This window comes from Porphyromonas endodontalis, assembly GCF_052173515.1.
GTDB classification, from domain to species: Bacteria; Bacteroidota; Bacteroidia; order Bacteroidales; family Porphyromonadaceae; genus Porphyromonas; species Porphyromonas endodontalis_A.
In genome coordinates, this window is the sequence record NZ_JBQMYL010000011.1 from 1 (window position 1) to 57,671 (window position 57,671).

The 57,671-nt window shown below is 48.7% G+C and carries 48 protein-coding genes, 2 tRNA genes, 1 pseudogene and 1 riboswitch (1 of these 52 running past the window's edge); of the genes and pseudogenes, 13 read left to right on the top strand and 38 right to left on the bottom strand.

The genetic code is table 11. The features are described from left to right. The 7 genes and pseudogenes from ACTTHR_RS06300 to ACTTHR_RS06330 all read left to right on the top strand — a co-directional run. Positions 1-366: pseudogene (locus tag ACTTHR_RS06300) on the top strand (signal recognition particle protein); the annotation flags it as partial. A 17-nt stretch (positions 367-383) separates the two neighbouring features. Further along, a complete protein-coding gene (folD, locus tag ACTTHR_RS06305) occupies positions 384-1,280 on the top strand; it encodes a bifunctional methylenetetrahydrofolate dehydrogenase/methenyltetrahydrofolate cyclohydrolase FolD (protein ID WP_314813647.1) in 897 nt (298 codons plus the stop codon). 165 nt (positions 1,281-1,445) lie between these two features. Beyond that, entirely contained in the window at positions 1,446-2,360 is a 915-nt protein-coding gene (locus ACTTHR_RS06310; protein ID WP_442605564.1) for a glycosyltransferase family 9 protein, read from the top strand. After that, positions 2,341-2,847: a S4 domain-containing protein gene (locus ACTTHR_RS06315; protein WP_276774785.1), complete on the top strand. Its 507-nt coding sequence runs from the start codon at positions 2,341-2,343 to the stop codon at positions 2,845-2,847. The genes ACTTHR_RS06310 and ACTTHR_RS06315 overlap by 20 nt, the downstream gene beginning before the upstream one ends. Before the next feature lie 28 nt (positions 2,848-2,875). Further along, the gene (gene cobC / locus ACTTHR_RS06320; RefSeq protein WP_281676609.1) at positions 2,876-3,409 is read left to right on the top strand and encodes an alpha-ribazole phosphatase family protein; all 534 of its coding nucleotides are present in this window, start codon (positions 2,876-2,878) and stop codon (positions 3,407-3,409) included. A 171-nt stretch (positions 3,410-3,580) separates the two neighbouring features. Then, complete coding sequence (locus ACTTHR_RS06325; protein ID WP_424777220.1) at positions 3,581-4,600, top strand: NAD-dependent epimerase/dehydratase family protein; 1,020 nt, start codon at positions 3,581-3,583, stop codon at positions 4,598-4,600. Positions 4,601-4,655: 55 nt separating this feature from the next. Continuing rightward, positions 4,656-5,243 (top strand): hypothetical protein, encoded by a 588-nt coding sequence (locus ACTTHR_RS06330; protein WP_424777219.1) that lies wholly within the window; start codon positions 4,656-4,658, stop codon positions 5,241-5,243. A 322-nt stretch (positions 5,244-5,565) separates the two neighbouring features. Here ACTTHR_RS06330 and ACTTHR_RS06335 read toward each other — a convergent pair. The 3 genes from ACTTHR_RS06335 to ACTTHR_RS06345 all read right to left on the bottom strand — a co-directional run bounded on the left by ACTTHR_RS06335 (position 5,566) and on the right by ACTTHR_RS06345 (position 8,031). Next, positions 5,566-5,641 (bottom strand) — tRNA-Lys (locus ACTTHR_RS06335). Between the two features lie 55 nt (positions 5,642-5,696). After that, positions 5,697-5,770 (bottom strand) — tRNA-Arg (locus ACTTHR_RS06340). Positions 5,771-6,321: 551 nt separating this feature from the next. Beyond that, a complete protein-coding gene (locus ACTTHR_RS06345) occupies positions 6,322-8,031 on the bottom strand; it encodes an AMP-binding protein (protein ID WP_442605565.1) in 1,710 nt (569 codons plus the stop codon). 153 nt (positions 8,032-8,184) lie between these two features. On the opposite strand from ACTTHR_RS06345, the gene rmuC reads away from it, so the two are divergent. Then, positions 8,185-9,528: a DNA recombination protein RmuC gene (gene rmuC / locus ACTTHR_RS06350; protein ID WP_442605566.1), complete on the top strand. Its 1,344-nt coding sequence runs from the start codon at positions 8,185-8,187 to the stop codon at positions 9,526-9,528. A gap of 135 nt (positions 9,529-9,663) precedes the next feature. On the opposite strand, the gene ACTTHR_RS06355 is transcribed toward rmuC, so the two are convergent. From ACTTHR_RS06355 to ACTTHR_RS06475, 25 genes are all read right to left on the bottom strand, one after another. Next, on the bottom strand, positions 9,664-10,299 hold the full coding sequence (locus ACTTHR_RS06355; RefSeq protein ID WP_442605567.1) for a nitroreductase family protein: 636 nt from the start codon (positions 10,297-10,299) through the stop codon (positions 9,664-9,666). 5 nt (positions 10,300-10,304) lie between these two features. Beyond that, positions 10,305-11,399 (bottom strand): FMN-binding protein, encoded by a 1,095-nt coding sequence (locus tag ACTTHR_RS06360; protein WP_442605568.1) that lies wholly within the window; start codon positions 11,397-11,399, stop codon positions 10,305-10,307. 58 nt (positions 11,400-11,457) lie between these two features. Then, complete coding sequence (gene tilS, locus ACTTHR_RS06365) at positions 11,458-12,879, bottom strand: tRNA lysidine(34) synthetase TilS (protein ID WP_442605569.1); 1,422 nt, start codon at positions 12,877-12,879, stop codon at positions 11,458-11,460. 89 nt (positions 12,880-12,968) lie between these two features. Beyond that, positions 12,969-13,790 (bottom strand): zinc ribbon domain-containing protein, encoded by an 822-nt coding sequence (locus ACTTHR_RS06370; protein ID WP_304285418.1) that lies wholly within the window; start codon positions 13,788-13,790, stop codon positions 12,969-12,971. Positions 13,791-13,795: 5 nt separating this feature from the next. Next, positions 13,796-14,893, bottom strand: coding sequence for a Nif3-like dinuclear metal center hexameric protein (locus ACTTHR_RS06375; protein ID WP_304285419.1), 1,098 nt, complete (start codon positions 14,891-14,893; stop codon positions 13,796-13,798). An 8-nt stretch (positions 14,894-14,901) separates the two neighbouring features. Then, positions 14,902-16,662 carry an aspartate--tRNA ligase gene (gene aspS / locus ACTTHR_RS06380; RefSeq protein WP_442605570.1) on the bottom strand — a complete coding sequence of 587 codons (1,761 nt, stop codon included), beginning with the start codon at positions 16,660-16,662 and terminating at the stop codon, positions 14,902-14,904. Between the two features lie 213 nt (positions 16,663-16,875). Beyond that, entirely contained in the window at positions 16,876-17,052 is a 177-nt protein-coding gene (locus ACTTHR_RS06385; RefSeq protein ID WP_004334041.1) for a hypothetical protein, read from the bottom strand. Positions 17,053-17,188: 136 nt separating this feature from the next. Beyond that, positions 17,189-18,586 carry an asparagine--tRNA ligase gene (asnS, locus tag ACTTHR_RS06390; RefSeq protein WP_442605571.1) on the bottom strand — a complete coding sequence of 466 codons (1,398 nt, stop codon included), beginning with the start codon at positions 18,584-18,586 and terminating at the stop codon, positions 17,189-17,191. 28 nt (positions 18,587-18,614) lie between these two features. After that, positions 18,615-19,994, bottom strand: coding sequence for a pseudouridine synthase (locus ACTTHR_RS06395; RefSeq protein ID WP_276774752.1), 1,380 nt, complete (start codon positions 19,992-19,994; stop codon positions 18,615-18,617). Positions 19,995-20,253: 259 nt separating this feature from the next. Next, entirely contained in the window at positions 20,254-21,594 is a 1,341-nt protein-coding gene (purB, locus tag ACTTHR_RS06400; RefSeq protein ID WP_442605572.1) for an adenylosuccinate lyase, read from the bottom strand. Positions 21,595-21,630: 36 nt separating this feature from the next. After that, complete coding sequence (gene ispF / locus ACTTHR_RS06405; protein ID WP_442605573.1) at positions 21,631-22,110, bottom strand: 2-C-methyl-D-erythritol 2,4-cyclodiphosphate synthase; 480 nt, start codon at positions 22,108-22,110, stop codon at positions 21,631-21,633. Positions 22,111-22,145: 35 nt separating this feature from the next. Beyond that, the gene (gene porV / locus ACTTHR_RS06410) at positions 22,146-23,330 is read right to left on the bottom strand and encodes a type IX secretion system outer membrane channel protein PorV (RefSeq protein ID WP_004334043.1); all 1,185 of its coding nucleotides are present in this window, start codon (positions 23,328-23,330) and stop codon (positions 22,146-22,148) included. Positions 23,331-23,419: 89 nt separating this feature from the next. Next, the gene (gene porU / locus ACTTHR_RS06415) at positions 23,420-26,959 is read right to left on the bottom strand and encodes a type IX secretion system sortase PorU (protein ID WP_442605574.1); all 3,540 of its coding nucleotides are present in this window, start codon (positions 26,957-26,959) and stop codon (positions 23,420-23,422) included. Positions 26,960-27,156: 197 nt separating this feature from the next. Then, a complete protein-coding gene (gene lpdA / locus ACTTHR_RS06420; RefSeq protein ID WP_442605575.1) occupies positions 27,157-28,515 on the bottom strand; it encodes a dihydrolipoyl dehydrogenase in 1,359 nt (452 codons plus the stop codon). Positions 28,516-28,519: 4 nt separating this feature from the next. Then, positions 28,520-29,266 (bottom strand): 2,3-diphosphoglycerate-dependent phosphoglycerate mutase, encoded by a 747-nt coding sequence (gpmA, locus tag ACTTHR_RS06425; RefSeq protein WP_276774738.1) that lies wholly within the window; start codon positions 29,264-29,266, stop codon positions 28,520-28,522. A gap of 321 nt (positions 29,267-29,587) precedes the next feature. Then, entirely contained in the window at positions 29,588-30,460 is an 873-nt protein-coding gene (locus ACTTHR_RS06430) for a hypothetical protein (protein ID WP_311552411.1), read from the bottom strand. Positions 30,461-30,801: 341 nt separating this feature from the next. Continuing rightward, positions 30,802-33,204 (bottom strand): TonB-dependent receptor domain-containing protein, encoded by a 2,403-nt coding sequence (locus ACTTHR_RS06435; protein ID WP_442605576.1) that lies wholly within the window; start codon positions 33,202-33,204, stop codon positions 30,802-30,804. 473 nt (positions 33,205-33,677) lie between these two features. Then, positions 33,678-34,406, bottom strand: a complete 729-nt coding sequence (locus tag ACTTHR_RS06440; RefSeq protein ID WP_315333293.1) for a HesA/MoeB/ThiF family protein — start codon at positions 34,404-34,406, stop codon at positions 33,678-33,680. Then, positions 34,379-35,485, bottom strand: a complete 1,107-nt coding sequence (gene thiH / locus ACTTHR_RS06445) for a 2-iminoacetate synthase ThiH (protein WP_442605577.1) — start codon at positions 35,483-35,485, stop codon at positions 34,379-34,381. Before thiH ends, ACTTHR_RS06440 begins: the two co-directional genes overlap by 28 nt. A 26-nt stretch (positions 35,486-35,511) precedes the next feature. Next, positions 35,512-36,282, bottom strand: coding sequence for a thiazole synthase (locus tag ACTTHR_RS06450; RefSeq protein WP_276774727.1), 771 nt, complete (start codon positions 36,280-36,282; stop codon positions 35,512-35,514). Between the two features lie 16 nt (positions 36,283-36,298). Next, positions 36,299-38,275, bottom strand: a complete 1,977-nt coding sequence (gene thiE, locus ACTTHR_RS06455) for a thiamine phosphate synthase (protein WP_442605578.1) — start codon at positions 38,273-38,275, stop codon at positions 36,299-36,301. 13 nt (positions 38,276-38,288) lie between these two features. Continuing rightward, positions 38,289-40,067, bottom strand: coding sequence for a phosphomethylpyrimidine synthase ThiC (gene thiC / locus ACTTHR_RS06460; RefSeq protein ID WP_442605579.1), 1,779 nt, complete (start codon positions 40,065-40,067; stop codon positions 38,289-38,291). Between the two features lie 110 nt (positions 40,068-40,177). Next, complete coding sequence (thiS, locus tag ACTTHR_RS06465) at positions 40,178-40,378, bottom strand: sulfur carrier protein ThiS (protein ID WP_442605580.1); 201 nt, start codon at positions 40,376-40,378, stop codon at positions 40,178-40,180. A gap of 103 nt (positions 40,379-40,481) precedes the next feature. Further along, positions 40,482-40,613: riboswitch (TPP riboswitch) on the bottom strand. Between the two features lie 299 nt (positions 40,614-40,912). Then, on the bottom strand, positions 40,913-41,623 hold the full coding sequence (locus ACTTHR_RS06470) for a hypothetical protein (protein ID WP_314813623.1): 711 nt from the start codon (positions 41,621-41,623) through the stop codon (positions 40,913-40,915). 13 nt (positions 41,624-41,636) lie between these two features. Beyond that, positions 41,637-42,359, bottom strand: a complete 723-nt coding sequence (locus ACTTHR_RS06475; RefSeq protein ID WP_442605581.1) for a hypothetical protein — start codon at positions 42,357-42,359, stop codon at positions 41,637-41,639. 446 nt (positions 42,360-42,805) lie between these two features. Here ACTTHR_RS06475 and ACTTHR_RS06480 point away from each other — a divergent pair, with 446 nt between their 5' ends. The 3 genes from ACTTHR_RS06480 (at position 42,806) to ACTTHR_RS06490 (ending at position 47,493) form a co-directional block, all read left to right on the top strand. Next, positions 42,806-43,966, top strand: a complete 1,161-nt coding sequence (locus ACTTHR_RS06480; protein ID WP_442605582.1) for an NAD(P) transhydrogenase subunit alpha — start codon at positions 42,806-42,808, stop codon at positions 43,964-43,966. A gap of 143 nt (positions 43,967-44,109) precedes the next feature. Then, complete coding sequence (locus tag ACTTHR_RS06485) at positions 44,110-44,406, top strand: NAD(P) transhydrogenase subunit alpha (protein ID WP_276775383.1); 297 nt, start codon at positions 44,110-44,112, stop codon at positions 44,404-44,406. Between the two features lie 3 nt (positions 44,407-44,409). After that, the gene (locus ACTTHR_RS06490) at positions 44,410-47,493 is read left to right on the top strand and encodes an NAD(P)(+) transhydrogenase (Re/Si-specific) subunit beta (protein ID WP_442605583.1); all 3,084 of its coding nucleotides are present in this window, start codon (positions 44,410-44,412) and stop codon (positions 47,491-47,493) included. A 278-nt stretch (positions 47,494-47,771) separates the two neighbouring features. Here ACTTHR_RS06490 and ACTTHR_RS06495 read toward each other — a convergent pair whose 3' ends face one another. From ACTTHR_RS06495 to ACTTHR_RS06510, 4 genes are read right to left on the bottom strand one after another with little or no spacing between them, the layout of a single operon-like run. Next, positions 47,772-48,296: a DUF4252 domain-containing protein gene (locus ACTTHR_RS06495; RefSeq protein WP_442605584.1), complete on the bottom strand. Its 525-nt coding sequence runs from the start codon at positions 48,294-48,296 to the stop codon at positions 47,772-47,774. Positions 48,297-48,322: 26 nt separating this feature from the next. After that, positions 48,323-48,871 carry a hypothetical protein gene (locus ACTTHR_RS06500; RefSeq protein ID WP_442605585.1) on the bottom strand — a complete coding sequence of 183 codons (549 nt, stop codon included), beginning with the start codon at positions 48,869-48,871 and terminating at the stop codon, positions 48,323-48,325. Between the two features lie 23 nt (positions 48,872-48,894). Next, a complete protein-coding gene (locus tag ACTTHR_RS06505) occupies positions 48,895-49,404 on the bottom strand; it encodes an RNA polymerase sigma factor (RefSeq protein ID WP_004334431.1) in 510 nt (169 codons plus the stop codon). Between the two features lie 35 nt (positions 49,405-49,439). Beyond that, the gene (locus tag ACTTHR_RS06510; RefSeq protein ID WP_442605586.1) at positions 49,440-50,006 is read right to left on the bottom strand and encodes a hypothetical protein; all 567 of its coding nucleotides are present in this window, start codon (positions 50,004-50,006) and stop codon (positions 49,440-49,442) included. A gap of 401 nt (positions 50,007-50,407) precedes the next feature. Between ACTTHR_RS06510 and ACTTHR_RS06515 the strand changes: the two genes are divergently transcribed. Beyond that, positions 50,408-51,148 (top strand): hypothetical protein, encoded by a 741-nt coding sequence (locus ACTTHR_RS06515; protein ID WP_315599730.1) that lies wholly within the window; start codon positions 50,408-50,410, stop codon positions 51,146-51,148. A 285-nt stretch (positions 51,149-51,433) separates the two neighbouring features. Next, the gene (locus ACTTHR_RS06520) at positions 51,434-51,763 is read left to right on the top strand and encodes a hypothetical protein (RefSeq protein WP_442605587.1); all 330 of its coding nucleotides are present in this window, start codon (positions 51,434-51,436) and stop codon (positions 51,761-51,763) included. Here ACTTHR_RS06520 and ACTTHR_RS06525 read toward each other — a convergent pair. The 6 genes in view from ACTTHR_RS06525 to prfA are tightly spaced (at most 44 nt apart) and all read right to left on the bottom strand, a layout consistent with a single transcriptional unit that may run on beyond the window. Then, a complete protein-coding gene (locus tag ACTTHR_RS06525; protein WP_281676582.1) occupies positions 51,760-53,286 on the bottom strand; it encodes an NAD(P)H-hydrate dehydratase in 1,527 nt (508 codons plus the stop codon). The two genes, ACTTHR_RS06520 and ACTTHR_RS06525, sit on opposite strands and share 4 nt — an antisense overlap. Positions 53,287-53,325: 39 nt before the next feature. After that, entirely contained in the window at positions 53,326-54,117 is a 792-nt protein-coding gene (lpxA, locus tag ACTTHR_RS06530; RefSeq protein WP_314942226.1) for an acyl-ACP--UDP-N-acetylglucosamine O-acyltransferase, read from the bottom strand. 16 nt (positions 54,118-54,133) lie between these two features. Then, complete coding sequence (locus ACTTHR_RS06535; protein WP_442605588.1) at positions 54,134-55,513, bottom strand: bifunctional UDP-3-O-[3-hydroxymyristoyl] N-acetylglucosamine deacetylase/3-hydroxyacyl-ACP dehydratase; 1,380 nt, start codon at positions 55,511-55,513, stop codon at positions 54,134-54,136. Further along, a complete protein-coding gene (gene lpxD, locus ACTTHR_RS06540) occupies positions 55,495-56,547 on the bottom strand; it encodes a UDP-3-O-(3-hydroxymyristoyl)glucosamine N-acyltransferase (RefSeq protein WP_276775370.1) in 1,053 nt (350 codons plus the stop codon). Before lpxD ends, ACTTHR_RS06535 begins: the two co-directional genes overlap by 19 nt. A gap of 28 nt (positions 56,548-56,575) precedes the next feature. Next, entirely contained in the window at positions 56,576-57,406 is an 831-nt protein-coding gene (pyrF, locus tag ACTTHR_RS06545) for an orotidine-5'-phosphate decarboxylase (protein ID WP_442605589.1), read from the bottom strand. A gap of 44 nt (positions 57,407-57,450) precedes the next feature. Continuing rightward, on the bottom strand, positions 57,451-57,671 hold the 3' portion of the coding sequence (gene prfA / locus ACTTHR_RS06550) for a peptide chain release factor 1 (RefSeq protein WP_442605590.1). Its footprint extends 868 nt past the window's final position; the window shows 221 of its 1,089 coding nt (coding positions 869-1,089); the start codon falls outside the window, past its right edge; the stop codon is at positions 57,451-57,453.

Sequence of the window (57,671 nt, forward strand, 5' to 3'; positions counted from 1 at the left end):
ATTGCCAAAGACCAATTCGATTTTAACGACTTCCTCAAACAGATCCATCAAATCAAGAAGATGGGGAATATCAGAGACCTTGTTTCCATGATCCCCGGTGTGGGAAAAGCCATCAAGGACATCGATATCGACGATGACGCCTTTAAGGGAATCGAAGCCATTATCTACTCCATGACTCCCGAGGAGCGTGCACACCCTAGTTTGCTCAATGGGCAGCGTCGTAAACGCATTGCCAAGGGGAGTGGTACCACTGTGCAGGATGTAAATAAACTGATTACTCAGTTTGACCAAGCTCGCAAGATGATGAAAACGGTGCAGGCTATGGGTAGTAACCCCAAGCAGATGGCACGCATGCGTCGTAAATAATAAACTACAATACAACTATGGATCCAATGTATCAAATACTAGATGGCCGTAAGATCTCGGCAGAAATAAAGCAAGAGATTGCTCGCGAAGTTGTCGAAATGGAGAAAAAAACGGGGCGTCGTCCTCACCTCTCTGCCATATTGGTAGGGCACGATGGTGGGAGTGAAGCTTATATGGCCTCTAAGGTGAAAAGCTGCGAAGAGGTAGGCTTTGATTCTTCTCTTATTCGCTTCGATAGTGATGTGACGGAGGAGAGACTGCTCCAAGAAATCGATCGCTTAAACAACGATGCCGGGGTGGATGGGTTTATCATTCAGCTCCCCTTGCCCAAGCACATTGATGAGCAAAAGGTGATTGAACGCATTGACTATCGTAAGGATGTGGATGGCTTCCATCCTATCAACGTGGGACGTATGAGCATCGGTTTGCCCTGTTTTGTCTCAGCTACCCCACAAGGTATTGTAGAGTTGTTGCGCCGTTATGCCATCCCCACGAGAGGGAAGCATTGTGTGGTACTAGGGCGTAGCAATATTGTAGGAAAGCCCATTGCCCAACTCCTTATGCAGAAGGGAGAGCCGGGGGATTGTACTGTAACGGTATGCCATAGTCGCACTCCTAACATTAAGGAGGTATGCCTATCTGCCGACATCATTATTGCAGCACTTGGCAGCCCCGAATTCGTGACAGCCGACATGGTAAAGAAGGGAGCTGTTTTGGTGGATGTGGGTACAACACGAGTGCCCGATGCTACCAAAAAGAGCGGTGCTCGCCTTACAGGTGACGTAAAGTTTGACGAGGTAGCTCCTCTTTGCTCCTATATAACCCCTGTGCCTGGTGGGGTAGGACCCATGACGATTGTATCGCTCATGATGAACACGCTCAAGGCAGCTAAGAAGGAAATCTTCTGCGATTAGTTTCCCTTAATAGCTACTTCCACAAGAAAAGAAGAGTGACAAATGGATTTTTCTTGCCCTATGGTTTTTTCTTCCTAGGGTACTCCGTTTGTCGCTCTTACTCTTTTTCTAGAGAACCTTCACCCTAAATAGAGGCAAGCTGATAACCCAAGCTGCAACAGGTCCATGGCGCACTATCTGATTGTTCGCACCTCTTCGTTGGGGGATGTTGCCCTCAGCCTTCGGTTGGTTTATGCCGTGGCTAAGCAGTATCCTGAGCATCGCTTTACCTATCTCATGAAGCCTTCTATTACAGGGATTTTGGTTAGTCCTCCACACAATTTGGAGGCAATGGCGATAGATATTAAGCACTCCGATCACTCATTGTTTGGGCTTATATCTCTGTCGAATAAACTTATATACGACCGCTTTGATGCTATCATCGACTTGCAACGTAGCTGGCGGAGTCGTTTTTTGTCTCGTCGTCTTCGTTGCTGCCGTGCTAGGATTCGTTGCACGCGTATTGCTAAAAGTGCGGTGGTAAAGTGCAGCCAAGAGCATATTTCCCTATCTGATACCGAGCAGATGCTCTCTCTCTTTGCAGATACGTTTGCTCGTGCAGGCCTCCATGTGCAGGCTCCTTACCCCTCTTTCCCTAGGATCCATTACCCTGAGATTCACCCTAATCCTTTTTCCATCGGGATTGCTCCTTTGCAAGGGGAGCAGCCCATCCAAGATGACTTTGAGCGTACTGCAGGGCTTGTTTCTGAGCTTCGCGAGGCGTTCCCACATGCTACGTTTTATCTTCTTGGGGTCAAAAAAGAATTATTTTCTAAGTATAGCGACCTTTTCGAGTTGCTGCCTCGAGGGGTCAATTTCATCACCGGACTATCATTTGCTCACGAGCTAGCCTACCTATCACAGCTCTCTTGCCTTATTACGGTAGATAATTCTATGGCTCATCTTGCCCGATTGATGGATACTCCTTTTATAGAAATTCCTTCGATTCATACGGAGGAGAATACTCTTTTGTCAATCATTCATCAAATACAATCAATAACAAGCGAACAACCTGTTTCCCATGAATGTGAGAATCAATAAACTCCTAAGCGATACGGGCTTAGGCTCTCGCAGAGAAGTAGAAGCCCTGATAGAAGAGGGGCGTGTTTGGATCAATGGAGATCGAGCAGAGCTTAGCGATGTGGTCTCAGAGGATGATGTCGTAGAATTGGATGGGGAGGAACTTCCCGTGCGCGACTTACTCCGGGATATGGCCGCCGAGCAAAAGCAGCGCATTGCTGAGCAGGCTTCTGTACGAATTGGAAGACAATACATTGATGTAGACGACGATAATGATCGACCTCATCGCGCTCGCCCAAAAAATGCAGGGGCAAAAAAGGATCGCCGTGCTGATGGTTTTGCCCCTATGGGGAAGCCTAAAACCGTAGGAGGTCGCCCTGCAAAGTTTCGCAAAGATAGAGAGGACGAGCGTCCTTCTTCTCGTGGAGGTAGAGAAGAGCATCGTTCTTTTGATGCTAAGAAAAAGGGGCGAAAGGGAGGCTTCGACGGCAAGAAGCGTTTTTCTTGATTAGTTGTTTTAGAGAGACTTTATCCCTATGAAAGTTAGTTTGGTACGTCACACTTCTGTGGAGTTAGATGGTAATTTCACTTGCTATGGAGCCCTTGATGTAGAGGTGAATCCTACCTTTGAGCAAGAAGCGAAAGGGGCGAAAGAGCGCATTGAAGGTCTGCAACCCGATGGGGTCTTTACAAGTCCTCTCCAGAGAGCTGTAAAGTTGGCTACCTACTGTGGATATGGCCATGCCGAGCGAGACGACCGCTTGCGTGAAATGAATTTTGGAGCCTGGGAGGGTAAGCCTTGGAGTGAGATTCTAACCACTCAAGACATCCCCGCGTTCTTTAGGTACTATGTGGATCATCGCACGCCCGGAGGGGAGTCTTTGAGCGATCAGCAGCTGAGAGTACGCGCTTTCTTAGAAGAGAAAAAACAGGAGGGCTTCCGGCATATATTGCTTTTCTGCCACGGAGGAGTGATCAATTGTGCTCGCACTCTTGTGGGCGAGACGAGTATTGTTGAGGCGTTTGCTTCCCTTCCCGGATTTGCTTCCCATACTCTTATTGAGTATTGATTATAACCCTTGCTTCTCCTCGTCTTAGGGCGGGGAGGAGGTTTTCTATCCTTACTTTCTATTATTATGGGGGCGTAGAGCAACAATTGTCTACCCTATTTTGGGTAGAATTGCCTGCGCCTGCCAACTATTGCGTATATTTGAAGCAGAATAACTAGAGAGTGAATCATTATGAATAATAAGACCAATGTGCTCCTAGTAGGAGCTAGTACCGAGACCGGTCGTTATGTGCTGAGGCAATTATTGGCACGTAAAGATAATTTCAATATTACCGTTTTTGATGTAAAAAAGAGTCGCTCACAGACGCTACTTGAGCCTCTACGTGACGAAATAAACGTTGTCTATGGCAATATCGCCCTACCGGCAGATACGGTAGAGGTAGTCAAAGGACAAGATTTCGTAATCCATTGCGGTTTCCTCTCTTCGCAAACGGCTTGCAAGAAATACGCCCTTGCTGAGGAGGTTAACGCCCTAGGAACTCGTTTCCTTATCGAGAATCTCGAGCATTATTCTCCCCAAGCCTATTTGGTGATGCTCTCCTCTATTGAAGTATATGGAGACCGCCTAACTGCTCCGATGCTCCGTACAGACGATTTCTTGGCTCCCTCCATTGGCAACTTCTCGGCACTTACACGCATACAAGCAGAGAAGTTTGTACAGGATAGCTCGCTAGAGTGGACCATCTTCCGCCCCGGTATTGTGATGGGGATAGAGATGGAGGATATGGATGGCGAAATCTTCTTGATGCCTCTAGAGTCGCATCTTGAGTTTGTACATGCCGATGACTTGGCTTTTGCCCTCGTAGAGAGCTATCAGCATCGATCCTCTCTCTGGAATAAGGTCTTCAATGTCGGCGGTGGTACTACGTGTCGTGCAGTCTACTCAGAGTTCCTTTCTCGTCTCTTCTCTACGATTGGTTGGGGCGAAATGGACTTCCCCGAGCGCACTTTTGCCACATACAATCGCTATGGCGGTTATTTCTCCGATGGCGATACCTTGGAGGAAATCCTCCACTTCCGTAAATATTCGATCGATAATTATTTCTCGGAATTGGCTAATGCCAAGACCCTGGCGGGTAAGTTGGCCACAAAGCTCTTTGGCGGTCTCCAGAAGAAGAACCTCCTAGCAAAGAGTGAGCCCTACAAGGCATTCCGCCAAAACGACTCTACCAAGATGAAGTACTACTTCTAGAGGGTAGAGGAGTCATTTCCCCCTTTTGATTATTCACCTTTTAAGTTCCGTATATATGGTAAAAAAAGTTCTCTTTAGTCTCTTTGTTGCTCTTTTCCCTGTACTCTCTTTGAGTGCTCAAACAGAGGGTTTCCCTCACTCCAAGGCACACGATCACAGCCACGATGCTAGGATCTTTGTGGGAGGAAGTCTAAACTACTGGTACAATACCGATACCAAAAGCAGTGCCTTTTCTCTCCGCCCGGAGGCAGGGTATTTGTTCAACGATACTTGGGGGGCTGGGGCTTTTCTTGCCTATGAGTTTGAGGAAGATAAGCACTCTGTAGGGGTAACTCCCTTTGTACGCTATTATTATTTGCACCGTCTTCCCTTCAATCTCTACCTCGATGGTTGTTTTGGATGGAATATGACGCTTGCCAAGGATGCTGCCAAGAATACTAAAAAAGAGTATGGTTGGGAGGTAGGAGTGCGTCCAGGGGCTTGTATTGATCTTACAGAAGGTCTCTGCTTGTGCCTGCGTCTAGGTTTCGTAGGATACCGCGATAATTTTGTGATGGGAGAAGAACCCGAGATTGGTGCAAAGGGATTTGGTGTCCGTTTTGCTCCTGAGGAGCTTCAGATCGGGCTCGAATTGGAGTTCTGATCTCTCTCCGCTAGCGGGGTCGTTCTCTTCTAAGGAGAGAATCTATATAGAGAGGGGTAGATTTTTTCTACCCCTTTTTTTAGAACCATACTACCTCTATTCCCACTTACTAAGGAGAGCTTTTGGGGAGAATAGAACGCAAAGAATCGCCCTTGATATGCCAAGGGTAGAGAAGAAGAGGGCGGAATAGGGAAATGTAGATGTTCTCATTTTGTTACCATTGAGGAGCCAAGAGGTCACGACAATGTACGAAGATGAGAAAATTACCCATTAGGGCAACAAAAAAGCCCTCAGTGTTGAGGGCTAAAATTTGTTTGTCAGATGGTGACCCCGGAGAGGCTCGAACTCTCGACCCACTGATTAAGAGTCAGTTGCTCTACCAACTGAGCTACGGAGTCATGCACCTATACTTGGTGACTTCTTTTGGGAATCGCCTCTCCCGCTTCTCGATAGTGACCGATGCAGGATTCAAACCTGCAACCTTCTGATCCGTAGTCAGATGCTCTATTCAGTTGAGCTAATCGGCCAGTCCTAATAGGCGTTATCGATTTCCGAATGCAAAGGTACTACTTAATTTCTAATGCGCAATACCTCTAGGGCTACTTTTTTACTCTCTTACTAGCTCCTAAGAGGCGAGTTTCTCCCTATATATTTGGTTCTTAGTTTTTTATGGCGAAAAAGAATTTTTACTCCTGCGTCAGAATTTTTTCGTTCTGATGCTGTTTGGGCGAGAAATAGAGGAGAAATGGGTTCTTGGGTACTTACAAATCCTAGGTGGGCTTGGGAGACTAGAAAGATAGGCCTCGTGGAGAAGGATTTTATTCTAGGCCAGCAGCAAAAAATTTCTAGGCCTATAGCAATTTATTTTTAGGGTAGAATACTGGGAATTTTCAGGCAGAATAGGGAGGTATTTCTGGGTGGAATAGGGGAGTCGTTTTGGGTGGAAAAGAAAACCCCTTTGAGGATCAATTAGATTCTCAGGAACTATTGCCTTTCTAAGGGGCAGAGAAAACAAAAAGAGACAATCCCGTAAGGAATTGCCTCTTTCCATAGTATGATGTCCCTATTGGTTAAGGGCTCAATTAGTCTTCTCTTCGTAGAGGAATCGTTTGATGCTTCGCTTCGGAGTCTTGACGAAGGGTTCTTCTTGGAGGACAAAGCGAGTAACCTTTTCGTAGGCAGCTACCTGATTGTTGAGTTGAGCTCGGAACTCCTCGATTCGTTGCCAGGCAGCTTCCGGGCTAAGTCCTTCGCGTTGTGCAACCTCCGGGTCGGGCACGATGAGGGCTATCAGCCTATCTGCTCTACGTACCACCAAACTTTCTGCAACGAGAGCGAAGCTGTTGATTTTTTCTTCTATCTCTTCGGGATAGATGTTCTGTCCATTGCTAGAGAGGATCATGGTCTTAGACCGCCCACGTATGAATAGGTTGTTATGCCGATCTAAGGTTCCTAGGTCTCCCGTATGCATCCAGCCATCGGAGGTGAAGAGTTGCGCATTGGCTTCCGGATTTTTGTAGTATCCTTGGCATACATTCATACCTCGTACTTGTATTTCTCCGGGAGCGTTGAGAGGTGCCTCTTCTTCGCGAACGATACGTACTTCCATTGTGGTAAGAGGCTTCCCACAGCTCCCCGGCACCCAACGTTTGTGGTTTTCGTAGCTGATAAGAGGGCCGCATTCGGTCATACCGTACCCAACAGTTAGCGGGAATCGAATCTTTTTTAGGAAAGTACCCACCTGCTCCGATAGGGCCGCTCCTCCTACAATCACTTCGCGAAACTCGCCGCCTAGCGCGTGTTCTAGCTTGCGTCGGATGCTCTTGTACACAATACTTTTGAGCCCGGGTATGTGGGTAAGAAACTTAATAAGAGGTTGCTCTAGCTTGGGAGCAATTGCCTGCTTGTAGATCTTCTCTAGGATGAGGGGAACGGTAATGATGAGTTGTGGGCGCACCTTGGCAAAGGCGGCCATGATAACACGAGGAGAGGGGACTTTTCCCAAGATGGTCACGTGCGCCCCCATGGTGATGGGGGTTATCAAATTGAATGCACAGCTATAGGCGTGCGCTAGGGGGAGGAAGCAAAGTTCACGATGCCCCCGATACATGAGGTCGAGTCGGTGCGCGTAGAGGGCATTACCTGCAATATTTTGTCCGGTAAGGAGCACTCCCTTGCTTACACCCGTGGTACCGCTTGTGTAGTTAATGTACATTACCTCGCTATTCTCTCGCTGAGCAAAGCAGATGCTCTCGCGAGCAAAGCTGCCGCCCTCGGAGTAGAGTTTCCATCGATTGCGGTGGGCAATGGATTCTCTTAGGGCTTTTTCGTTCTCCTCTTTTTGCTTGGCAACGTGTACTATATCCAGCTCTTCTATCCCCATAAGTATCTCTATTTGGGGGCAACGATTAAGGTCTATAGAGGTGCGGAGCTTCTGATCTAGGAAAAGTATGCGAGAGTCGCTATGATCGATAATGCGTTCAGCATCCTGAGGGTTAAAATCCTGTAGGATGGGAACAATTACCGCACCATAGGTAATAGTGGCAATAAATATAATGCACCAGCGTGCCGAGTCCGCCCCCATGAGGGCTACCTTGTCTCCGGCTTTGAGATCTGCCGTGCGAAAGAGGGCATGGAGGCGAGCAATCTCCTGTGCCGCGCTGCCATAAGTAAAGGTTTCGTTTGTATCGTAGTCGGTAAATGCCGGTAAGTCAAAACTCTCTTTGAAGGAGTCTTCGATTACCTTTAGTAGGTTCCTGTTAACGTCGTTATTCGTATATTTATTCATGCACAGTTGTTCTTTAGCTGTGCAAAAGTAGCTCTTATTGATGAATTGTAAGTATAGATAGATACACAAATTGGCCTAAAATGTGTATTTATATGGAAGAATGGAGTGGAATATTGTACCTTTGGGGTTTGTAGAATGAGACCCTAAAGTAGTATGATTTACTCCCTTATCGCGGCAATTGTTGTTGTCCTTTGTCTTGCCTTTTTACTCTTGAGAGAGCATCGTATTTCCCTATCTATCAGAGATAAAGGAGAGCAGGATCAGGCCGAGATAGTAGAGGCGCGTACTATAATCTCGGTACAAAAAGAGGAGATCCGAAGAGTAACTGAGGAGCGTGAGCAAAGGCAAAGCTCCCTTGAGCAATTGAGGAGCGAAAAGGAGAACCTAGAGCACGAGAGCTATCGTTGGCAGGTAGAGTGTCAGCATCTGCAACGCGCTCTCGAAGAGGCGAAACAGAAGAATCAAGACCAAGCCAAAGAGCTTCAGTTGCAGTTCAAAGAGATTGCCACGCAGATTGTGGAAGAGCGTTCTAAAACCTTAGGAGTACGCAACGAGGAGACGCTTCGCCCCTTGCGAGAGGATATAGAACGCCTCGGTAAGAGGGTAGAGGAGACCTATAGTGCTGAGTCGCGCGAGCGTATCTCATTGCAAAGTACCATCCGAGATCTAATGCAGCAGAGTGGCACACTAAGTACCGAGACGAATGCCCTTATCAAAGCCCTCAAGGGGGATAGCAAAGTGCAGGGGGACTGGGGAGAGATGATCCTTGAGAACATTTTGCAGTCGAGTGGCCTGCGGCGTGGTGAGGAGTATACGGTGCAGGAGACCTTACGAGATGAGCAAGGGGATGTGTTACGTCCCGCGGGAGAGAGGAGTGCTTTGCGCCCCGATGTGATCGTGCGTTACCCTAATGGCGGGGCTATGGTAATCGATAGTAAGGTCAGTCTTACAGCTTATAGCAGATACGCTGCCACAGAAGATGATGAGGAGCGTAAGCGTTTTGCTCAAGAGCATCTCGATAGTGTGCGTAAGCATATTGCAGAGCTATCGGCCAAGCGTTATCCTGAGTTTGTAAAGGGGGCTCCCGACTTTGTTGTGCTATTTATACCTAACGAACCGGCTTATACCCTGGCTCTCATGCAAGATCCCTCTCTCTGGGAATCGGCATACGCAAAGGGGGTTGTGCTCATCAATGGTACCAATTTGATCGCCGTACTGCGCATGGCGCAAGATATGTGGCAGCGAGATCGACAAATTAAAAATGTGGAAGAGATTGTACAGCGTGCCAGTGCCATGTACGACAAGTTTTGCACTTATGCAGCTACGCTTGTAGAGACGGAAGATAAGATGGTAAAGGCAACAGAGAGTCTGCGCAAGGCACGAGGGCAATTGAGCGAGGGGCGAGGAAACTTTATCCATCAGATGGAGCAATTACGCGAATTGGGCGTCAAGAATACCAAGAACATCCCGACTAGTATTTTGCCTCCCACGGAGTAATCTTTACTCTATCATAAGGTTTTGCCCCAAGATCCTATCCGTTGCGTGATAGGCACTTGGGGCTTCCTTTTATTGTGTCTGTTTAAGATCTTAGTTTCTGCCACCCATCATCGGAGGCATATCTCTGGATTCTCTTTACTCCTCTTCGTACATATTGTACGAGATGTTGCTCTCTTTCCATTTGTCATTCGGGGTTACATCGCCATCAGGATAACCTATAGCAATAGTATTAAGAGGAATTAAAAACTCCGGTAGCCCAAGAACCTCAGATACAGCGGCACAGCGTTCTTCTGAAGGGTAGGTGCCAGTCCACACGGCTCCTAGTCCCAGTCCGGTAGCTACTAGGAGAATATTCTCCGAGGCTGCAGAGCAGTCCTGAACCCAAAGCTCGCGTGCATTGCCGTCGAGGGCCTTAGTCATGTCGCCACAAACCACAATAGCTAGCGGAGCCTTAGCGACCATCTCAGCGTAAGGATTGACCTTGGAAAGTTTTTGCAGTAAACTCTTATCCGTAACAACGACAAAGTGCCAGGGTTGTTTGTTTTTGGCCGTTGGGGCTGCCATCCCTGCCCGGAGCAATTTTTCTATCTTTTCCTCTTCAACAGACTTATCTAGATAGGAGCGGACAGATGTTCGCTCGAGAATATTGTTGAGAACCACTTCCGAGGTGTCCTGTTGTTGCGCCTTCTCTCCCCCTGTTACTGCAAGCTTATAGCCGAGGAATACAAGTGCAATGGCGAGTGCTACATTGAGAATCGTTGAAGTCTTCATGTCCTTTATTTCTTGTTTTTAGAACTTGAATATTGACTGTACTTAAAGAGAGAACCTGTGGGACAAACAAAGCGGCAGTAGGGTTGTATAACTACTGTGGAAAGGGCCACGAATGCTACAGCAATGGCAATGACCACCCATGAGGCTGATTGGAAAACAAAGGCAGAGAAGGGCTCGTAATCGATCCAATCGAACCATACACCTGTCCACAAACATAGCATGAGTACAGCCCATAGGATCTGGCGAAAGATATCCAAGAGCTTGATCGCCTTTGGCTTCATTTTAATCTGATACTTTACGCATTTCCCTGCAAGCTCTTGCAATGAGCCGAGCGGACACACATGTGTACAGTAGTACGATTTCTTGCCAAAAAGGGGATACACGAAGGCGGTAATAAGCATGATAACCGGTATGATTAGCGCTACTACATTCATCCCATTTGACATATAGCTGACCATTGATGTGTAGTTCAGAAACGAGCCGCACCAGAAGCCTAGTACGACAACATTAAGGATTTGCTGAGCTATCCTATAGTGTTTATTCCTAACAAAAAGTGGTACAATGGCAGCTAAGAGCACGACAATTAGTCCGGCTATAGCCTTAGCAGAAAGGTCGAAATCTGACCAGATTGATCCCTTTACGGGATTATTCGCCGCGTACTGAAGTCCTCGCTGTACGTTCTCGATGATAGCCTCTGATGTGAATGTTGCACCGGATACTCCGTCTACTTCCAGTTGCTGTGCTTCTTCTATGGTCAGCCCATCCCATTCACTAAGAAGGATTGATGCCGACTCAAAGAACTTGGGAGTCTCTGAATTTGGGAGAGCCTTGACACTTTTAATTCTACCCTCTTGCAAAGTGATTTCCAAAGGTACGGTACCTGCATAGCCTATGATGTCTTTTCCCAGTTCCGTAGTATTTAATCGTATTGAACCATCTTCGAGGCGGGTCATCGTGTCCGTCTTAGTAGTCTCCTCCTGTTGCTGCTTGAGATCGTGTCCTAAGACCTTTCCGTCTCTACGAATACTTATTGTCATGACCAGCAGGAGAGATATTATCAAGTATAACAACTGCTGTAGTTTCCCCGAATAATTCTTCATATAGCCTTTACATTATTGTTTCTTTTTACATTAAGGAGTTTCTGTAGATCTATCTCTTTTATCCCTCAATAGAGGAGAACGTGAGTTGTAGATAACGGCGGGTATTGGGGGTGATGGCAAAAGCCTCCGTGCGCTGCATGGGTACCACCCAAAGAGGTTGCTCACCTGCTCGAAGTAGGGGAATAGAAGAAAAAAGTACCGGTACTACTCCCTTTTCATTCAGTATTTTATGGATAGTTTTCCGCCCTTTGAGCCCAAAGGGTTGTATTTTCTCCTCTGGATCTATTACGGAAATGGAGAGAGTAACCACGTCTTTAGTATCAGTGTGGTGTTGACTTAGAGCATCCCAATCCAGCACGATAGAGAGAGGGGAAGTGGGGATAGCTTCATTCTTCTCGTGGATGGAGTAGGAAAAAATGCCGTAGGAGGTGCTTATCTCTCCTTGGTTCGAGTCTATGCGAAGATATTCCACGGCTCCTTCGTTTTCTCTCAGAGGCTTAGAGATGAGGTGGAGTAACCCTTTGCGACATTCTAGCGTGTGGCTATTTGCCGTAATGCTAACGGGGTGGGAGGATGAGAGTTGTGCTGCAAATTGCTCAATAGCATCTGCAGAAAAACCTTTCCCTTTCGTAATATAATGGAGCAAGGTAGGGGCAACGCCCGAGCGGAGTAGGCTCTCTACTTTATAGGTTGATATAGCGGTATAAGAGATGGGAAAGGGCTGAGGTACACGTGCTTCTGTAAGTAGTGCTTCGATACCTTTTTGGTATATAGTCTCGGCATCTCGCAGGTGTGCCAGTGTACTTCTAGAGGTGGTAAGGAATTGGGGATTAAGTTCCTGGAAAAGCGGAATGATGCGATGACGGATGGCATTTCGCTTGATGGAGGTATCTTGATTGGTGCTGTCGTTGCAAAACGGTTGCCCCAATAGATGAAGAAAATCGTGAATCTCTTTGGGGTGCACATCAAGTAAAGGGCGGATAATCGAACCGCGTTTGGGCAGAATGCCACGGAGCCCGGTAAGCCCTGTTCCCCGAGAGAGATTTCCCAAAAGTGTCTCTACATTGTCTTGCAAGTGATGGGCTACTGCGATGGCTTCAATGCCCCGCTTGGAGGCTTCTTGCTCAAATGCTTGATAGCGGAGGTCACGAGCGGCCATCTCCACGGATAGCCCATGGGTCGTGGCATAGGCACGGGTATCAAAGTGATGAACCTCTAACTCAATCCCTAATTGAGCCGTAAGATTTCGGCAGAATAGCTCATCTCGAAGACTCTCTTCTCCTCTCAAATGGAAATTGCAATGTATGGCAATTGGGTGATACTCAGTAATCTGTAAGGCAAGTAGTAGTGCAACCGAATCAGCCCCTCCGCTTAGAGCTACGAGTACAGAAGCGTGTGGCTCCAAAAGTTGATAGCGACTGATGCTTTGTCGCATGGCCCGCATCAAGGGGTGGTGATAGACCTGAGGATTCGTCTTCATAAGGCGAATTTACAAAAATAGGGCATACCAAAAGTTGTTACTTCTGATACACCCTACATTTATATTAGGAGGAGATACTCAAAAGGTGTTTATTGCATTTTGAGTAGATCTGGGTCGATAATGATACGTCCGCAATACTCGCAAATAATCTCTTTTTTGTGGAGTTTGATTTCGAGCTGACGCTGAGGGGGAATGCGATTGAAGCATCCACCACAAGACTCACGGTCGATGGGTACAACGGCAAGTCCGTTGCGAGCCCCATTGCGAATGCGGTGGAAGAAAGCAAGTACACGGGGATCTTGGATCTCTTTCTCCTGCTTAGCCGCTTCTTTGCGTAGCCTTTCTTCGTCTTCGTGTGTCTCTTGTATGATGCTGTCGAGCTCCGATTTCTTCGCCTTTAGGTCGCCTGCACGGAGTTCGAATTGTTCCTTGTATTTTGCAATATCAGCCTTGCGAGCTTGTAGCTCTTGGGTGTATTCGCGTATTTTCTTCTCGCTGAGGGTAATCTCTAACTCTTGGTATTCAATCTCTTTTGAGAGGTTGTCATACTCACGATTGTTGCGAACATTATCTATTTGAGCCTTGTATTTCTCGAGCAACTCTCGAGACTGAGCTATCTTGCTGCGTTCTGCAGTAACCGATTGTGATAGGGTTTTGGCAGAAGAAGCCGTATTGTCGAGACGTGTTTGCAACTGAGCAAGGTCGTTCTCTATGTTCTCAACTTCGAGAGGAAGTTCGCCACGAAGTATTTCAATTTCATCTATGCGCGATAGGGTTGCCTGCAGACGAGCCAAAGCGGTGAGACGCTTTGCTACACGTTCTTCTGCGGTTTCTGGTTGGGCAACCGAAGCGGCATCCTCTAGCTTTTTGGCGGTAGGTTCTTTTTTTGCTGGCGTTTCTTTCTTGGCCATATTACTTATAGGTGATTAACCGGATTATTGTCGTACAACGACTCTCGAAGCGCAAAGTTAGGGAATTTTGCCGAGATAATGTCGCTAAATAGCCTGCGAGCGATGGATTCACTCTCGTGATGTCCGATGGTGACAAAGAGGAGATGACCGGCTGCGTCTAGGTAGTCGTTGTATTTTCCCTCGCCCGTAAGGTAAACATCGGCATGCTGTGTGATGGCGTTGGATAGAAAACTCCCTCCGCTTCCTCCGCACAGAGCAACGCGAGAGATGGTTTTCCCTAGGGGGCGAGAATAGGCAACGTGCTCGACCTCAGACCACTGAGAGACTTTTTTGAGGAACTCCTCTTCGCTGATGGGCTGAGGTAGTTCGCCGATAACACCCGTGCCAATTTTGTCTTGTGGAGTTGCTAGGGAAATGAGCTCGTAGGCAGGTACTTCGTAAGGATGGGAAGCGTAAATCGCTTCTATTACTTTGTGAACGAGATGAGGCTCTACAAGGAGAGAAATTTGTGTTTCTGCCACCTCCTCCAGTTCTCCTAGAGAGCCAATTGCAGGGTTCGCTCCCTCCAATGGACGGAAATGCCCTCGCCCCTCTACCGAAAACGAACAACTATCGTAGCATCCTAATCTCCCTGCTCCTGCGGCGCACAAAGCCCTCTCCACTTCGGGAGCAGAGGCGGTGGGCACCATAACCGATAGCTTGTAAAGATTGCAAGGCTGCGCTACAAGGGCGCGTGTCTGTTGCAGTTGCAGTCGCTCAGCAAGGTAGTGGTTAATCCCTTTAGCCGCATTATCCGCATTGGTATGAGCCGAATAGATGGCTACGTCATGCTTGATAGCGAGGGCAACGGTGCGCTCTTGGTAGGTCTTACTCCCGATGCGTTTGAGAGGACGGAAGAGTAGGGGATGATGGGTAATAAGTAGGTTACAGCCATTCTCTAGAGCCTCTTGTACGGTGGCTTCTGTTGCCTCTACGGCAAGCATAGTCCCGGTGCACTCAAGGTTCGGGTTGCCTACTTGCCAGCCGCTGTTGTCCCAAGTCTCCTGTAGAGACAAGGGGCAAACTTCTTCTAGGGCTGCAATTATATCGAGATGGGTAGGCATCTAAAGATTTACTGCTCTTTGGCCGGGCGGAGGATGAGGTTGAGTTCATCAAGTTGTACCTGATCGATTGCCGAGGGGGCATCAATCATTACATCACGGCCGGCGTTGTTTTTGGGGAATGCAATGCAGTCACGGATGGAGTCTAGACCTGCCATGATAGAAACCCAGCGGTCAAGCCCGAATGCTACCCCTCCGTGGGGAGGTGCTCCGTACTTGAAGGCGTTCATCAAGAACCCGAATTGCTCCTCGGCCTTCTCCTTGGTAAACCCAAGAACCTCAAACATCTTATGCTGCAATTGAGAGTCGTGGATACGGATGGATCCGCCGCCAACTTCTACACCATTGATCACCATGTCGTAGGCATTGGCGCGCACGGCTCCGGGATCGGTGGAGAGGAGAGAAATGTCTTCCGGCTTGGGGGAGGTGAAGGGGTGGTGCATTGCGTAGAAGCGTTGCGTCTCTTCGTCCCACTCGAGTAGGGGGAAGTCCACAACCCACAGACACTCGAACTTGTTGGGGTCTTTGAGTCCGGCAAGGTCGGCGACGTGCAGACGGAGTGTCCCGAGCTGCTTGAGTACACTATAGCGTTCCTCGCCGAGTAGTATGAGGACGAGGTCTCCGCTCTTTGCCTCTGCTGCTTGAGCTATTGCTTTGAGCGCATCAGCATCGAAGAATTTATCTACGGAACTCTTGAACGAACCATCGGCATTGCACTTGATCCAGATGAGTCCCTTTGCTCCTACTTGAGGACGCTTTACATAGTCTGTAAGTGCGTCAATCTGCTTACGCGTATACTCGGCGGCTCCCTCTACGGCAATGGCTCCCACATAGGCAGCTTCGTCCATAAGACTCATGCCGTGCCCTTGGGCTAGAGTGGTAATCTCGCGGATAGGCATCCCGAAGCGGAGATCCGGTTTGTCACTCCCGTAGCTATTCATGGCTTCGTGCCAGCTCATTCTACGGAAAGGGGTAGCGGGAGTGACTCCACGTATTTTGCTGAAAAGCTCTATGGCGAGACCCTCGAAGACCGTGAGGATATCCTCTTGGTCTACAAAGCTCATCTCGCAGTCTATCTGCGTAAATTCGGGCTGACGATCGGCACGAAGGTCCTCATCACGGAAGCACTTCACGATCTGGAAGTAGCGATCCATCCCAGCCACCATCAAGAGCTGCTTAAAGGTTTGAGGAGACTGTGGTAGAGCGTAAAACTCGTTAGGATTCATACGCGAAGGCACTACAAAGTCGCGAGCCCCTTCGGGGGTAGACTTGATGAGCATGGGAGTCTCAATCTCCAAAAATCCCAAGCGATCTAGGTAATTGCGAGTAAGGAGAGCCATGCGATGGCGTAGCTCGATATTGCGCTTTACGGGGTCGCGACGGAGGTCGAGATAGCGATACTTCATGCGGAGGTCGTCTCCTCCGTCTGAGTTGTCTTCGATGGTAAAGGGAGGCACCTCCGAGGAATTGAGTACTCGGCAGCTTGTTACCTCTAGCTCAATATCCCCTGTTGCTATCTTGTCGTTTTTGGCAGACCGCTCACGCACCACGCCGGTGGCTTGTAGTACACATTCGCGCCCTACACCATCAAGAGCCGATTGGAGCTCGGGGTGTGCAGAGTCGAATACAAGTTGGGTAATGCCATAGCGATCGCGAAGATCGAGGAACGCCATAGCCCCCATTTTACGAAGTTTACTTACCCAACCTGCAAGAGTTACCTCACTACCTATGTGCTCTTTGCGGAGCTCTCCGCACGTATTTGTCCTGTACATTTTGTTCTTTTGTTAGCCTATAATCTCTCTATCCGGAGAGCTGTCATTTATAGCCACAAAGGTACTAATATTTGTATCTATATGGTTGTCACGAAAGACAAACCCCACTCCTACAATCAGAAAGAATGCAGGGAGTGGGGCTCTTTATGAGTATGGGTGCAAGATCAAATTCCCCTTATGGAGAGTTTACACCCGGTAAAAAGGGCGAGTTTATTACTCTGCGCCGGCCTTTCTATTGAGGAAGATATGGGCAAGAAACCCGATGATAACTAAGCCCAAGCCACCGCCCAATGTAACATTGCTCGTCTGATCTAAAAAGTGAGGTATAGCGATAACTAACACTCCGATGAGGAGGAGTATTGATCCGAGATACTTTAGGAGATTGTTCATATAGCTCTGTACTATCTATTTTGTTCTGAGTGCAAATTAAGCGATTATTGCTGAATCGGAGAAATCTTTGCTTAGAAAAAGCAGCCCTATTGCCCTATTAGGTAGGGAAGATAGGCTGGTTTTCTCTTTGATTTCATTAGAATTCGGCATTGTTTGGGGTGCGAGGGAAGGGGATAACATCGCGGATGTTGCTCATCCCCGTTACGAAGAGAAGGAGACGCTCGAAGCCTAACCCAAAGCCGGCATGAGGCACTGTGCCAAAGCGACGAGTATCTAGATACCACCAAATATCTTTCTCGGGAACTCCCATCTCTTGAGCGTGGGTACGAAGTTTGTCAAAGTCAGCTTCACGCTCACTACCGCCGATAATTTCTCCGATTAGTGGAAAGAGAACGTCCATGCCTCGTACCGTTTTGCCATCCTCGTTTTGCTTCATATAGAAGGCCTTAATCTCCTTCGGATAGTCGGTCATTATTACGGGTTTTTGGAAGTGCTGCTCCACAAGGTAGCGCTCATGTTCGCTGGCAAGGTCTACGCCCCAGTACACGGGGAATTCAAATTTATGCCCTTCGGCAATGGCCTTTTCGAGTATCTCAATCCCTTGCGTATAGGTGATGCGCTCGTAGCTATTGGCAAGGACGAAGCGAAGACGATCCATTAGTCCTTTATCGAAGTGCTCCGAGAGGAAAGCCAAATCGTCCGCACAATTATCAAGAGCCCACTGTACACAATGCTTGGTAAACTCCTCTGCAAGATCCATGTTGTCGTGCACGTCGAAGAACGCAATTTCGGGCTCAATCATCCAAAACTCAGCAAGGTGACGAGGCGTATTGGAGTTTTCTGCACGGAAAGTGGGACCAAAAGTATAAATCCCTCCAAGGGCAAGGGCTGCCAGCTCTCCCTCTAGTTGCCCTGAAACGGTAAGGGCGGTAGGTTTACCGAAGAAGTCTTTTTTGTAATCCACTTCGCCGGCTTTGTTAAGGGGTAACTTATCTAGGTTTAGAGTCGTTACGCGGAACATTTGTCCTGCTCCCTCCGCATCACTAGAGGTAATGATGGGGGTATGCACATAGTAGTATCCCTTCTTATGAAAGAAGTCGTGGATGGCAATTGCCATGTTGTGTCGGATACGTAATATGGCACCAAAGGTATTGGTACGGGGGCGTAGATAGGCAATATCGCGGAGGAACTCTAAAGAGTGTCCTTTCTTCTGCAGGGGATAGCTATTGGGGTCGCATGTGCCGAATATGGTAATCTCTTCAGCTTGTAACTCAATGCTTTGTCCTGCTCCCTGAGAGGCAACGAGGGTGCCTCGTACAGCCAGAGATGCCCCAGTCGTGATTTGTTGCATAACCTCGGGTGAGAAGCGAGCCAGATCTGCTACGATTTGTAGATTATGGATACAGCTACCATCATTGAGTGCAATGAAGCTTACCGCTTTATTGCCACGGCGCGTACGCACCCAACCCATAACTGTGATTTCTTGATCTAATGTAGGCGAGGCAATAACCTCTTTAATCATCAATCTTTTCATGTACCGATATTGTTATACTCTCTCTATTTTATTCGTAGAAGTCGTGACGGAGGTTGCGTACTTCGTCCTCAGTGAGGTAACGCCATCTGCCTCGTGGTAGATCTTTTTTTGTCAAGCCGGCAAAGTAAACGCGATCGAGTTTGTAAACGCGATAGCCAAGATGCTTGAATATACGACGCACGATGCGATTGCGACCCGAGTGGATCTCTATACCCACAATGGCGAGATTGTTTTCGTCTACATAGCTGATAGCATCTGCATGGATCTCCCCATCTTCGAGCTCTATGCCCGAAGCGATTTGTTGCATGTGCTCCACCGATACGGGTTTATCGAGCGTTACTTGATAGATTTTCTTCTTTTCGTACTTGGGGTGCATGAGCTTTGCTGCCAGGTCACCATCGTTGGTAAGGAGGAGAAGCCCTGTGGTATTCCTATCAAGACGACCAACCGGATAGATACGCTCGTTGCAGGCGTTACGTACCAAGTCTATGGCTGTGAGTCGTTTTTCGGGGTCGCTACTGGTAGTTACGCAGTTGCGTGGTTTGTTGAGCAGTACGTATATCTTCTTTTCGATGGAAACGGGCTTCCCATCTACCGAAATAAAGTCTTCTCGAGTGACGTGTTTCCCTAGTTGTGTGACGATTTCTCCATTTACAGAGACGTGCCCATCCACGATGAGTTGGTCGGCAACACGGCGAGAGCATACGCCCGAACTGGCCAAAAACTTATTGAGACGTAGAGGAGTCTTAGGATCCACCGGCATCTCAGGATAAGAGATAACCTCCTCCGGTCTGCGTTGAATTTTCTTCTTTTTCTTTTTCTTGCCTTTGGGGGATTGACCTGCATGTTGTGCTTTTTCATCGAGAGGCTCAGCGTTGTGACGCTTCTTTTGTCGCTCAAAAGGATAGATGGGTCTATCGTCCTCTCTGCCTCCCTCTTGAGAAGAACGTCTGTCGCGGACGTGGTAGGTGGGTCGATGAGAAGAGGTGCGTACAGGCTCATCTTGCTCGAGCATTTGCATGGTGCGCCCTATCACTTCGTCTGCTTCGCGTGAAAGTTTGTCAAACATGCCTTCGAGAGATATATCCCAATCTTCGTCATTGTTGCTCTCCTTTTGCTGTGCCACAGCACGGGAGGCATCGTTGTTTCTACTAATGATGGAAGCACTACCACGCTTGTCTTCGTCGGTAGAAACAAGGATACAACTTTTGCGGTCGGTGGTTTGGGAAATCCGGGTGCGGGTACGCTTGCGTCCTCCTGTATTTGTTTTAGTTGGGGTCTCGTTGTTTGAGACTTTTGATTCTGAAGCTGTGGCTTCTTGCTCTTTCTCAGGTGCTGCCTCTGCTGAGGACTTCTCTGAGTTTTGGAGTGCTTTTTCTTCAGATTCGATGGAGTCTTTATTTTCCATTCGGATAATTCAGTGATCTACTTTTAGGTGAGTGTAGACTCTTTTTGTTTTGTACTAATAAAATATTTGTCTTGATCTCGTACACCTCTCGTGTATGGAATCAAGATGATGAAAAGGCAAATACCGGATGGAATAGAATGGTATTTTGTTCCTCCTATCTTGCCCCTTGATCAAAAACTTTCCTTGATTCTTTGGCTATAACTTTGTCTGCTTTCAGTTTATTCCTTTCCTACAGACCCTCACAAAGGTAGTGATTTATTTATATACCTACGTAAGTTTGGGGAGAAATGGCACGCATTTCTTCTTTGATGCTTGGGGCTACATCCAACGTGTCAATAAAGCGATGGATGCTCTCCTCCGTCATGGCTTCGCCCGTACGTGTGAGTTGCTTTAGCGTTTCGTAAGGGTTGGGGTATCCCTCTCTTCTTAGTATGGTTTGTAGGGCTTCTGCTACCACCTCGTAGTTGCTTTGCAAGTCGTGGGCGATGGCATCTTCGTTCAGAAGTATCTTTCCTAACCCCTTTTCGAGGCTCTTTAGTGCAATAAGAGTGTAGCCCAGGGGTAGCCCTTCGTTGCGGATAACGGTAGAGTCCGTCAGGTCGCGTTGTAGGCGAGATATAGGGAGCTTCGATGCCAAGAATAGAGCTATCGAACTAGAGAGCATCAGATTGCCTTCTGCGTTTTCAAAGTCAATAGGATTTACCTTGTGAGGCATGGCAGAGGAGCCAACTTCGCCTGCTTTGATGCGCTGTTTGAAGTATCCCATGGAGATGTACATCCATACGTCTCGGGCAAGATCGACCAAAATGGTATTGATGCGTGCTATGCTTTCGAGCAGAGCTGCCAGATGGTCATAGTTTGATATTTGGGTTGTAATTTGCTCCCTTTCGAGCCCCAAAGAGGCTACGAAATGGTTGCCAAATTGCTTCCAATCAATTTCGGGATAGGCTACATGGTGTGCATTAAAGTTACCTGTTGCCCCACCAAATTTAGCCCCAAAGGGTATTGCATGATAGAGCTTTAATTGCTCCTCTAGTCGGTACACATACACCCCGAACTCCTTGCCTAGGCGAGTGGGGGAGGCGGGTTGCCCATGCGTCCGAGCCAGCATGGGGATTTCTGCCCACTCATGGGTGTATTTGCGGAGAAGCTCCAATACTCGAGAGAGTGCCGGCTCAAAAACCTCTTTGAGAGCCCCTCGGAGCATCATCGGGAAGGCTGTGTTGTTGATGTCTTGAGAGGTAAGTCCAAAGTGCACGAACTCCTTAGCCCACGATAGATTGAGGGCATCAAAAGCAGTCTTTATGTAGTACTCAACCGCCTTGACGTCATGATTGGTTACAGACTCAATCTCCTTTACCTTAGCAGCCTCCTCGGGAGTGAGCATGCGGTAGAGGTCGCGTAGCTGCTCCTTTGTGGCTGAGTCTATTTTGCTTTGCAGCTGAGGAAGCGTATCCGACAGGGCAAGAAAATATTCTATTTCAACCCAAATGCGGTAGCGAATTAGGGCATATTCGGAGAAAAAACTACGCAGGTCTTGCGTCTTAGATTGGTAGCGTCCGTCAAGGGGAGTAAGTGCCAGGAGACTATCGAGAGACATAAACAAATTGATAATGATGAGGGATAGAAGATTTTTTTATCGGTATAGGAGGGCTACAGCCTGGGCGGCGATTCCCTCTTTTCGCCCTGTGTAGCCTAGATGTTCTGTAGTTGTTGCTTTTATAGAGATGCGTACCTCTTTACCCAAAATGGCAGCAATGCTCTCCTTCATAGCCTCTATATAGGGAAGCATCTTGGGTGCCTGAGCTATGATTACGAGGTCTATGTTGCCAATGCTCCAGCCCTCGGAGGCTACGAGAGAGGCTACACGCTCTAACAAAATACGGCTGTCTATCCCCTTGTAACTATTGTCGCCAGGCGGGAAGTGGTAGCCTATATCGCCCAAGGCTGCTGCTCCTAGGAGAGCATCGCAGAGGGCATGAAGAGCCACATCCCCATCGGAATGCGCTTCCAATCCCATCTCGTAGGGGATTTCTACTCCGCAGATACGTAGGGGGTATCCTACTGCCAATCTATGTACATCGAAGCCCGTGCCAACGGAGAAGGGACAACTCATATCACAATCGTGTTTAGGTTTGTTGGAGAGGTCTTTTAGCGAAGGAGGTTGCGAATCCCATCCATATCAAAGGAGAGCGAGAAGCGCAACGTCTGATCCAGAGGGTTACTGGGGACTGCTGATATTAGGTAAGAGGCGTCGAGACTGAAGACACTCATCTTGAATCCGGCACCTGCTGTAAAGTACTGTAGATTCCCTTTATTGGGGTGTTGGTACTGATAACCGGCACGAAGGAAGAAGCGATTGTTGTAGCTATACTCGGCTCCGATCCCTAGGTTTATCTCTTGGAGTTCTTCCTTAAATCCCCCGGGTGCATCGCCAAACGACTTGAAGATACCGGCAATAGAGGAGGTTTTTTGGTACTCTTCTATCTTACGTGCATATTCATCCGGCTTGGTGGGGTCTTTGATAGGAGGCGTGGGAACCAACAGTTTGTTGGCCTCGATATTGAGAGAGAGGGCGTTGTAATCGTCGAAGGGGTAGAGAATACCCGTACCTACACGCAGGTTGGTAGGAATAAACATAGACTGATTGCCACCGTAAGATATCTTGGTACCGATATTGCTAATGTTGAAACCGAAAGTCCAGAGAGGCTCGGAGTCACCGGCCACGAAGTACTTAGTCAGATAGCCGGCAATGTCGGCAGCGAAGGCGTTGCCCGCACGATTTTCTCCCGTACTACTTGCTGTGTTTTGATCGCTACGAATGTAACGGAGTACAACTCCCATAGAGTAATCGGAGGTTATCTGCAACGAGTAACCAAAGTCTAGAGCAAACTCGTTAGGGTGAGCCTCCCCTAGAGAACGTGCAAGGTCGTCGAAAGTACGAATGGTACCAAGCGAGAAGAAACGTAGAGAAGCACTCAGAGCTTGGTTGTTTTCGCTACCAATCTTGTAGTACCCGGTGAGTTCCATTAGTTTGATATCGTTTACCAACTTGGCAAGCCATGGGGTATAGGTAAAACTAACTCCGGCTTTGCTCGATAGCAACGCGTACTTAGAGGGGTTGTAATACTGCGAATTAACATCGGGAGTAGAGCTTACACCAACATCGCCCATACCCGCAGCACGAGCTCCCGGGGATATGTGAAGCGAAGGCACCGAGGTGGTGACTGCGTTGAAGCGTTGCTCTTGTACATCATTTTGTGCCACGAGGGCAAGCGTAGAAATAATAACGGAGACTCCTATAACTAGGAGACGCTTTAGGATTGTACGATTCATCTTAATTCTATACGTGTCAAGTTGTGTAACTTAGTTGGTGTACTCTTTTGTTCACAACTCTATTGTGCCGCAAAAGTACAATATTCTATTCATTTGGTTGCCCCGGAGGAGCTCTCTTCTAGGAGTAATTTCCCCATCGTTGTAGCACTTTTTCCATTGCTACCGGATAGGGTACACCTATATATATATAGTCCTCTTATGGGTGAGGTTTGATAGGTAGTAGTGGGAGTCCAAGGGATACGAATGCTCCCTTGTGAGGGAGATACAAGGCTAAATGATGGGCTCTTGGCCACGCATCGCCCTGTGAAGTCGAAGAGCTCAATGGTAAGAGACATCTCCTCCCCGGGAGTATTTGTAAATATCTCAAAGGTGATGGGAGTACCAAGTAAGGCCGGATTGGGGAAAGCTTGAGAGGCAGCAACTTGGGGAGCCAAATCTTTGTTTACACGGAACGAAATACTCTTGTCTGCCGCATTATTAAAGACGTCCCATACACGGAGGGTGGCGGTGTGATCTCCCTCGGGTAGCGTGGGAAGTAGGTACACGACGGAGCCCTTGCCAGCCTCTAGTTGGTTGGCTCTATAGTAATCGTTGAGAGTAAAGGTGTAGGTAGGATTGTTGTCTATGGACAACGTAATACCATGCCCTAGGCCTCCTGCCGATAAATTGATACCGCTCATATCAAAAAGATCTGCCACGAATAGAGGAGTAGTGCCCACCACAATGGGAGCTCTGAGGGTGGAGTCATTGAGATAAATCCTCTGTATCTCAGGAGGGGTTTTGTCCTCTTCAGATCCACTCCCTCCCATCTCTAGCTTGAGAGATTTATCCACACCCATGGCTTCACGCTTAAGAGAAGATGAGTAGGCATAGAAGTTGATTTTCCCTTTTTTATCGGAATAGGAAATATCTTTGGGTACCACAAAAGAGGCTGAGAACTGCCCATTTACAACCTCGGCATTACCGGCATAGATAATCCCGGGGTACTCTGAGAATTTGTATACACTCTCTTGATACTCCGGTATGTTTTCTTCTAGTGTAGAGGAGATCTGCTCAGCATCGAATACGGTAATGGCAATCGTACCATTGAAGTTCCCATCGATAGTTCCGCCCAAATCGTGTATAGCCCCTTCGAGCGAAACACGCTCAAGAGCATGTAGAGAAATACCTTTTTGAGGATCGGGTTGCTTTCCATTTATCTTGAGTAGGGCTACTTGATGCGTGGGCATCTTAAGGCGTAGGGCTGGGTCGCCTATCAACGAGAAGTTGAGTTTGTTAATCGTATCTGAGGTGTAGGCACTGTTCTTGGCATTGCGCAATACATCGCCCAATTGATGTAACCGCCCTCCCTTGTCTTGCGTGAAGAGTGTGCGCAAAAAATGTCTGTTTAGCTCTTGATTGGGGACATCGAATACCACACGAGTGGTGGTAAAGAGGGCAGAGGCTCCCCCTCTATCGTTGAGGAATGCCACCTCTCCTGCCGAGGTTGTACTATTGTCGTAGGGACAGAAATCACAAGTGGCTGTGATCCAGAGAGGGAGGCGCTTGTTGCTTAGCCGCTGTACGTCGGGGAGGGTCATTATCTGCTCGTCCGTCCAAGCCGTAGGGCTACCATGCCCTGTATAATTGACAAGAAGGAGCCCTTGGTCTATAGCATCTAGGAGCTTCCGTTTGGCTGTGGGTACGGTGGTAAGCCCATTAACGGTGCTCTTGGGAAAGGCATCGAGGTACACCTTGTTTACGATGAGCTCGGGTTGTATCTCCTCTAGTATCTCAGTAAGCTCATTGGCTTGCCTGGCATGCGAATAGCCATCTTGGTTGTCTGCAAGGAAGAGGGTACGCGTCTTCCATACCCCGGGATCTCCGTTTTCGGCGTAGCGAATGGTCTTGTCTACGGCAGCTTTAGCTTCGCCAAGAGTACGAATGGGGAACCTCCCAATCCCAATAGATAGCTGTTTGCGGCCATTGGTCAGATGGTCTTCTCCATCGCGGAGGTAGCCAAAGTAGTCGTCCGTAGTATAGCTATAGATGTTGAGAGAATTGGAGCTCTGGTAAGTGAGTAGGAAGGGGGTGTTTTGTAGACCGACGCTCTCCCAATGCACGCTTACCTTGCGGTTGTCTGCTGCGCCATCACCAAAGAGAAGGAGCTGTTGTGCTGATTGCTTCTCTCCGGGGTGGGCTGCCATCCAACGGTCGTAAAAGTATTTTGCCATTAGGCGATAGGCTGTAGCGTCGGGAGTCCCTGCATTGAATTCGTTAAATAGAGCCGTCTCTCCCACTACGAGTACTTGCATGCCATCTGCCGAGCGATGGTACTCGGCAAGTCGCTCCGCTTCGGAGAGAAATGCCTCCGGAGAGAGTATGATAAGATCGGGCGTAGGGGCTGAGTGTATATCCTGGTTGGCAACCTCCCCTACGACGTTTGGGGTATAGGCATCTTGCCAAGAGCATGCCAAAAAGTTATAGGGTTGGCCCTCTCGGTCGAGTGCTTGTGTGGTAAAAGAGTGTGTACCTCCACTCTGAGTGGTCTGTACACGATAGGGGAGGGATCCTTCGGGAGAAGTTGCGAGTATGATACCATCTTGGGGCAGCCCCGAGACCTGATATAGGAGCGCATCGCTCCCCTCTTGTATTCTGCGAAAATCTGTTTGCTGCCCTGTAGTGTAGTGTAATCTTTGTTCAATAATAAACTCAAGAAAGTCTACATAGGCATTTTCTCCGGCAGGGCGATAGGAAGCGTCCAGTGCGAGATTTCTAGAACTGCTCGTTGCCGTCACATTGGGTCTAAAGTGGTAAATACCGGCAAGGAAGTCACGAGATGTATGATCTTCGCTTAAAGAAATAGGATCTTTTACAAGCTCTTTACCATCAAGAGAGAGTGTAAAGAAGCCTTGGGTAGTGGGGCGAGCCATGTAGGCATAGTTTACTTTGAGGGCGTTGCCGGCTTGTTCGCCATGCCCGAGATTTACGAGGATTCGCTTGGGCTGCCCGCCCATGAGAGGCTCTCCAAAGAGCATTCGTCCCGATTGTTTAGGGGAGAATATGTCTCGCTCGTGTAGTACAAGGGCATCGTAGGTAGAGGTGAGAGCCGGAGCTGTTTGGGGGGCTGTCGGTTTGCGCTCCTCCATGGGTAGGGGGCCGGGCGTTGCGGCGTCGCTAAGAAGGTAATACCCAAGGCGTGTGTAGTGGTTGGTCACATGCCTATAGCACTTTTGAGCGGTATCGTAGTACCAGTGAGTCGTGCCCTCTCCATAGAAATAGATTGCATTGTTGTGCCTAAGGAGGGGCACTTGGGGGAGCCCTGCCACCGAAGAGGCTTTCTGCAAATCTTCGCTAAGTAACCTCCCTCCACGCCCATAGACGCCTACTGCTTCGGGATTACTAAAACCCATTTGGCGTAATTTGTCGTAGGAGAGCGTGTATAGTCCCGATTTGTCTACACTTATCTTGACCCATCGACCTGTGGAAAGGGGGGAGCTTTCGTCTGCTCTATTTTGAGCAAAAACGTACCCTCCCATCCCTAAGAAGAGGAAGAAAAGGCTCCCGATAATAAGAGCAAATCGGATCAGTTTATGGTGATAGTCTGTAGGAAATAGCACTACAGAGAGGAGACTATTGCGCTTCTTCATGCTTATATAACGGATAAGTAGGGCTCTCTAGTGTATGGGGAGAGGGGAGATTGTTGCAGGAGGATTTCTCTCTCTTACTAAAGAAAAAGACCTTGCCTCCTAGTGTACTGACTTCGGAGCAACTAGGGGGCAAGGGATAGGAGCGTTAGGGGGATGCCTTACAAATAGTTCTTACAAACTTGGTTGCAAGCAGAGGCCTAGGCTACGGGGCTACTCTCTATAGTCTCTTTGATAATCTCCCCAACTGTTGGGTGGGGGAATACTACAGAGGCCAACTCGTGTGCTTTGATGCCTCTTTCGATGGCAACGGCTATCACAACGATAAGTTCGCTGGCAGGATTGCCCAGCATGTGTGCCCCGAGTAGGGTATCGTCCTCACCGATAAGGATTTTGCACACCCCATTTGCCATCTCGTTCTCAGCAACGAATCGTCCGGCAAAAGCCATGGGCAACTGGTGCTTGCGATAGCTGATGCCCTCTTTTTTGAGTTGGTCTTCGGTCATACCTACGCCTGCAACTTCGGGCTGTGTGTAGATAATGCCGGGGATGGCTCGGTAGCTCATTTGGGCATTTTTGCCAAGCATATTATCAACGGCCACCTCTGCTTCGCGCACAGCTGTATGGGCAAGGAGTGAGTAGCCCGTTACATCCCCTGCTGCATAGACGCCGGGGAGCGAAGTGCGCATCGTTGCATCTACTTTTACTCCTCGTCCCTCCATCTCAAGACCGAGGGGAGAGAGCTTTTCAGTCACAGGGCGGCGACCCACGCTTAGTAGGATGCGTTCTGTTGGGATTACAAAACTATTGTCTTCAAACTCTACCGTTACGCCTTCGGGAGCTACGGAGGTGACTTTGTGTTGGAGGTAGAATTTTACGCCTAGCTTGGTGTATTCGGCACGTAGCAAGGCGCCCATTTCGCTATCCATACCGCCTAAGATCTCGGGGAGCATCTCGATAACATGTACCTCCACGCCCACACGATTGTAGAAAGCGGCAAACTCCATCCCGATAACGCCTCCGCCAATAATGGCAATACTTTTGGGGAGTTCTTTACTCTCTAGTGCTTCGCGGCTAGTCCAGTACTCCACAGTATCTAGGCCGGGGATAGGGGGGACGAAAGTCTCGCTACCCGAGGCGAGGAGGAGACGAGGAGCCGTATAGGTTTCTTCTCCTACCTTTACACTGTATTCTTCGGGTGTGGTTGGGGGTAATATCTCCCCTTCGCCGGTGACTACGGTTACCCCGGCGTTAGTCATTTTACCCTTAATGCCGGCAACCAGCTTGCGTACGACTTTGTTTTTGCGGGCATTTACTTTGTCCATCAAAAACTGGTCGGCCGAAGCCTCGATGCCGTACTTCTTGGCATCCTCAGTGAGGTGCCAAATCTTGGCGGAGTAGAGCAGCGTCTTGGTGGGTATGCACCCCTCGTTCAGACAAACGCCTCCAAGGGCACGTTTTTCTATCAAGAGCGTGTTAAGTCCTCCACGGGTAGCACGCTCTGCAGCTGTGTATCCGGCAGGGCCTCCCCCTAGGATGATTAAGTCGTGTGTAAGCATAGTCTTATTTCTTCTTCCCTTGGTTAGCAACGGCCTCTTGTAGAGCGCGGATTTCGTCGGGATCTCCCAAGAAACGATCGCTTACGAGGTTCATATTGTCGTCAAACTCAAAGAGGTAGGGTACGGCTGTGGGGAGATTGAGAGCTGGAATATCTTCGTCGGATATTTTCTTTAGCACCTTGATAATCCCTCGGAGGCTATTACCATGAGCTGCAATGATAATCTCATTGTTCTTGGCAAGGTCGGGCAGGATCACATTTTCCCAAAACGGAGTGATGCGCTCTACGGTGTCTTTGAGCGACTCGGTAAGGGGCAACAGTTTGGGATCTACTGCGGCATAGCGAGGGTCGGCAAGAGGGGCGCGCTTGTCGTCTCGGTCAAGAGCCAAGGGGGGGACGTCGTAGCTTCTGCGCCAGATATGTACTTGCTCATCGCCATACTTTTCTGCCATTTCGGCTTTGTTCAGTCCCTGCAAGGCACCATAGTGCTTTTCGTTGAGGATCCAAGTCTTCTCTACGGGGATCCAATCCAAATCCATCTCGTCTAGGACCACATTTAGCGTTTTGATGGCACGTTTGAGGTATGAGGTATAGGCTTTGGCAAAGCGGAACCCTTCGGCACGTAGCAGTTGTCCGGCTTTATGAGCTTCTTCTACTCCCTTTTCGGAGAGGTCTACATTGGTCCATCCTGTAAAGCGATTTTCTTTGTTCCAAACACTCTCGCCATGGCGGAGCATAACTAGTCTTTTCATATCAAGTCTTGTTATAGACGTTATTACAATTCCCTACAAAGATAGGCTAAGTTGGTCAAAGATAGCCGTTTTTATGCCCTTATTGTCACTGTTTTTCCGACGTATGCAGACGGACGATTAAGGGGGGCGATGTGTATAGCGCAGTGCGTGGTGCGGGCTCTTGCTCCGTGAGGGCGGTTGCATCTTCGTGAGGGGTGGATGAGATCTATTCGGCAGCCTCGGAATAGATGGGATGCAACACCGCCGACCTATAGGGGATATATTCCTACAGATCGGCGGCACTCAGTACCCCGGGCACATGGCACCAGGAGGATTCTGTTTCTATTCTTTTATCCTCTTTTCGCCATCTACAATGTAGATACCGGCGGGTAAATCCTTCCATTCACTCGAGAGACGGATGCCCTCAAGGTTGTAGATGTCGCGCTTCTTCTGCGGTATGTTGGCTTTCACCTCTCCGATGCTAGATGCTCCTTTACTGATGGTAACCCAGTCGGTTATGACCATATTGTCGGCACCGAAGAGGGTGTAGTAGCTAGAGCCTTTGATTTGGAATTCTTTCCAGTAGGCTCCCATAGGGGTGGTAATGGCGCAGCCGGTGAACTCGGGCTCCTTGTCCCACATATAGTCAATGCTGCCTACATACTTGTTTTCGCTGCTACCACCGCCCTTTACGCGCACGTTGCAGTGGTCAAACTTCCAGTAACCGGAGGAGAGTCCGGATTCCCCTCCACTAGCTTCGAGGGTGCAACCGGATACGGTGATCGTATTCCTGTTGAGAATGCCCAGACGGTTCTCTTTTTTACTGGCTGTTGTGGAACCATTTACTATGAGTTCTCCGCTACCTGTGAGAGTGCAAATGCCTCCATTGATCATCCCCACACTCCCCTCTGCAGAAATGGTGTTTTTGCCAATGAGTTGAATCTTTAGGTTGTCAATACCATGTATAATGCCAACACCATTATCTCCCTCTGCCGTGGTGTGGATAGTCGCATTATCGAGGGTGAGGGTCCTGGTGGTGTTGTCGTACTTCGCAGTACCCGTTACGCCTTCGATTATGGAGAGGTTGTTGCAATTGTTGGAATTAACCTTTGTACCGGCAATCTGGAGGTCGTATTCGGTCTGTGCCAGTGCTGTACCTACTCCCAGCGTAGCCACTAGGGCAAGGAGGATTGTGCGTAATGTTTGTTTGTTCATGACTCGTTTGTTCTTAGTTATAACAATAGGGTGAATGGTTTTATTTGCTTCTTTTCCCCTCAAAGCATAGGGTGAAGAAAGAAAATGCCTTTGCTTATTCCTCCGAGGAGGGGAGGGCAGTGCTGAGGCTTTCTGTATAGAACTTTCCCAATATTTTTATCCTATTCGGATTTGAGGGGTAATCATTGTTTTGTAATTCACCCACAAATGTAAATCTTTTTTCCAAGAGGTGAAAGTTGCACCATCAAGCATTCTACATAATGTAAAACCATGAAGATTTTACTGAGGAGAGAAAAACTTGTTTCCCCGATTGAGGAACCATCGTCCTTAACGTTACCGTCTTACCTAACGCCGGTCTGTGTATCAAGGTCGGTTGTTGAGAGGCTTTGATCTCGGGTTACTTTACGACTCTTTCCCGAATTAAAGTTGTACGAAACCTTAAGTCCGATGGAGCGAGACTGGATGTAATTAACCTGACGATGCTCAAAGTCGTCTCCCCACATCTTCGTCTCAAAGCGATGGTATTGTGAGAAGGGATGTTTTACCGTAAATGTTACGTCTAACTTATTATCCCAAAAACTCTTCTTCACGTAGAAGCTGTACGAATGGCTGTAGGAGTAGGTCGTACGCAGTTGTGGTGGATTGCCATTGTAATACCACGATGCCCCCAAGAACCATGCTTTGGAAAGTGAGATGTCTGCACTGACCATGAGTTTATTTTCCCAGCTCCGTTGCTGTATCCCCTGAGGGGCATAATCAAACAGATGATACCCAAAATCTCCGTAAAACAAGAGGGAGAGGGGTGTGATAGGACGCCAATTCATCCAAACACTAACACTAGGCTTCCGGTGTATCCCCGCATTGGCATAGGTACTGCACAGGATGTCGGGATTTGCTTTATCCCGGTAGCTTATGGGCATAATTGCATTGTTCGTCTGGTTGTATGCTGCGCTCAGACTAAGGTAATAGTTATTGGAAAATAGAGTGTACGACAGATTCAAATTATGCTGACGCTCCGACTCCAAATCGGGATTGCCAAAAGAGAGATCGTAAGGACCGGATTGACTTTTATATGGATTCAGACTCCAAATAGAGGGGCGGATGGGATTCATCTTATAGAAAAATGACAACTGTTGTCGATCTGTCAGATTGTAGGAGAGATTGAGTGTTGGTATCAGATGCAAGGCTTGCGTCTGAAAGTTTCGCTTCTCGTCTTGAGAAAAGGAGATCTTGTCGTACATAAATTCTCCTCGCAAGCCCAAGCTCATCCCGAAGTGACCCTTATTCCATGAATAGTTGGTGTAAGCTGATGCTACACTCTGTAACTGGTTCATTTCTCCCAACTGATAAAGAGGATTATCTATAGGTTGCCAATCTTTCTTTCCGTAGTCCCATGTATAGTACTCGGGATGGGAGCTACCTAAACGGATTATCTCTTTCGCCCCGATTTGTATGGCATGAGCACCTCCCCAACGGAACTGGTAATCACTTTGTAAGGCATGCTCATTCAAGCCACCTCGGGAGAGTTCTTTCCGACGAGTTTCGTCGAAAGGAGACTTCTCCCAAGAGGTAAATCCATCATGATACTGCCGCTCAGTTATATCGTTATATCGCTGATCGGGATTGTATGCGTAGCGATAACCAATGGAAAAACGAGGCGTTTTATCATCAGCGTAGAGTTTACGATAAATGAGATTCCCCTCAACAGAGCCTTCTAGTATGCTCGCCCTTCTGTTTAAGGTTGCATAACGGGGCGGTGCTCCAAGGGGAGAAAAGGTCTGCTGAGACACATCTTGGCTATTGATTGATGAGACAATAAAATGCCCATCGGCGTAGAGCATGTTGAGACTATCGAGGGTATATTCTCCCATGATGCGCCCTGTATGGTATTGGAAAATCCCTTTATCATCGCTCCCTTTTTGTGAGGATTTCAGTTCGCTGAGGGTCTGTGTATCTTTAAATGTGCGTCTATAAATTTCTACAGGTTGATTGGTATGTCGGGTATAATTGTAGTCGTAAGCAAGAGCGACACTCAGTTTCTCCTTAGTAAGTGTGAGAGAGGTAGCTCCCTCTATCGTGGGTATTGTAGAACCTCCTAGCGAGAGGGAGCCACTATAGCCATCAAGGCTTTTGTGGTTGGTAATGATGTTGAGGATTGCATCTCCTGCTGATGAATCGTAACGGGCATCTACTTGGGTAATTACCTCTACTCGTTTAATCGTATTGGCAGGGATACCTCGCAGCACCTCCGTGGGGCTCATTGAGGCAACACGAGAGGGCGTACCATTAATATAGACAGAAAAGTTAGACGAGCCTTTGATGCGAATGTTGCCTTCTCCGTCCACACTTACCAATGGAACGTTGCGGAGGGCAAATAGGAGGTTGTCGGTCTGTGCTAAGGCATCGTTTTTCATATCATAGGTCAAGCCTACGGGCGAGAGTTGAATTAACTTCCGGCGAGCCACTACTGTAACCTCTCCGAGGAGTGCCTCATCGGGGGCTAGTCGGATGGTATCGAGTTGGCTCAGGGGGCTCTCAACTGCTCGTTCACATGATTGGGTTTTGTAACCCAAAGAGTGAATTGTGAATCGGCCAAGACCCTCCGAGGGTACCTGTAATATAAACGTCCCATCATCTAGTGTAATAGCTCCTCCGGAGTGCTGGGTGTTATCTTTAGGCTGATACTCCACAGTTGCGTAGGGTATAGGACTATTGGTGAGGCTATCTACAACTACCCCTGTCACCTTACATGACTTACTTTGTGCCCATGAGCCCCAGGGGACTAAACTGAGACATAAAATACATATCCAGGAAAAACGAACCCTGTTTAGAACGTTAGTTGTAGATCTTTCGCACATACTCTAGTCAAATGTCTTTCTTTTACTACGCAGTACATCCCGTACTGCTTTCTTTTGCAATGGTATAAAATAATATTTGATTGAGCAAATATTGTTATATTATTTCGCTCGCTTCTGAGAGAGTACATGCCTTTTATTTGTCCCAAATTCAGGGTGGAAATGAAAAAAGTATTGCCCTACACTCGCGAGAATGTAGGGCAGAAAATTTTTGTTTCACAGCCTATTAGCCACTCCGATTCTGGGCAGAATCGTTTTCGTTTTTACCTGTCGGGTGTAGCGCTTTTAGGGGGGAGGGGAAAAAGGGAAAGGGTATTAGAGAGAAAGAGGGGAGAGGAGGCAGTAGAGCATTCCATCTCGTTTTATTGTATCTCAAAGAGTTGAGTCTCTAGGTGGAGGGCATCAATGCGGAGTAGTTTACCGGCGAGAGAAGTCCCCAACCCGAGGAGGGTCTTTATGGCCTCTAGAGCCATGGTGGAGCCGATAATGCCCGGCATGGCTCCGAGTACGGGTATAACCTCGGTATCGGCTTCGGTGTCAATCGTGCTGAATATATCGTGGTAGGCTCCGGCTCCCTGGTAGTGGAAAAGCGAGCATTGCCCTACAAAGTGCGAGACCGCCCCGTAGAGATAGGGGATACCCAGTTGCCGGGCTGTGCGATCCATAAGCTCACGGGTATGGTTATTGTCGCATCCATCAATGATAATATGGTACCCTTCTGCAATGGATTGGGCATTCTCTTCGGTAAAATAGTAGGGATAGATCTCAACCGAACAGTCGCTATTGAGGGCTAAGAGGCGGTTACGGGCGCACTCAGCTTTGGGTAGGTTAAGGTCGGCCTCTGAGTACAAGATCTGCCGCTGTAGGTTGCTTAGGGTTACTACGTCCCCCTCCACAATACCGATATGCCCCACACCGGCGGCAGCCAAATAGTAGAGAATGGGAGCCCCCAGTCCGCCGGCTCCTACGACCAACGCGCGCCGAGAGGCAAGCCGAGCCTGCCCCTCGAGACCAATCTCGGGGAGCAAACTCTGCCGTGAATAGCGCACTTTGGGGTCGAGTACTACATCCATTCGTCCCAGTCTTTCCATACGGGTTCGTATCCTTGAGCGCGGATGGCTGCTGCCATTTCGTCTACACTTCTGCCATCGTTAATCGCGAATTGCTCTAGCTCCGTATGCGGAGTGGCATACCCCCCCGGCTCTGTACTAGAGGCGGCACTCATAGTGGTAGCCCCAATGTGCATAGCCATATCGCGGAAGGCGGAGCTCTCTCTGGTGGATAGAGATATGTCTACTTCGGGGTCGAATAGGCGGTACGCACAAATTAATTGAGCCATTTGGCGGTCGTTGATCGGGTCGGTAGGCATAAAGGAGCCTACGTGGGGGCGCAATCGGGGGAGCGAGATGGAGTACTTAGTACGCCAGTGGGTTCGCTCCAGATACTGCAGGTGAAGAGCCGTAAAGAAGGAGTCGGTACGCCAATTTTGCAAGCCCAGTAGGGCTCCAATACCAATCTTATGCACACCGGCTTCTCCGCAGCGATCCGGAGTCTCTAGGCGGTAGCGGAAGTTGGCTTTGAGTCCCTTGGGATGGAATTGTGGGTAGGCCGCCTCGTTGTACGTCTCTTGATAGACGCAGACATAGCTCATCCCCGCAGCTACCAGGCGAGCATACTCCTCTGTGTGGAGGGGCTGTACCTCGAGAGATACCTGTGCAAAATGGGGGCGAACCGCCTTGATAACCTCTTCGTAGTAGTCCACCCCGGTGAGTTTTGGTGCCTCTCCCGAGACGAGAAGAAGGTGCCTAAATCCCCAATCCTTTAGCACGGCGATCTCTTTCATAATATCGTCGATGCTCAGCTTTACTCTATTGATTTGGTTGTGGCAATTGAAGCCGCAATAGATACAATAGTTGGCACAATAGTTGGAGACGTATAGCGGTACGTACATCTGAATGGTACGTCCAAAGCGGCGCAGGGTAAGCTCCTCGGCCTTGATGGCCATCTGCCGGAGATATGGCTCGGCAGCCGGGGAAATGAGTGCTTTGAAGTCCTCCAGATTGCAACGATCTTTGCCTAATGCCCTCAGCACATCAGCCTCTGTTTTGGCAAAGATGGAGGCCTCTTCTTCGTCCCAATTATGTTTGATTAATTCGTCGTAGTAGGTCATTTTCTTCCTTTCAAAGATAGGGACTCTTATAGATTGAAGTAGCTATCGACGGGCGAAGTGGCCGAAGCACTGTGAGCCACTGCCGGCAACCCTGCTTCGTAAGCTCGCCTACCTGCCACTACGGCTTCGCGGAAGGCTTGTGCCATGGCAACGGGGTCTCCTGCTGCCGCAATAGCGGTATTGACAAGTACCGCATCGGCTCCCATCTCCATGGCTTCTGCTGCGTGCGAAGGAGCTCCGATACCGGCATCCACTACCACCGGCACTCTGCTTTGCTCTATGATAATGCGTAGGAAGTCTCTCGTAAGAAGCCCTTTATTTGTACCGATAGGAGCCCCGAGAGGCATCACGGCGGCAGCCCCTGCGTCCTCCAGACGTTTGCACAAAATGGGGTCGGCTTGTATATAGGGCATTACAAAGAATCCCTCTTTGGCGAGTACCTCGGTGGCTTTGAGCGTCTCAAAAGGATCGGGGAGAAGATATTTTGGGTCGGGGTGGATCTCGACTTTTATGATGCGTGCGCCGAGAGCTTCGTAGGCTAGGCGTGCTGCAAATATAGCCTCATCGGCATTGTGCGTACCCGAGGTGTTGGGCATTAGATGCACTCCGGGGCGGCGAATTGCCTCTATCAGATCGTCGTGGTCGCTGTTGGTTTCCACACGCTTGAGGGCTACTGTTACAAGTTCGCTCCCCGAGGCTTCGATGGCGCGTTGCATGAGTTCGTTGGAGGCAAACTTGCCCGTTCCGAGAAATAAGCGAGACTGAAAGGTTTGCCCTGCAATGGTTAATTGTTCCATAGGTAAAGTACGAGATTTAGAAATATTGATCGCTGAGTTGTACAAGTCGGGCACTCTCGGCTTGAGGATCTGTAGCGTGGTTGATAATGCCGGAGAGGGCAATGCCTTGTACCCCTACACCTGCTAAGGTGGAGAAGTCGCCAGCAGTAATCCCTCCAATGGCAATGAGGGGGATAGGTTGAGGTAGGGTGTGATTAAAACGGACGAGGGCGGCCATGCCCTTTTCGCCAAGCAGCGGACTGAGGAGCTTCTTCGTTTGAGTGGTACGGAAGGGGCCTATCCCCACATAGTCCACCCCTTGCAGAGAGCGTAGGGCTAGGTCTTCGATCCGATTGCAGGTGGCTCCTACTATCTTGTCCGTTCCCAAGATGCGGCGGACGTCGGCAGGGGGGAGGTCGTCGAGCCCCACGTGTACGCCATCGGCATCCGAGCGAAGAGCCGCCTCCACATCATCGTCTATAATCAAGATCGCCGAGGGATAAGGCTGCATCTCTTGGCGGATGGCTTGTGCGGCTATAACTCGTTCTTCGGTCGATGCCGTCTTCATACGAAGTTGTATCCAGCGTACGCCCCCTTGCAACGCGGCTCTGCATTGGTTGAGTATCTCCTCCAAATCGGGGCTATCGGTAATGAATTGCAACTTTCCTCTTCGCAGCTTCTCGGCCTTGAGTCTCTCTCCGGAGGGAGGGAGAATTGCGAGACGCGTCTTGCCGGAGCGGCGCAAAGCATCTACGTACCATTGCCCTTTGCGGCAAGCTTCGGAGAGTGTTTCCCCTTGAGCCAGTGCCGTGGCGATAGCCGCAGATAGGGCGCAACCGGTGCCGTGCTTATCGTGGGGAGTGCGTGGTACTCGGCTCGATTGGGCTTCGCGGTGGGGTTGATAGAGTACATCGCAAGAGCTATCTCTGTTGGCGGAATGCCCTCCCTTGAGTAGGATAGCTACATGGAACGTATCTGCCACTTGCTGCAACTTGTGCTCCCAATCGGCACCAAAGAGCCGTTCTGCCTCGGGTAGGTTGGGGGTAATTAAGGAGCAGCAAGAGAAGATTTTGTGGAGAAGATTGGGCGTCCAATCGGCGTGTAGGGGATCTCTCCCATAGCTGGGTTGCAAGATGGGGTCCCATACAATCTGCCGAACTCCTGCCTCTTGTAGCAGGGCGCCTATAGTGTACACATTTTGGAGCGAAGCCACAAGACCAATCTTGGCCGCATGGGGTTTGTGACGCTTGAGTAATTGCCGGAGTGCAGGGATAAAGTCCACACTTTGGCACGATACGAACTCAAATTCATCTTGAGTGGTAAGGCAGGTCGTAACCGATAGAGGGTAAGCCCCAAGGCGTTCTATGGTGCGAACATCGGCCGTAAGCCCTGCCCCCGAAGAGGGGTCGTGCCCGGCCAGAGTTAGTACCTCGGGGCGAGCGAATCGCAAAAAAGACTCTTCCATGGCATCCACTTGCTCGGCGAGGTAGCCCAGCGTAGCCCCTCCTGCAAATCCATAGGAGCGCACGAGGGGGTAGTTGTCCGGAGTGATTCCGCCCAAGGCAAGCACGGGGAAGGGGAGCTTAGGAAGTCTAGATCGGCATTCGTCCAAATCAATATTCGCGTGGTATCCGCCCTTGGAGATGCTATCGAAGACGGGGCTGAGCAAAGCCAAGTCGGGGCAGAAGGGGAGAGACTCTAGTTCGTCCAAACTATGCGCCGACGCTGTAATGCGTTGGATTTGAGCTACCTCTTGCCAATGCTTCCACTCTTTTTGTCGGGAGCCCCTGAGATGAATCCCCCCAAGACCTGCCACGGGTACCAAGTGAAAGTAGTCCGCCAAGATGACCTTACTGCGGTGGCGAGGCTCAATAGCTCGGATACAATCTTCGTACTGCTCCTGGGACGCATCGGGCAAGCGCAAGAGCAGCATAGACAAGCCTGCCCCTAGTAGTGCATTATAGTATTGCACTACCTTGGGAGTGGCATTGGGTGGGGTTATAGCCAGTAGCATGGGCTGTGAAGGGTTATTCTTCTCCCTCTTTTATACGATCGTGGAGGTTCTTTGAGGCACGCATAGAGCAGAAGTGCTCACCACACATGGAGCAGAAATGCGCCGTCTTGTGTCCTTCGGCAGGGAGCGTCTCGTCGTGGAATTTGAGAGCCGTCTCGCTGTCGAGTGCAAGATGGAATTGGTCGCGCCAGCGGAATTCGTAGCGTGCCTTGCTCATGGCATAGTCGCGGAAATAGGCTGCCGGATGTCCCTTAGCAAGGTCTGCTGCATGGGCTGCAAGTTTATAGGTGATAACGCCTTCTTTTACGTCGTCTCTATTGGGTAACCCGAGGTGCTCTTTGCGTGTTACGTAGCAGAGCATAGAGGTACCAAACCAGCCGATCATGGCTGCCCCTATGGCAGAAGTGATGTGGTCGTACCCCGGAGCAATGTCTGTAACCAAGGGGCCGAGTGTATAGAAAGGAGCTTCGTTGCATAGGTCGAGCTGGAGATCCATATTCTCACGAATCTTTTGCATGGGTACGTGTCCGGGGCCCTCGATAATCACCTGTACGTCGTGTTTATCTGCGATACGAGCCAATTCGCCTAGGGTGCGAAGTTCTGCAAATTGTGCCTCATCGTTAGAGTCTGCAATGCAGCCGGGGCGTAATCCGTCACCTATGGATACTGCCACATCGTAGCGAGCGAGTATCTCACAAATATCTTCAAAATGCTCGTAGAGGAAGCTCTCTCTCTTGTGCGTTGTACACCAACTTGCCATAATAGCACCGCCGCGCGATACAATACCCGTGAGGCGATTCATACTAAGGGGGATGTGCTGCCAGCGAAGCCCTGCATGGATGGTAAAGTAGTCCACTCCCTGCTCGGCTTGCTCTATAAGTGTGTCTCGGTAGATCTCCCAAGAGAGCTTGGAGGCATCGCCTTTTACCTTCTCAAGAGCTTGGTAGAGGGGAACGGTGCCCACGGGTACGGGTGAGTTACGTACGATCCATTCGCGCGTTTCGTGGATGTTGCGCCCTGTGGAGAGGTCCATGATGGTATCAGCCCCCCAGCGTGTTGCCCAAACGGCTTTTTCTACCTCCTCTTGTATCGAACTTGATATAGGCGAATTTCCTAGATTGGCATTGATCTTAACAAGGAAGTTTCTCCCTATAATCATGGGTTCACTCTCGGGGTGATTGATATTTGCGGGGAGTATGGCGCGCCCGGCAGCGATCTCATCTCGTACAAACTCCGGCGTAATAAGTTCGGGAAGATGAGCGCCAAAAGACTCTCCTTTCTCCTTCTTATAGTACTCCTTAATCTCGTCGCAAAGTTGATTTTCGCGGATAGCAACGTACTCCATTTCGGGGGTAATAATGCCTCTACGAGCGTAGGCGAGCTGGGTTACTCGCTTGCCCGGAGCCGCTACGAGGGGGTGATCTTCGATGTGCTCGAAGCGGAGGTGGTCGAGGCTTTTGTCGGCACGGCGCTCACGGCCATACTCCGACGAAAGAGCTTCCAAGCGGCAGGTGTCTTGACGGTCTTCGATCCATTTGGCACGCAACTTGGGCAAGCCCTTATGGGGGTCGGCCGTGTAGTTGGGATCGGAGTAGGGCCCCGAGGTGTCGTATACCACTACAGATTCGTTTTGTATGGTGTTGCCCTTCTCGTCTATCGTGGGCGAGAGGTCTATGCGGCGCATGGCTACACGGATATCTTTGAACTGCTTACCGGGTACGTAGATCTTGCTACTGCCGGGCAGTGCCCCAGTGGAGATGGGGAGGTTTTCGGTTTGGTCTTTTGCTCTCATTTTTATCTCTTTATGAGGTTTGATTGTTTCTATTATTTATATGATTATGGGGGATAAATAGGAATGGAACTGAGGGTAGAGTCGCAGTCTTCGGCTCCTCTTCCGGCTTATCATCCCCCCTTTACGGCACCTATAATAAGGACCTTATTACCCTCGTATAGGGGTGTATCCGGCCAAGCTACTCGTTTGATTATTGTCTGATCTATGGCCACGGCAACATGCCCCTCGGCATGCCCAAGTTGGGTCATAAGGTCGAAGAGGGTAGAGCCCTCTGGGGTATTGTGTGGATGTCCGTTGAGTATGATTTGCATAACTCTCTCCTTTCTTTATTACTTCTTTGCGTCATAGAAAACCCTAGAATGGGGGAGGAGGGATATGCCGAGCGAGGGGCTTGATGTGTGTGTAGCACCCTCAGTGTGATGAAAGCTTCTTTGCCTACGCCGGCATTATCCGGATCAGGTTCAGGGTATCATCTCAGCCTTGCTCTCGTTTCTCTATCCCTATAAAGGGAGAGAGTAACTATCCAAAGCACCCCCAGAAGAGTTGTCTATATATAAAGGATACATTGCGCTCTCTGTATCCACATACACGCCCACAAAGATACGTATAAATATGGTATGGCAAGCGCGGTTTGTCGTCATTTTTAGCTCGGACGTCAGATGTTTTTGCGTTTATCTAGGCCTAAGTATAGATTATGCGTTTCCCCTCATGGGGCTGTGTGTACGACCTCTTTTATCTCCGTCTTACTTGCTCTCCCCAGTAGAAATACAGAGAAAATAAAAAGAGAGAAGCCCTCTTTGCTAGTAGAGATAGGCTTCTCTCCTCTTTAGAAAGTGTAGGCAAAATTACTTGCTGTGAAGAGGAAATTTTATATCCACTTGCCTAGATATAGTATTGCCATTGGATAGCGTCATGGAGACAGTGAAAGTTATCGTCTTGTCCATCCATGCTGTAGGGGGTTCTTTTATGTACAATATCCACCAAGGATGAGACGCTAAAAGCCGATTCAGATCCATTGGATCTTTCATTTTTAGCATGGCTAAGAATTTAAAACTATCGTCATATCCACGTTTGATATAGCTCAGATTATCTAAGAATGATAGAGCTGCAACATCATTAAGGGAAGCCCCTTTCTCATGATCTTTGTCGTAGGCTGTATTACACGTTACCTTTATCTCTTTTGGGACACTTATGATACCTACGTGCCTACTTATGATACGCCCGCCTTTTTGTGTGTGCTTAAAGTAGCATGTATCGCCTATAGAGGATAGAAAGTGTACAATTTTAGAGTTTTGCCTATCATAACTGTTGTATTCTACTCTACTGCCTTGCATTTCTATCTTGCAGATTTCTACAAACTTTTCCTCATGTAGCAAAGGGTGTATTGCTCTTCCTTTTGTATCAGAGTCTATAGCCTCTAGACGAAAATCATTGGGTTCTACAAACGCTGTGAGAAAGTGGGGGTAGTACTTGGGTTTCTCGAAACAGCCCGAAATCCCTATGAGAAAGAGGAGCAATACACTCCCCAATGCCAATGCGCTCTTGTATTTTTTCATAACCAAAGTTTTTTTATTGCATAGGGGGTTGAGGCTGAATAGGGAACTTCACATCAATGCTGTTGGTAACAGATTTGTCTCCCTTATCCGTGGGGAGTACCATGGTGACTGTAAAGCGGACAGTCTCGCCATTCCAGGCCTCGGGTACTTTGTCTATTATGAGCCACCACTTAGGGTCTGAGGCTAATAGGCGTTTGAGGTCTACCGGGTCTTTAAGACGGATATGTCCCCCATTCTCTCCGGATTTATAGCCATTCTGTATATACTGTAGATAATCAAAGAAACGGAGGTATAGTACATCATTTAAGGGAGTACCGGCCTTTAGAGTCTCGCTGTAGTTGTGATCGCAAGTAACCACCATATTCTTTGGTGTAGCCATTAGACCTGTAGCTCTTCTCGTTATCTGCTCATAAGGCCTTCTATCCGGGTAATGAGTGTCGCCTATAGAGACGAGAAAATTCATAATGGAAGAGTCTCTTCCATCATAGCTAAAGTGCTTAGGATATCGATTCTCTACATCAAATAGTTCTATGGTGCAGATATAAGTATTCTCGGTAGAGTCCCTTGGTATGTATTTCTCTAGTGTAAAAGCACTGGGCTTTACAAAGGCAGAGAGAAAGTGAGGATAGTGTAGTGTTGGGCCAAAAAGCCATTCGCTTACACAGCTACTCAAGCTCATACTGATCCCCATAAAAAGAGTGGCGATAAGTACTCCTCTAGATGTAATCTTCTTCATAAGTAATTCTTCTTAGTTCTACAATCCAATACTCGGACAAGTCTCTAGCGGAAGACGGAGATAGTTCGGTGTTGTGAGTGTGTTTCTTTTCAATTTTTATAACTATAACTAGGCACAAAGATATAATTCTTTTAGGATACAAACAAGTCCCTTTCGTACCCCCCCTTTGAGTAGAGCTGATTGCTGTAGAGAAAAAGGGGCTTAGGCAGTATCCATAGCCGAGAAGGCTCCTTTAATTAGTGCCTTCTTGAGAGTATATAGCTAAAATATTATGGATATTTGCACCACCTATATAGGAATAAATAGTATCTTTGCTCCTGCGCAGTATTGGGTACTTTACTTATTGACATTTCCTCGTTTTAGTGGGGATGTCGGTTGGGGGTAGGGCTCGATGGAAGCTGCGTTAGGAAAACGATCACTAACTTCATTCTAAAAAACAAATAATCATGATCATTGGTGTTCCCAGAGAGATTATGCACGATGAGGCTCGCGTAGCTGCCAGCCCCGAAGCCGTTGCCAAGTATGTAGCAGATGGTTTTACCGTGCTTTTTGAAAAAGCTGCCGGCGAAGGTGCTTTCTATCACGACGAAGAGTACAAAAAGGCAGGAGCCGAGCTTATTGATGGTCCTAAGGAGATTTACGACCGTAGCGACATCATTATTAAGGTAAAAGAGCCTCTTTTCAATGAGCAAATGGGGGTTCATGAGATTGATATGATGCACAAGGGGCAGTATATCATCACCTTTATTCACCCGGCCTCTCCGGTAAACCATGACATGGTACGCAAGATGGCTGCTCAGGGCGTTATTGGCTTAACTCTTGATGGCGTGCCTCGTATCTCTCGTGCACAAAATCTCGATGCTCTTACCTCAATGAGTACCTGTGCCGGTTATAAGGGTATCCTTATGGCAGCCAACGACCTCGCCAGCTTCATGCCTCAGATGTTCACCGCAGTGGGTAAGATCGACCCCATGAAAGTGATGGTAATTGGGGTAGGGGTAGCCGGTCTTCAGGCTCTTGCTACGGCTAAGCGTTTGGGAGCTGTTCTTTATGCTGCCGATATCCGTCCTGCTGCTGCAGAGCAAGCTACCAGCCTTGGTGCTAAGCTTGTGGATACGGGTGTTGCCCCAGAGCTTGCTATTGCCGAGGGAGGGTACGCTAAGCACCTCCCCGAGGATGTCCTAGTTAAGGAGCGTGAGCTCTTGAAGTCTACCATCCAAGATATGGATATCGTTTTCTGTAGTGCTCTCGTTCCCGGTAAGATTGCTCCGGTAATCATTACAGAGGAGATGGTGAAGGGGATGAAGCCCGGCTCCGTTATCGTAGACATCTCTATCGACCAGGGTGGTAACTGCGAAATTACTCCTGCCGGTCGTCGCGAAGTAAAGCATGGTGTAGTACTTGAGGGTATTAAGAACATCCCCGGTATGCTCCCCAAGAGCTCTACATGGATGTTCTCTCAGAACATGTACAACCTAGTGAAGTACCTCGTGAAGGATGGCAAGATGAACCTCGATATGAGCGACGAAATCTGCCAAAAGATCCTTGTTACTCGCGATGGTGAAATTGTACATGAGGGTACACGCGAAGCAATGGGGATGAAGTAATTGAGATCTCCCCGAAAGAAATAATTGGGCATTGCCCCTACAGAGGGGAAGGTTTATTACAAGGATAAGCCTTCCCCTTATTTGCATTCGCTACTCCGATTGGTAACTATTCTCTATCTACACATTAGACTCAATCACATATTATGAATCCTCTTATTTTGGTACTGATCTTCGTGGCGGCCACGATTATCGGGTACTTTCTTATCAAAAATGTCCCGAGCCTTTTGCATACGCCCCTCATGTCGGGGATGAATGCCCTCTCGGGAGTTACGATTATTGGGGCACTGGCTGCTGCAGGTCTTGCTCTGCTCGTGCATGATCCGCTATGGGGGCAGGTGCTAGGGGCTTTGGCCATTATCCTTGCAACGATTAACGTAGTAGGTGGTTTTGGTGTGACCCACCGCATGCTACGTATGTTCCAACAGAAAAAGAAGAAATAAACTATGGACCAGACGCTTATATACGTAATTAGTGCCCTTCTTTCACTGCTTGTGATGGTGGGCATTGCCCTTATGAGTAAGGTGCGTTATGCCTCTTTGGGTAATTCTCTTAGTGCTCTGGCCATCCTTGCCGGTATTGTTTTTACTCTACTTACAAAGGAAAATAATGGTACTCCTATCATTACGGCTTGGACTCTCTATCCCTCTCTCGCTATTGGGGCTTTGATTGGTGGGCTATTTGCCACGCGCGTAAAAATGATACAGATGCCCCAGTTGGTTGCTTTGCTCAACGGACTAGGGGGAGGAGCATCTGCGCTTGTGGGGATTCTCTCCGTAGCAGGCATTGGCGAACGCCTGGCAGCCACTGCATTTAGCAATTTTACCGGCTATCTTGCTATTGGCATAGGGCTTATTACCCTCGTTGGTAGCCTTGTTGCTGCCGGAAAATTGCATCGCCTTCTTCCACAAAAGCCGCAGGTTTGGGCTTTCCATTCGATGGCGACTGTACTCTCGCTTGTGGTAATGGCGATACTGATTCTTATTGGTACTTTTTCTCAATACGAGGGAATGCCTGTATTCTGGTTAATTGCCGGAGTGGCTATCTTCTCCTCTCTATTTGGACTTTATTTCTCCATTCGCGTAGGAGGGGCCGACATGCCTATCACCATCTCGCTACTCAACTCCTTGAGTGGGGTAGCCGGGGCTATTGCCGGTATGGCTATTGGGGACGTCCTGCTCGTTGCGGTGGGTGGTATTGTAGGGGCATCAGGTTTGTTGCTGACACAGATTATGTGCCGAGCTATGAATCGTAGCCTTCTCTCTATCCTCCTGGGTACAAAGAAAAAGGTGGCTACGCCTGCACCTTCATCTGTGGCAACGGCTTCATCGGCTGCTGCTCCCAAAGTAGAAGTAAAGAAAACCCCCAGTGAGGTACTCTCCACAGCCAAGCGAGTAATCATCGTACCGGGCTATGGTATGGCACTGGCTCAGGCTCAACACGAGGTAAAGCAACTTGCCGATGCTCTTCGCAAAGGGGGTGCAGAGGTTCGCTTTGCCATCCATCCCGTGGCAGGTCGTATGCCGGGTCATATGAACGTACTCCTTGCCGAGGCCAATGTTCCCTACGACGATCTCTTTGAGATGGAGGCTATCAACGACGACTTTGCCAAGGTAGATGCCGCTATCGTAATCGGGGCTAACGACGTACTGAACCCTGCTGCTCGCAATGCAGAGGGTACGCCCATCTACGGCATGCCTGTACTGAATGTAGACCAAGCTCCCTACGTGGTTATCTGCAACTACGACCTCAAACCGGGTTATGCCGGCGTGGAGAATCCGCTTTACACGAGAGAAGAGGGCGTGGCACTCCTTACAGGGGATGCTAAAGAAACCGTCTCGGCTCTTCTTACTGATTACCAAAAAGCGTTGGCAGGTAATGGCGCAGTAGCTCCTAAAGCCGAAGCTAACGATAAGCCTACGGCAGGGGCTATCCTCTCCACAGCCAAGCGCGTAATTATCGTACCCGGCTATGGTATGGCACTGGCTCAGGCTCAACACGAGGTAAAGCAACTTGCCGATGCTCTTCGCAAAGGGGGTGCAGAGGTTCGCTTTGCCATCCATCCCGTGGCAGGTCGTATGCCGGGTCATATGAACGTACTCCTTGCCGAGGCCAATGTTCCCTACGACGATCTCTTTGAGATGGAGGCTATCAACGACGACTTTGCCAAGGTAGATGCCGCTATCGTAATCGGGGCTAACGACGTACTGAACCCTGCTGCTCGCAATGCAGAGGGTACGCCCATCTACGGCATGCCTGTACTGAATGTAGACCAAGCTCCCTACGTGGTTATCTGCAACTACGACCTCAAACCGGGTTATGCCGGCGTGGAGAATCCGCTTTACACGAGAGAAGAGGGCGTGGCACTCCTTACGGGAGATGCTAAAGAAACCGTCTCAGCTCTTCTTACTGATTACCAAAAAGCATTGGCAGGTAATGGCGCAGCAGCTCCTAAAACCGAAGCTAATGATAAGCCCACGGTAGGGGCTATCCTCTCCACAGCCAAGCGAGTAATCATCGTACCCGGCTATGGTATGGCACTGGCTCAAGCCCAGCATGAGGTAAAGCAGCTTGCTGATAAACTTCGTTCGAAGGGGGCAGAGGTCCGTTTTGCCATCCATCCTGTAGCAGGCCGTATGCCGGGGCATATGAACGTACTCCTTGCCGAGGCGAATGTACCCTATGAAGATCTCTTTGAGATGGAGGCTATCAACGACGACTTTGCCAAAGTGGATGCCGCTATCGTAATCGGAGCTAACGACGTATTGAATCCCGCAGCTCGCAATGCTGAGGGTACACCTATCTACGGCATGCCAGTGCTGAATGTAGACCAAGCTCCCTACGTAGTTATCTGCAATTACGACCTCAAACCGGGTTATGCCGGCGTAGAGAATCCGCTTTACACGAGAGAAGAGGGCGTAGCTCTCCTTACGGGGGATGCCAAAGAGAGTCTTGCTCGTCTCATGGAAGAGATGGATCAGACCATTGCTCCCGAGGCGGAGGGGGCAAAGGAATCTTCCCCCGGTACCTCATCCTATACCCAGTGGATGAAGGAGGCACGTAAGGTAATTATTGTACCCGGTTATGGTATGGCACTCGCTCAAGCCCAGCACGAAGTGAAGCAACTCGCCGATAAACTTGCAAAGCAGGGGGCAGAGGTTCGCTTTGCCATCCATCCTGTGGCAGGTCGTATGCCGGGTCATATGAACGTGCTTCTTGCCGAGGCAAATGTACCCTACGACGACCTTTTTGAGATGGAGGCCATCAACAATGATTTCGCTTCTACCGATTTGGTGATTGTGATTGGGGCTAACGATGTTTTGAATCCTGCTGCTCGTAACGCCGAAGGCACGCCCATTTACGGCATGCCGGTGCTGAATGTGGATCAAGCGCCTCATGTGATTATCTGCAACTACGACCTCAAACCGGGGTATGCCGGGGTGGAAAATCCCCTCTATACACGTGAGGAGGGAGTAGCTCTGCTTACGGGAGACGCCAAAGAGTCTCTCCAAAAGCTTCTTGCTCTCTAGGAGAGACTTTCCCTAAAATCTTTCCATCCCCACTAGATTCTTCTAGTGGGGATTTTTCTTTTCCCTCTCTCCCTACAAAAAGTGAGCACCTCGCGAGAAGATGATGTTTCGCGCGAGGTGCTCTATATAAAACAGATTCAAATTAGTTGTCTTTAGAGGGAAATGGGTTGGGGCTTCCTAACGTGCTCCCGCATTTCTGGAAGCCCCGAGTTTAATAGAAGAATATGAAAAGGAAAATGTTGTTTTAGTCTCTCTTATTATGAGGTAGAGGTGTGATCTTACCGATTGCGAAGGGGACCCTTGCGAGAGGATTGCTCCGGAGATTGTACCGCTTCCTCTATTTGTTTACGAGTGAATTTGCCGATGAACGAAATGGCTACGTACTCCTCCGGCGAGTCGACCAGGAGGTAGAGATCGTGTATTTCGTTGCCCTTTTTCCTACCCACAAGGTGCATGGTTCTTTGGTCCTCTTTTACAAAAAAGAGTTGCTCGTAGGTGGGTGAGTCCATCTTGATCATAGGGGTGAAGATGGAGCGCATGAGCTGGATGTTCTTACGGTCTGCTGCCGAGAAGATGTATACGGAGTTCACCGCTTGTATCAATCCGTGTAGGGAGGCTGAGTGTCCGTTACCTCCCGAAAAACGTAGGGAAGACTCCGAAAGCATAGAGGAGGATAGGTAAACTACCGTGATGCCGTCTGTAGACATTAGACGCTCCAGTGTAGTGTTGTTTTGCGCCTGCACAGGGCGGAAGGTAAGAGGTAGCAGTGCAAATAGGGCGGTGACGATGGGTAGGAGTTTCATATCGTAGAAGGGTATATCTAGAGAGACTAATAGGCGATATCAAAGGGGGTGGCAAAGGGAGTGGAGGAGCTCATTGGCTCTAATTGTTGGTAAGAGGCATCTAAGAAGTTAGATACTTCTTCTAGGGTAGAGTGGGCTTTGGTATAATGTTCGTTGCCGGCTGAGAGGCAATCGTCGAGTAACCCAAAGGCGCGTGCCATCTCACGATCCACTTCCTCTTGATCTATGGGGCGAGTGTTACGCCAAGAGCCGTTGGGCTCGGTGGTGGGTTGCCAGATAGAGGTGCCGATAGCGATAAGGAGAGCCAAGGCAGCAGCGGCAGCCCAAATATGTTTTGGGATAATGCGCCAACGCTTCTGTACCTTCACTTCTTGAGTTGCTTGCTCCTTCTGCCCCTGCAAAGAGAGCTGGGCGGCCGCCATCATCATATGCTCCATGGCGATTAAGTCCGGGCGATAGGGGCTGTCTTCGGGCTCTTCGAGCAGAGAGATATAGAGGGACACTTCCTCTTCGGGAGAGGTTGAGCCATCGTAGTACTTCCGGAGTAGCTCCTCAAGGTGGCGTGGAGTAGTCATTCTTTTTATCGCTCTAGGGGTGATCAATCTTTTTCAAATAGGGCTCGCACTTCTTTGCGAAGGCGAGATAGGGTGCTTCGTACTGTTGTCTCTTGTAGGCCGAGTCGCTCTGCTGTCTCTTGGTTGGATAGCATCTCGTAGTGCCTTAGTGAGAATATACTTTTTTGGGGTTCGCGTAGTTGCTCTACCCAATGTGCAAGGCGTTCTTCTCCGCTCTTTGCCACAAGTGTGCTATGGGGGTCGGCACTATTGTCTATCTGTAGAGCTAGAGCTGTCTCTGCCTCTTTGCCACTCGTGCGCAGCCTCTCGCCGGCACTCTTGAGGTGGTCTAGGCATCGGTTGCGTGCAATACGTACGGCATAGGCTTGTGGCGATTGCACGTTGTCTAGCTCATCTCTCTGCTCCCATAGGCGGAGGTAAACATCTTGTGTGATATCGTTGGCTACCTCTTGGTCTGTAAGTAGGGCCACGCACACCATAAATATCACCTGCCTGAGGGGGAGGTAAGTTTGGTTGAATGTAGCCTTATTCATACAGATAGAGAGTAGAAGGGATGGTGCCTATCGGGCTATTTATTCTCCGTTTGAGCAGGGGCTAAGTGAATAGAACTATTAAGTCTAAAGTGACCTAGTAGGCGGATCACTTGTTGCCGCTTCTCGTTTGTGTACAGGATATACATACCCGTAAAGGTAGGAGCCTGGGGATTGTGTATGCCAAAGATACGTACTTTGTCACTACCCTCGCTGGCAAGAGTGATCAATTCACAATCCTCAAACTGGAGGGGAGAGAAAAGAGATGCGACAACCTTCTGTTCTTCTTGGGTGAGTGCTAGCGAACGAGGTATAGAGAGTATGAAAAGACTTTGCTCTTCCGCTTCTTTGAGAGTAAGAGGTAAAGTACCGCTATCACTCTTGAAACTTGATGTTGCCAAAGCATCTAGGAAGTCCCCATCTATCACAGGGGTAGTGCCACTAAACAACTGAGCCAAGGCTTCAGCTCCAAAATAGCTACACTCCACTCCCTCTATGCGAGCACATTGCTCGAATAGATTCGCAATAGAAGTAGTGGTAGACTGAGCCATTGCACTTAGGCAACCGGCAAACCCCAAGAGGGAAACCAGAAGGTGTCGAATCATCTTTTATTTCTTTGTCATGTGAGTCCTTTGAGAGAGGGGGCACTACGCGTTGCGCTTTTTCGTTCCTCCTTCTTCTCTGTTTGGGCTCTCGCTTAGAGCCCCCTATTCATAAGACGAACTGAGATCGGATTTGTTGCATCTGAGGGTGAAATATTTTTCGCTCTTGCCCTGGATTTGAAAATTTCTAGGGCAGAATTTTCCAAAAAATCAGCTAGAATGGGAGTCTTTTTCCAGGTGAAAAAAGAAAAACTTTTGGGCGAAGGATCCTCCCCCTGTTCGTTTCTGGCCGGAATCCCCTGCTTCCTGCTTTGTGTTAAGAATGCTCTTGTTCCTGGAATCTGCATACACCATTAGGTACTGCCATATGAATTTGATTTGTTATTTTTGTGTTAGAGTTATTTGTGAGGATATTCTTCCTAATTTATCAAAAGAATAGGAGGGGGAGAATAGCTCTTCATATTGTTACAGGAAATCCTCTCGTTTGTGGAATGATTATGCATACAAAGAAAGTATTTGTTCTAATTTGTTGTTCAGTATGTTTGGCTTTGCTCTTATCTTGCAAAGAGAATAGGAATGAACCAACTGTAAAGGAGGAACCGACACTCGAGGAGATCCATGCAAAGGGAGCAAAAACTCTTAATGAGATTTTGCTAGAGCATGAAGCGAGCATTCGGGGAGGTGGTACCTTGGTAGAGAATCCCCAATCAGGGTGTTCTTTACGTGGTTATGGTCCCGTAAAAGAAGAAACATACTATGGTTTCACAAGGGATGTTCACCTCGGAAGGAAGCCCCAGTTGTGTTATCTCAATGTAGAGCTATGCCATGGATATTATTTGGTTGATGTCCATTCCGTCGTTCTAGAAGTAAGGGCAAAGCCTTTTACTGAATACGAACAAGTAGACTCTCCAAGATGTGGTTACATTCCTACTTCTCATATAGATCCTTCCCAGATTATGCCCAATAGGTTTAATAATCCAAGTAGAGGCTATTTTAATGATGGTTATAAGGCTGGAGGACTTCAGTACTTTAGGACTTACTACATTAGGGTTGCTTATAGTCTGAGTGGAATGCAGATTAATCATACTCTTCCTGATTTTCCTAAGAACTTCGAATGGAATATTGTCTATCGCGAAGCAGAATAGGGGGCTGTAAATAAGATAGCAGAATATAAGAGAAGGGAGTATTGAAAGAGGATTTTCATACTCCCTTTTTATTATAGAGAACAAAAAACATTGTTGTCCCCTGTCTGTAATCTCTTCAGAATGTATTCTCCTCAGAGGGGAAGATAACTTAAAAAATACAGTTCTCTCTCTTTGCATATGTGTAAATTCTTAGGAGGTTATTTGCTTTGCTATTCCTGAACTTACACGGATAGGATGTGGTGATGCTGTACCTTTGTGTCTTGAATTAGAGAGAGAAGGCTTCGTATGCGTATTATTCGTAATTCATATATCCCTTTTCGAGGATTTACCGCCATGAATCTTTTTGGGATACTCTTTGTACGTCGGGAGGCTGCGGAACTTACGCCGGAAACTCTCAATCACGAAAAAATCCATTCTGCCCAGATGCGAGAGATGCTTTACATCCCTTTCTATATCTGGTATTTACTGGAGTGGATCCTAAGACTCTTCCTCCCGCGCAATGCCTATCGCAATATCTCTTTTGAGCGAGAGGCATATAAATACCAAAACGACCTCTCCTACCTAAGTAGAAGAGGTCGCTTTACGTGGATTCGTTTCTTGTTTAGAGCCGGTTAGCGGTCTTCGAAGCTTTTGAATACCTCCGGGAGGTTGTCAATAATGTCGGAGGCAATGAGGGCTGTTTCGCTAGACCTAGCCGCAAAGAGGTCGCCCGCTTCCCCATGGAAATAGTTGGCGAGTACTGCTGCCGTAGAGGGGTCGTACCCTTGAGCCAGTAGGGCTAGGATAATCCCTGTGAGCACATCGCCACTCCCTGCTGTTGCCATACCCGGGTTGCCCTTACTATTGAAGTAGATACTCCCAGCAGGGGTACACGTGGTGGAATAGGCTCCTTTTAAGATGATATTTAGTCCGTGTGTACGAGCAAAGTAGGTAGCCTGCTCAAGGCGTTCTTCGTCCGTATCCCAATGGGTCGTGAGTCGGTCGAATTCCCCTGCATGAGGGGTGAGAATGCTACCTTTGGGCACTAGATCGAGTAACGACTTGTGGCGTGCAATTAAGTTGAGAGCGTCGGCATCTATCACAAAAGTCTTGTCGCTTGCATTGGAGAATAGGTCAATAAGCATTTCTGCCGTCTCCTCCTCTTGTCCCAGCCCGGGGCCTATGGCAATCACATCGTACTGTCGTAGGTTGTCTACCATTGTCGTGATGTTGCTATTCACGTCAAGGTCGAGCATGGCCTCGGGTACAGCTGCCTGCAATGCCGTCTCTCCACGGTAAGGAATATGGCAGGTGAGCTTGCCGATACCACTCCTGAGAGCTGCTTTGCTGGCAAGTATCGCTGCGCCCATTTTGCCTTGAGAGCCTGCAATGAGTAGTCCATGACCAAATTGCCCCTTGTGTGCGAAGCGATCGCGACGGCGGAATATCGTAGCTAGCGTATTCTCCTCAATCAGATAGTGGCGCGTAGGTAGGTTGTCTTTGCCACTACTGCTCAGCCCAAGTTGTATGACACCGGGCTGCCCAATGAAGGGGGCATTTTCTGCAAAGAAGAAACAACGCTTAGGGTACTCCAGGGTATAGGTATAGGTAGCTTTGATGATGGCATCACGGTCTACCATAAGATTCTCGCTGGGATACAAGCCCGAGGGAAGGTCTATGGATACAACCTCACACTGCGATTGATTGATGTATTGTATGATGCTTCTATAGGCTCCCTCCGGGGTGCGATTGAGTCCTGTACCGAAGAGTCCATCAATAACAATATGCTTGGGGGTTAATACGGGGAACTCAATTTTGCCACTAATCACCTCTTGTAGTTTGATATTGGGGTGATTGGCAACGCGATTTCTCATAGTCTCACATGCGGAGGAAAGGGACTGCTTCCCCTGGATCAAAAAGACCGAGACTGCATAGTTGTTACTCGCAAGCTCAAGAGAGAGAGCTAGGGCATCGGCTCCATTATCACCATTCCCGGCAATGCAAACAATGGGGCGTCCACAATTCTTATAAACATGCAAAAACTCTTCGGCGAGCTTGGTTGCTGCATTTTCTATAAGAGTGAGGAGGGGTAACCCCTCGTGCTGTATGGTGTGCGTATAGAGGGCGTTAATTTCTTCGCCGGAGAATATCTTTATCATATAACTGTACCAAAGGCTAGAGAGGAGAGGGCTTAGGCTTTAGTCCATACTCCCCCGCACAATACCTCGCTCCGAAGAGCGGATAAAATTGAGTATCAAGTCACGCTCAGGAGAAGATGGGATCTCTTGTTCGATGGTGGCAATGGCTTCTGTATTGTTAAGTCCGCGTTGGTAGAGGGTACGATATACGTCGTTAATGAGAAAAATTTGCTCATTGGTGAATCCTCTACGCCGCAGTCCTACGATATTGATGCCGCAGTACACGATCGGGTCGCGACCAATTAGGGTGTAGGGAGGAATGTCTTTGGTAACACGACTCCCCCCCTGTATCATTGCATGTTGCGAGATGCGACCAAACTGATGCACAAGTACACTTCCGCTTAGTATAGCATAGTCGTCAATCTCTACTTCTCCTGCTATTTGGGAGGCATTCCCTATAATGATATGATTTTGTAGTACACAGTCGTGGGCAATGTGGCTGTATGCCATGATGAGACAATGGTCTCCTATTTTGGTATAACCACGGGAGGCTGTCCCCCGATTGACTGTAGCATACTCGCGGATGGTCGTGTAGTCCCCTATATAGGCAAGGGTCTCCTCTCCTTGGAATTTTAGGTCTTGGGGAACCCCTGCTATCACAGCTCCCGGATGGATCTCGCAGTGTGCCCCTATACGAGCACCACTGCGTATGATGGCATGGCTGTGGATATGAGTTCCCTCTCCTATCTCTACATTTTCTTCTATTATGGCAAAGGCGTCTATTTGTACCCTGTCGGCTAGCTTAGCCTCGGGGGCAACAAGGGCTGTGGGGTGTATGGTGGTTGTGTTCATTTTATAGGGAAAAAAGTTAGTTGTTCTTTACAATCTGTGCCATAAACTCAGCCTCGCATACGAGTTTTTCTCCTACATAAGCAAGACCGCGCATATTGGCAATCCCTCGTATTATCTCACTCATCATGCGCAGACGGAATACTAGGGTATCGCCGGGAACAACCTTCTGGCGGAATTTTACATTGTTGATTTTTAGGAAGTAAGTAGAGAAGTCGCTTCCCTCTTCCATAGCACTAAGAACGAGCAATCCTCCCGTCTGTGCCATTGCTTCTACAATGAGTACTCCGGGCATTACGGGTTCGTTGGGGAAATGTCCAACGAAGAAAGGTTCATTACCCGATACGCTCTTTACTCCTACGATGTTATCTTGCCCGATCTCGATAATTTTATCTACAAGGAGGAAGGGATAGCGGTGAGGAAGCAATTCTTTGATGCGATTTATATCAAGTATGGGCTCCTTATCGGGATCATATACCGGGGCTTGGGCTTCGATCTGTTTGATCTCTTTGCGCAGGAGGCGTGCCATCTTATTGTTGATGCCATGCCCGGGGCTGTAGGCCAAAACGTGCCCACGGATGAATTTCCCTACGAGAGCAAGGTCGCCTATGATGTCGAGGAGTTTGTGCCGAGCCGGCTCTCCGGATAGGGCCTCATTGGGGTTGAGGAATCCTATTGTAGTGGGTATTTCGGTCCCCTGAGGTAGCACTTTTCCTAGTTCTTCTCTCTCCTCTTTGCTTAGCTCTCTGTCGTTGATAACGAGAGCATTCGATAGCTGTCCACCTTGTATCAGACCCTTCTGGATGAGGGGAAGAAGCTCGCGAACAAAGACAAAACTACGAGCCGGAGCAATCTCCGAAGCATAGTCTGTATGGCTGTCGTATGAGGCGAATTGATTGCCCAAAAGAGGCGAAGGGTATGAGATATGTGTATCGATACCGAATTCGTCATCGGGCAGGAGGATAATACGAGCACCCGTATCAGGGTCACTTACTTCCATCCTTTTTTTGATGATGTAGTACTCGCGTTCGGCCTTCTGTTCGGCAAGACCTACTCGCTGTATTGCCTCTACAATAGGCTGAGAATTACCCGTGAGGATTGGGCACTCAGGGGCATTAACTTCTATGATACAATTGTCTACTCCGAGGGCATACAGTGCGCTGAGGGTGTGTTCGATAGTGCTTACTGAGAGCTCTCCCTTCTTGAGTACAGTACTGCGATCGGTAGAGCAAACTAGCTCTGCCAGTGCCGGAATAAGAGGAGCATTCTCTACATCTGTACGCCTAATTTGGTATCCTGTGTTGATAGGAGCAGGCTGTAGGGTCATTGTAATGTGGAGACCTGTGTGGAGCCCTATCCCTTCGAAGTGGAGGGCTTCATTTAGTGTTTGCTGTTGCATGGGGTAGAGGATAATTTGTTGATTTTATCTTCGAGCTCTTCGAGTCTTCTGAGTAGTTGTGGTAATTTGGGCACTACAGTGTAGGCTCTCATTGCGGTGGAGAGATCCATGGCCGGGGAGCCAAGGAGTTTACGTCCATCCGCAACATTGCCAAGGATACCGGTCTGGCCGCCCATATCAACATGGTTGCCTACGGAAACATGACCGGCGATGCCAATCTGTCCACCTGTGCGACACCAGGACCCGATATGGGAAGAACCTGCCATGCCGCCTTGGGCTGCCATTACCGTGTGCTCGCCTACGGAGCAGTTGTGTGCCACCTGTACCAAGTTGTCGAGTTTGGCACCTTTACCGATGATTGTACTGCCCATTACGGCGCGATCTATACACGTATTGGCACCGATCTCTACGTCATCGGCAAGGACTACGTTGCCTAATTGGGGGATTTTCTTGTACCCTTCTTCGGAGGGCGCAAAGCCGAATCCATCAGCCCCGATTACGACTCCGGCATGGAGAGTGCAGCGTGCTCCTATCTCGCATCCCGGGTAGATAGTAACATGGGGATAAAGGGTACTCCCCTCGCCAATCTTGCATCCCTTACCGATGTATGTATATGGGTAAATGGAGCAGCCTTCGCCCAAGGTTACTCCCTCGGCAATGTAGGCAAAAGGAGCAATGTAGCAGTGCTTGGGGAGCTTTACGGAGGGGTGGATAAAGGCTTCACTAGCTACGCCCTCGTAGCGTGGAGCTATCTCTTCTGTTGCCAATTGCATCAATTGAGCTAGAGCGGCATAGGGATCGGCAACGCGTATTAAGTTGGTAGTGACGGGAGCTGAGGGGCTAAAGTGATCAGAAACGAGAGTGGCCGTTGCTCGGGTTGTGTAGATATGGGGTTCGTATTTGGGGTTGGCAAGAAAGGTGAGTTGCCCCTCAATGGCCTCTTCTATACGTCCAAATGAGGATACTATAGCTTGGGGATCTCCCTCAATAGTACCTCCCAGCAATGTGGCAATACTCTGTAGTGTAAACTGCATAACTCTATTTCCCTCTTAAGACTAGGGATTATATGATTCCTTGTTTGATTAGAGCCGTCTCCATTTTGCGGCGCAGGTTCTCTGCCTCGTTGGCTGCGGCAGATGCAAAATGCTCAGAACTATCGGCATAGAGAATCCCTCGGGAAGAATTTACGAGGAGACCACACTCCTGGGTCATACCATGCTCTATGAGTTGGTCAAAATCCCCACCTTGTGCGCCGATGCCCGGCACTAAAAGAAAATGATTAGGAACAATGTTGCGCACGCGCTGCAGGTACTCGGCTTGGGTTGCCCCCACTACGTACATCATATGCTCGTCGTCACTCCATTGGCTGCTGGTCTTGAGTACTTGCTCAAAGAAGAAGTCTCCCTCTTCGTTTTTGGTCAGTTGGAAGTCGCTAGCCCCCTGATTGGAGGTAAGAGCAAGTAGTACAACCCACTTATCCTTGTACTCCAAAAAAGGTTTTACGCTATCCTGTCCCATATAGGGAGCCACGGTAAGTGCATCGGCTTTTAGGTACTCATAGGAAGAGCGAGCGTAGTGCATCCCAGTGTTGCCTATGTCTCCTCGCTTACCGTCTATGATGATAAATTGATCGGGGTACTGCTCACGTATGTAAGCGACCGTATGCTCCAATACCTGTACTCCAAAGGCTCCCATGGATTCGTAAAATGCTACGTTGGGCTTGTATGCTACACAAGAGCCCGCGGTGGCATCAATGATGGCACGATTGAAGGTGAGCATGGGATTTTCCGTACGCATGAGGTGCTCGGGTATCTTTCGGAGGTCTGTATCGAGTCCTACACAAAGGAAGGAGCGTTTCCGCTTTATGTTTTCTATGAGTTCTTGTCTAGTCATTGCAACTATGTATTACATGCCTTTTGAATAATAGGAGTCGGGGATTAGCTAAGGGCAGCTTCCTGCAATCGTTCGCTATTTTCTGCCACAGAGAGGGCATCGATAATGGGCTTTAGGTCACCATCGAGCACGGCTTGTAGGTTGTACAGAGTGAGCCCGATTCGGTGGTCGGTTAGCCTACCTTGTGGATAGTTATAGGTTCGTATTTTAGCACTTCTATCGCCGGTTGATACCATCGTTTTACGGCGAGAGGCAACCTCATCGA

Coding starts and splice junctions, on each gene's coding strand:
- folD (WP_314813647.1), top strand. CDS start 384: ATGGATCCAATGTATCAAATACTAGATGGCCGTAAGATCTCGGCAGAA.
- ACTTHR_RS06310 (WP_442605564.1), top strand. CDS start 1,446: ATGGCGCACTATCTGATTGTTCGCACCTCTTCGTTGGGGGATGTTGCC.
- ACTTHR_RS06315 (WP_276774785.1), top strand. CDS start 2,341: ATGAATGTGAGAATCAATAAACTCCTAAGCGATACGGGCTTAGGCTCT.
- cobC (WP_281676609.1), top strand. CDS start 2,876: ATGAAAGTTAGTTTGGTACGTCACACTTCTGTGGAGTTAGATGGTAAT.
- ACTTHR_RS06325 (WP_424777220.1), top strand. CDS start 3,581: ATGAATAATAAGACCAATGTGCTCCTAGTAGGAGCTAGTACCGAGACC.
- ACTTHR_RS06330 (WP_424777219.1), top strand. CDS start 4,656: ATGGTAAAAAAAGTTCTCTTTAGTCTCTTTGTTGCTCTTTTCCCTGTA.
- ACTTHR_RS06345 (WP_442605565.1), bottom strand. CDS start 8,031: ATGAATAAATATACGAATAACGACGTTAACAGGAACCTACTAAAGGTA.
- rmuC (WP_442605566.1), top strand. CDS start 8,185: ATGATTTACTCCCTTATCGCGGCAATTGTTGTTGTCCTTTGTCTTGCC.
- ACTTHR_RS06355 (WP_442605567.1), bottom strand. CDS start 10,299: ATGAAGACTTCAACGATTCTCAATGTAGCACTCGCCATTGCACTTGTA.
- ACTTHR_RS06360 (WP_442605568.1), bottom strand. CDS start 11,399: ATGAAGAATTATTCGGGGAAACTACAGCAGTTGTTATACTTGATAATA.
- tilS (WP_442605569.1), bottom strand. CDS start 12,879: ATGAAGACGAATCCTCAGGTCTATCACCACCCCTTGATGCGGGCCATG.
- ACTTHR_RS06370 (WP_304285418.1), bottom strand. CDS start 13,790: ATGGCCAAGAAAGAAACGCCAGCAAAAAAAGAACCTACCGCCAAAAAG.
- ACTTHR_RS06375 (WP_304285419.1), bottom strand. CDS start 14,893: ATGCCTACCCATCTCGATATAATTGCAGCCCTAGAAGAAGTTTGCCCC.
- aspS (WP_442605570.1), bottom strand. CDS start 16,662: ATGTACAGGACAAATACGTGCGGAGAGCTCCGCAAAGAGCACATAGGT.
- ACTTHR_RS06385 (WP_004334041.1), bottom strand. CDS start 17,052: ATGAACAATCTCCTAAAGTATCTCGGATCAATACTCCTCCTCATCGGA.
- asnS (WP_442605571.1), bottom strand. CDS start 18,586: ATGAAAAGATTGATGATTAAAGAGGTTATTGCCTCGCCTACATTAGAT.
- ACTTHR_RS06395 (WP_276774752.1), bottom strand. CDS start 19,994: ATGGAAAATAAAGACTCCATCGAATCTGAAGAAAAAGCACTCCAAAAC.
- purB (WP_442605572.1), bottom strand. CDS start 21,594: ATGTCTCTCGATAGTCTCCTGGCACTTACTCCCCTTGACGGACGCTAC.
- ispF (WP_442605573.1), bottom strand. CDS start 22,110: ATGAGTTGTCCCTTCTCCGTTGGCACGGGCTTCGATGTACATAGATTG.
- porV (WP_004334043.1), bottom strand. CDS start 23,330: ATGAATCGTACAATCCTAAAGCGTCTCCTAGTTATAGGAGTCTCCGTT.
- porU (WP_442605574.1), bottom strand. CDS start 26,959: ATGAAGAAGCGCAATAGTCTCCTCTCTGTAGTGCTATTTCCTACAGAC.
- lpdA (WP_442605575.1), bottom strand. CDS start 28,515: ATGCTTACACACGACTTAATCATCCTAGGGGGAGGCCCTGCCGGATAC.
- gpmA (WP_276774738.1), bottom strand. CDS start 29,266: ATGAAAAGACTAGTTATGCTCCGCCATGGCGAGAGTGTTTGGAACAAA.
- ACTTHR_RS06430 (WP_311552411.1), bottom strand. CDS start 30,460: ATGAACAAACAAACATTACGCACAATCCTCCTTGCCCTAGTGGCTACG.
- ACTTHR_RS06440 (WP_315333293.1), bottom strand. CDS start 34,406: ATGGAAAGACTGGGACGAATGGATGTAGTACTCGACCCCAAAGTGCGC.
- thiH (WP_442605577.1), bottom strand. CDS start 35,485: ATGACCTACTACGACGAATTAATCAAACATAATTGGGACGAAGAAGAG.
- ACTTHR_RS06450 (WP_276774727.1), bottom strand. CDS start 36,282: ATGGAACAATTAACCATTGCAGGGCAAACCTTTCAGTCTCGCTTATTT.
- thiE (WP_442605578.1), bottom strand. CDS start 38,275: ATGCTACTGGCTATAACCCCACCCAATGCCACTCCCAAGGTAGTGCAA.
- thiC (WP_442605579.1), bottom strand. CDS start 40,067: ATGAGAGCAAAAGACCAAACCGAAAACCTCCCCATCTCCACTGGGGCA.
- thiS (WP_442605580.1), bottom strand. CDS start 40,378: ATGCAAATCATACTCAACGGACATCCACACAATACCCCAGAGGGCTCT.
- ACTTHR_RS06470 (WP_314813623.1), bottom strand. CDS start 41,623: ATGAAAAAATACAAGAGCGCATTGGCATTGGGGAGTGTATTGCTCCTC.
- ACTTHR_RS06475 (WP_442605581.1), bottom strand. CDS start 42,359: ATGAAGAAGATTACATCTAGAGGAGTACTTATCGCCACTCTTTTTATG.
- ACTTHR_RS06480 (WP_442605582.1), top strand. CDS start 42,806: ATGATCATTGGTGTTCCCAGAGAGATTATGCACGATGAGGCTCGCGTA.
- ACTTHR_RS06485 (WP_276775383.1), top strand. CDS start 44,110: ATGAATCCTCTTATTTTGGTACTGATCTTCGTGGCGGCCACGATTATC.
- ACTTHR_RS06490 (WP_442605583.1), top strand. CDS start 44,410: ATGGACCAGACGCTTATATACGTAATTAGTGCCCTTCTTTCACTGCTT.
- ACTTHR_RS06495 (WP_442605584.1), bottom strand. CDS start 48,296: ATGAAACTCCTACCCATCGTCACCGCCCTATTTGCACTGCTACCTCTT.
- ACTTHR_RS06500 (WP_442605585.1), bottom strand. CDS start 48,871: ATGACTACTCCACGCCACCTTGAGGAGCTACTCCGGAAGTACTACGAT.
- ACTTHR_RS06505 (WP_004334431.1), bottom strand. CDS start 49,404: ATGAATAAGGCTACATTCAACCAAACTTACCTCCCCCTCAGGCAGGTG.
- ACTTHR_RS06510 (WP_442605586.1), bottom strand. CDS start 50,006: ATGATTCGACACCTTCTGGTTTCCCTCTTGGGGTTTGCCGGTTGCCTA.
- ACTTHR_RS06520 (WP_442605587.1), top strand. CDS start 51,434: ATGCGTATTATTCGTAATTCATATATCCCTTTTCGAGGATTTACCGCC.
- ACTTHR_RS06525 (WP_281676582.1), bottom strand. CDS start 53,286: ATGATAAAGATATTCTCCGGCGAAGAAATTAACGCCCTCTATACGCAC.
- lpxA (WP_314942226.1), bottom strand. CDS start 54,117: ATGAACACAACCACCATACACCCCACAGCCCTTGTTGCCCCCGAGGCT.
- ACTTHR_RS06535 (WP_442605588.1), bottom strand. CDS start 55,513: ATGCAACAGCAAACACTAAATGAAGCCCTCCACTTCGAAGGGATAGGG.
- lpxD (WP_276775370.1), bottom strand. CDS start 56,547: ATGCAGTTTACACTACAGAGTATTGCCACATTGCTGGGAGGTACTATT.
- pyrF (WP_442605589.1), bottom strand. CDS start 57,406: ATGACTAGACAAGAACTCATAGAAAACATAAAGCGGAAACGCTCCTTC.